Annotated in this window: 61 protein-coding genes and 1 riboswitch; of the genes, 42 read left to right on the top strand and 19 right to left on the bottom strand. The window is 73.9% G+C overall.

What is annotated here, in order from left to right; genetic code table 11:
- Positions 1-77 precede the first annotated feature (77 nt).
- Positions 78-770: a hypothetical protein gene (locus tag IE118_RS28620; protein ID WP_189560979.1), complete on the top strand. Its 693-nt coding sequence runs from the start codon at positions 78-80 to the stop codon at positions 768-770.
- Between the two features lie 29 nt (positions 771-799).
- On the opposite strand, the gene IE118_RS28615 is transcribed toward IE118_RS28620, so the two are convergent.
- Positions 800-1744, bottom strand: a complete 945-nt coding sequence (locus tag IE118_RS28615) for a glucosyl-3-phosphoglycerate synthase (RefSeq protein WP_189560978.1) — start codon at positions 1742-1744, stop codon at positions 800-802.
- 138 nt (positions 1745-1882) lie between these two features.
- A riboswitch (SAM riboswitch) is annotated at positions 1883-2030 on the top strand.
- Positions 2031-2048: 18 nt separating this feature from the next.
- Here IE118_RS28615 and thrC point away from each other — a divergent pair.
- From thrC to IE118_RS28585, 6 genes are all read left to right on the top strand, one after another.
- A complete protein-coding gene (thrC, locus tag IE118_RS28610) occupies positions 2049-3347 on the top strand; it encodes a threonine synthase (protein WP_189560977.1) in 1299 nt (432 codons plus the stop codon).
- Between the two features lie 91 nt (positions 3348-3438).
- Complete coding sequence (locus IE118_RS28605) at positions 3439-3714, top strand: MoaD/ThiS family protein (RefSeq protein WP_189560976.1); 276 nt, start codon at positions 3439-3441, stop codon at positions 3712-3714.
- A gap of 431 nt (positions 3715-4145) precedes the next feature.
- Positions 4146-4349: a cold-shock protein gene (locus IE118_RS28600; RefSeq protein ID WP_004929928.1), complete on the top strand. Its 204-nt coding sequence runs from the start codon at positions 4146-4148 to the stop codon at positions 4347-4349.
- A 325-nt stretch (positions 4350-4674) separates the two neighbouring features.
- On the top strand, positions 4675-6297 hold the full coding sequence (groL, locus tag IE118_RS28595) for a chaperonin GroEL (protein ID WP_189560975.1): 1623 nt from the start codon (positions 4675-4677) through the stop codon (positions 6295-6297).
- 257 nt (positions 6298-6554) lie between these two features.
- Entirely contained in the window at positions 6555-7685 is a 1131-nt protein-coding gene (locus IE118_RS28590) for an NADH:flavin oxidoreductase (RefSeq protein ID WP_189560974.1), read from the top strand.
- Between the two features lie 185 nt (positions 7686-7870).
- Entirely contained in the window at positions 7871-9349 is a 1479-nt protein-coding gene (locus IE118_RS28585) for an MFS transporter (protein WP_189560973.1), read from the top strand.
- Positions 9350-9424: 75 nt separating this feature from the next.
- Here the strand turns inward: IE118_RS28585 and IE118_RS28580 are convergent, their stop codons facing one another.
- From IE118_RS28580 to IE118_RS28570, 3 genes are all read right to left on the bottom strand, one after another.
- Positions 9425-9994, bottom strand: coding sequence for a hypothetical protein (locus IE118_RS28580; protein ID WP_189560972.1), 570 nt, complete (start codon positions 9992-9994; stop codon positions 9425-9427).
- A gap of 54 nt (positions 9995-10048) precedes the next feature.
- Positions 10049-10984: an N-acetylmuramic acid 6-phosphate etherase gene (murQ, locus tag IE118_RS28575; protein ID WP_189560971.1), complete on the bottom strand. Its 936-nt coding sequence runs from the start codon at positions 10982-10984 to the stop codon at positions 10049-10051.
- Positions 10985-11108: 124 nt separating this feature from the next.
- Positions 11109-12044 carry a MurR/RpiR family transcriptional regulator gene (locus IE118_RS28570; protein ID WP_189560970.1) on the bottom strand — a complete coding sequence of 312 codons (936 nt, stop codon included), beginning with the start codon at positions 12042-12044 and terminating at the stop codon, positions 11109-11111.
- 56 nt (positions 12045-12100) lie between these two features.
- On the opposite strand from IE118_RS28570, the gene IE118_RS28565 reads away from it, so the two are divergent.
- Positions 12101-12502 carry a DUF8819 family protein gene (locus IE118_RS28565; RefSeq protein WP_189560969.1) on the top strand — a complete coding sequence of 134 codons (402 nt, stop codon included), beginning with the start codon at positions 12101-12103 and terminating at the stop codon, positions 12500-12502.
- Positions 12499-12783 carry a DUF4031 domain-containing protein gene (locus IE118_RS28560; RefSeq protein ID WP_189560968.1) on the top strand — a complete coding sequence of 95 codons (285 nt, stop codon included), beginning with the start codon at positions 12499-12501 and terminating at the stop codon, positions 12781-12783. The genes IE118_RS28565 and IE118_RS28560 overlap by 4 nt, the downstream gene beginning before the upstream one ends.
- Here IE118_RS28560 and IE118_RS28555 read toward each other — a convergent pair.
- Both IE118_RS28555 and IE118_RS28550 read right to left on the bottom strand, forming a co-directional pair.
- Positions 12765-13832 carry a GNAT family N-acetyltransferase gene (locus IE118_RS28555; RefSeq protein ID WP_229846973.1) on the bottom strand — a complete coding sequence of 356 codons (1068 nt, stop codon included), beginning with the start codon at positions 13830-13832 and terminating at the stop codon, positions 12765-12767. The genes IE118_RS28560 and IE118_RS28555 overlap by 19 nt on opposite strands.
- A gap of 10 nt (positions 13833-13842) precedes the next feature.
- Complete coding sequence (locus IE118_RS28550) at positions 13843-14505, bottom strand: HD domain-containing protein (RefSeq protein ID WP_189560967.1); 663 nt, start codon at positions 14503-14505, stop codon at positions 13843-13845.
- Between the two features lie 398 nt (positions 14506-14903).
- Between IE118_RS28550 and IE118_RS28545 the strand changes: the two genes are divergently transcribed.
- Together IE118_RS28545 and IE118_RS28540 are read left to right on the top strand one after the other, a co-directional pair.
- The gene (locus IE118_RS28545; RefSeq protein WP_189560966.1) at positions 14904-15584 is read left to right on the top strand and encodes a maleylpyruvate isomerase family mycothiol-dependent enzyme; all 681 of its coding nucleotides are present in this window, start codon (positions 14904-14906) and stop codon (positions 15582-15584) included.
- Between the two features lie 125 nt (positions 15585-15709).
- Positions 15710-16399: a copper homeostasis protein CutC gene (locus IE118_RS28540; protein ID WP_189560965.1), complete on the top strand. Its 690-nt coding sequence runs from the start codon at positions 15710-15712 to the stop codon at positions 16397-16399.
- Between the two features lie 114 nt (positions 16400-16513).
- On the opposite strand, the gene IE118_RS28535 is transcribed toward IE118_RS28540, so the two are convergent.
- Both IE118_RS28535 and IE118_RS28530 read right to left on the bottom strand, forming a co-directional pair.
- Entirely contained in the window at positions 16514-18607 is a 2094-nt protein-coding gene (locus IE118_RS28535; protein WP_189560964.1) for a HelD family protein, read from the bottom strand.
- A 238-nt stretch (positions 18608-18845) separates the two neighbouring features.
- Positions 18846-19730 carry a helix-turn-helix domain-containing protein gene (locus IE118_RS28530; protein ID WP_189560963.1) on the bottom strand — a complete coding sequence of 295 codons (885 nt, stop codon included), beginning with the start codon at positions 19728-19730 and terminating at the stop codon, positions 18846-18848.
- A gap of 93 nt (positions 19731-19823) precedes the next feature.
- Between IE118_RS28530 and IE118_RS28525 the strand changes: the two genes are divergently transcribed.
- Together IE118_RS28525 and IE118_RS28520 are read left to right on the top strand one after the other, a co-directional pair.
- On the top strand, positions 19824-20705 hold the full coding sequence (locus IE118_RS28525) for an aldo/keto reductase family oxidoreductase (RefSeq protein ID WP_189560962.1): 882 nt from the start codon (positions 19824-19826) through the stop codon (positions 20703-20705).
- A 150-nt stretch (positions 20706-20855) separates the two neighbouring features.
- Positions 20856-21041, top strand: coding sequence for a hypothetical protein (locus IE118_RS28520; RefSeq protein ID WP_189560961.1), 186 nt, complete (start codon positions 20856-20858; stop codon positions 21039-21041).
- Positions 21042-21088: 47 nt separating this feature from the next.
- Here IE118_RS28520 and IE118_RS28515 read toward each other — a convergent pair whose 3' ends face one another.
- Positions 21089-21847, bottom strand: coding sequence for a MarR family transcriptional regulator (locus IE118_RS28515; protein ID WP_189560960.1), 759 nt, complete (start codon positions 21845-21847; stop codon positions 21089-21091).
- 222 nt (positions 21848-22069) lie between these two features.
- Here IE118_RS28515 and IE118_RS28510 point away from each other — a divergent pair, with 222 nt between their 5' ends.
- The 4 genes from IE118_RS28510 (at position 22070) to IE118_RS28495 (ending at position 25034) form a co-directional block, all read left to right on the top strand.
- Positions 22070-22741, top strand: a complete 672-nt coding sequence (locus tag IE118_RS28510) for a DUF4097 family beta strand repeat-containing protein (protein WP_189560959.1) — start codon at positions 22070-22072, stop codon at positions 22739-22741.
- Positions 22742-22763: 22 nt separating this feature from the next.
- Complete coding sequence (locus tag IE118_RS28505; protein WP_189560958.1) at positions 22764-23720, top strand: ATP-binding cassette domain-containing protein; 957 nt, start codon at positions 22764-22766, stop codon at positions 23718-23720.
- Entirely contained in the window at positions 23717-24502 is a 786-nt protein-coding gene (locus IE118_RS28500) for an ABC transporter permease (protein ID WP_189560957.1), read from the top strand. Before IE118_RS28505 ends, IE118_RS28500 begins: the two co-directional genes overlap by 4 nt.
- Before the next feature lie 157 nt (positions 24503-24659).
- Positions 24660-25034, top strand: a complete 375-nt coding sequence (locus tag IE118_RS28495; protein WP_189560956.1) for a hypothetical protein — start codon at positions 24660-24662, stop codon at positions 25032-25034.
- A gap of 9 nt (positions 25035-25043) precedes the next feature.
- Here IE118_RS28495 and IE118_RS28490 read toward each other — a convergent pair whose 3' ends face one another.
- Complete coding sequence (locus IE118_RS28490) at positions 25044-26687, bottom strand: DNA repair helicase XPB (protein ID WP_189560955.1); 1644 nt, start codon at positions 26685-26687, stop codon at positions 25044-25046.
- A 185-nt stretch (positions 26688-26872) separates the two neighbouring features.
- Positions 26873-29518, bottom strand: coding sequence for a helicase-associated domain-containing protein (locus IE118_RS28485; RefSeq protein ID WP_189560954.1), 2646 nt, complete (start codon positions 29516-29518; stop codon positions 26873-26875).
- A gap of 117 nt (positions 29519-29635) precedes the next feature.
- On the opposite strand from IE118_RS28485, the gene IE118_RS28480 reads away from it, so the two are divergent.
- Both IE118_RS28480 and IE118_RS28475 read left to right on the top strand, forming a co-directional pair.
- The gene (locus IE118_RS28480) at positions 29636-30649 is read left to right on the top strand and encodes a hypothetical protein (RefSeq protein WP_189560953.1); all 1014 of its coding nucleotides are present in this window, start codon (positions 29636-29638) and stop codon (positions 30647-30649) included.
- A 453-nt stretch (positions 30650-31102) separates the two neighbouring features.
- Positions 31103-31756 carry an HAD family hydrolase gene (locus IE118_RS28475; protein ID WP_189560952.1) on the top strand — a complete coding sequence of 218 codons (654 nt, stop codon included), beginning with the start codon at positions 31103-31105 and terminating at the stop codon, positions 31754-31756.
- Here IE118_RS28475 and IE118_RS28470 read toward each other — a convergent pair.
- On the bottom strand, positions 31714-32010 hold the full coding sequence (locus tag IE118_RS28470) for a hypothetical protein (RefSeq protein ID WP_189560951.1): 297 nt from the start codon (positions 32008-32010) through the stop codon (positions 31714-31716). The two genes, IE118_RS28475 and IE118_RS28470, sit on opposite strands and share 43 nt — an antisense overlap.
- Positions 32011-32174: 164 nt before the next feature.
- Here IE118_RS28470 and IE118_RS34650 point away from each other — a divergent pair, with 164 nt between their 5' ends.
- Positions 32175-32558, top strand: a complete 384-nt coding sequence (locus tag IE118_RS34650; protein WP_004929962.1) for a cold-shock protein — start codon at positions 32175-32177, stop codon at positions 32556-32558.
- Positions 32559-32590: 32 nt separating this feature from the next.
- Here the strand turns inward: IE118_RS34650 and IE118_RS28460 are convergent, their stop codons facing one another.
- The 4 genes from IE118_RS28460 to IE118_RS28445 all read right to left on the bottom strand — a co-directional run bounded on the left by IE118_RS28460 (position 32591) and on the right by IE118_RS28445 (position 36138).
- Positions 32591-33460 carry a 1,4-dihydroxy-6-naphtoate synthase gene (locus IE118_RS28460; RefSeq protein ID WP_189560950.1) on the bottom strand — a complete coding sequence of 290 codons (870 nt, stop codon included), beginning with the start codon at positions 33458-33460 and terminating at the stop codon, positions 32591-32593.
- Entirely contained in the window at positions 33447-34199 is a 753-nt protein-coding gene (locus tag IE118_RS28455; protein WP_268248977.1) for a futalosine hydrolase, read from the bottom strand. Before IE118_RS28455 ends, IE118_RS28460 begins: the two co-directional genes overlap by 14 nt.
- Positions 34169-34642 carry a DUF2703 domain-containing protein gene (locus IE118_RS28450; RefSeq protein ID WP_229846972.1) on the bottom strand — a complete coding sequence of 158 codons (474 nt, stop codon included), beginning with the start codon at positions 34640-34642 and terminating at the stop codon, positions 34169-34171. The genes IE118_RS28455 and IE118_RS28450 overlap by 31 nt, the downstream gene beginning before the upstream one ends.
- Positions 34643-34704: 62 nt before the next feature.
- Positions 34705-36138 carry an MFS transporter gene (locus tag IE118_RS28445; protein ID WP_189560948.1) on the bottom strand — a complete coding sequence of 478 codons (1434 nt, stop codon included), beginning with the start codon at positions 36136-36138 and terminating at the stop codon, positions 34705-34707.
- A gap of 387 nt (positions 36139-36525) precedes the next feature.
- Here IE118_RS28445 and IE118_RS28440 point away from each other — a divergent pair, with 387 nt between their 5' ends.
- Positions 36526-37452, top strand: a complete 927-nt coding sequence (locus tag IE118_RS28440) for a DUF3027 domain-containing protein (protein WP_189560947.1) — start codon at positions 36526-36528, stop codon at positions 37450-37452.
- A gap of 296 nt (positions 37453-37748) precedes the next feature.
- Here the strand turns inward: IE118_RS28440 and IE118_RS28435 are convergent, their stop codons facing one another.
- A complete protein-coding gene (locus tag IE118_RS28435) occupies positions 37749-38189 on the bottom strand; it encodes an ATP-binding protein (RefSeq protein WP_189561088.1) in 441 nt (146 codons plus the stop codon).
- A gap of 150 nt (positions 38190-38339) precedes the next feature.
- Here IE118_RS28435 and IE118_RS28430 point away from each other — a divergent pair, with 150 nt between their 5' ends.
- From IE118_RS28430 to IE118_RS28420, 3 genes are all read left to right on the top strand, one after another.
- Positions 38340-39218 carry a helix-turn-helix domain-containing protein gene (locus tag IE118_RS28430; protein ID WP_189560946.1) on the top strand — a complete coding sequence of 293 codons (879 nt, stop codon included), beginning with the start codon at positions 38340-38342 and terminating at the stop codon, positions 39216-39218.
- Positions 39215-39424 (top strand): DUF397 domain-containing protein, encoded by a 210-nt coding sequence (locus tag IE118_RS28425; protein WP_189560945.1) that lies wholly within the window; start codon positions 39215-39217, stop codon positions 39422-39424. The genes IE118_RS28430 and IE118_RS28425 overlap by 4 nt, the downstream gene beginning before the upstream one ends.
- A gap of 151 nt (positions 39425-39575) precedes the next feature.
- Positions 39576-39770 (top strand): hypothetical protein, encoded by a 195-nt coding sequence (locus IE118_RS28420; protein ID WP_189560944.1) that lies wholly within the window; start codon positions 39576-39578, stop codon positions 39768-39770.
- A gap of 56 nt (positions 39771-39826) precedes the next feature.
- Here IE118_RS28420 and IE118_RS28415 read toward each other — a convergent pair whose 3' ends face one another.
- A complete protein-coding gene (locus IE118_RS28415) occupies positions 39827-40855 on the bottom strand; it encodes a helix-turn-helix transcriptional regulator (RefSeq protein ID WP_189560943.1) in 1029 nt (342 codons plus the stop codon).
- A gap of 212 nt (positions 40856-41067) precedes the next feature.
- Here IE118_RS28415 and IE118_RS28410 point away from each other — a divergent pair, with 212 nt between their 5' ends.
- From IE118_RS28410 to IE118_RS28325, 18 genes are all read left to right on the top strand, one after another.
- Positions 41068-41361, top strand: coding sequence for a hypothetical protein (locus IE118_RS28410; RefSeq protein ID WP_189560942.1), 294 nt, complete (start codon positions 41068-41070; stop codon positions 41359-41361).
- A gap of 118 nt (positions 41362-41479) precedes the next feature.
- Positions 41480-42460 carry an LLM class flavin-dependent oxidoreductase gene (locus tag IE118_RS28405; protein ID WP_189560941.1) on the top strand — a complete coding sequence of 327 codons (981 nt, stop codon included), beginning with the start codon at positions 41480-41482 and terminating at the stop codon, positions 42458-42460.
- 107 nt (positions 42461-42567) lie between these two features.
- Positions 42568-43617 (top strand): daptide biosynthesis RiPP recognition protein, encoded by a 1050-nt coding sequence (gene mpaB, locus IE118_RS28400; RefSeq protein WP_189560940.1) that lies wholly within the window; start codon positions 42568-42570, stop codon positions 43615-43617.
- Entirely contained in the window at positions 43614-44441 is an 828-nt protein-coding gene (mpaM, locus tag IE118_RS28395; RefSeq protein WP_189560939.1) for a daptide-type RiPP biosynthesis methyltransferase, read from the top strand. Before mpaB ends, mpaM begins: the two co-directional genes overlap by 4 nt.
- A complete protein-coding gene (mpaD, locus tag IE118_RS28390; RefSeq protein WP_189560938.1) occupies positions 44438-45733 on the top strand; it encodes a daptide-type RiPP biosynthesis aminotransferase in 1296 nt (431 codons plus the stop codon). Before mpaM ends, mpaD begins: the two co-directional genes overlap by 4 nt.
- A complete protein-coding gene (gene mpaC, locus IE118_RS28385) occupies positions 45730-46941 on the top strand; it encodes a daptide-type RiPP biosynthesis dehydogenase (RefSeq protein ID WP_189560937.1) in 1212 nt (403 codons plus the stop codon). The genes mpaD and mpaC overlap by 4 nt, the downstream gene beginning before the upstream one ends.
- Before the next feature lie 89 nt (positions 46942-47030).
- Positions 47031-47210, top strand: coding sequence for a daptide-type RiPP (locus IE118_RS28380; RefSeq protein ID WP_189560936.1), 180 nt, complete (start codon positions 47031-47033; stop codon positions 47208-47210).
- 71 nt (positions 47211-47281) lie between these two features.
- Positions 47282-47458: a daptide-type RiPP gene (locus tag IE118_RS28375; protein ID WP_189560934.1), complete on the top strand. Its 177-nt coding sequence runs from the start codon at positions 47282-47284 to the stop codon at positions 47456-47458.
- A gap of 50 nt (positions 47459-47508) precedes the next feature.
- Positions 47509-47685 carry a daptide-type RiPP gene (locus IE118_RS28370; RefSeq protein WP_189560935.1) on the top strand — a complete coding sequence of 59 codons (177 nt, stop codon included), beginning with the start codon at positions 47509-47511 and terminating at the stop codon, positions 47683-47685.
- 62 nt (positions 47686-47747) lie between these two features.
- A complete protein-coding gene (locus IE118_RS28365) occupies positions 47748-47924 on the top strand; it encodes a daptide-type RiPP (protein WP_189560934.1) in 177 nt (58 codons plus the stop codon).
- A 44-nt stretch (positions 47925-47968) separates the two neighbouring features.
- Positions 47969-48142: a daptide-type RiPP gene (locus tag IE118_RS28360; protein ID WP_189560933.1), complete on the top strand. Its 174-nt coding sequence runs from the start codon at positions 47969-47971 to the stop codon at positions 48140-48142.
- A gap of 75 nt (positions 48143-48217) precedes the next feature.
- Positions 48218-48418 carry a daptide-type RiPP gene (locus IE118_RS28355; protein ID WP_189561100.1) on the top strand — a complete coding sequence of 67 codons (201 nt, stop codon included), beginning with the start codon at positions 48218-48220 and terminating at the stop codon, positions 48416-48418.
- A gap of 64 nt (positions 48419-48482) precedes the next feature.
- Complete coding sequence (locus IE118_RS28350; protein WP_189560932.1) at positions 48483-48659, top strand: daptide-type RiPP; 177 nt, start codon at positions 48483-48485, stop codon at positions 48657-48659.
- A 127-nt stretch (positions 48660-48786) separates the two neighbouring features.
- Entirely contained in the window at positions 48787-49521 is a 735-nt protein-coding gene (locus IE118_RS28345; protein ID WP_189560931.1) for an ABC transporter ATP-binding protein, read from the top strand.
- Positions 49514-50254 carry an ABC transporter permease gene (locus IE118_RS28340; RefSeq protein WP_189560930.1) on the top strand — a complete coding sequence of 247 codons (741 nt, stop codon included), beginning with the start codon at positions 49514-49516 and terminating at the stop codon, positions 50252-50254. The genes IE118_RS28345 and IE118_RS28340 overlap by 8 nt, the downstream gene beginning before the upstream one ends.
- Positions 50255-50273: 19 nt before the next feature.
- Entirely contained in the window at positions 50274-51932 is a 1659-nt protein-coding gene (gene mpaP / locus IE118_RS28335; RefSeq protein ID WP_189560929.1) for a daptide biosynthesis intramembrane metalloprotease, read from the top strand.
- Positions 51933-52062: 130 nt separating this feature from the next.
- Positions 52063-54696, top strand: coding sequence for a class III lanthionine synthetase LanKC (lanKC, locus tag IE118_RS28330; protein WP_189560928.1), 2634 nt, complete (start codon positions 52063-52065; stop codon positions 54694-54696).
- Positions 54697-54748: 52 nt separating this feature from the next.
- Entirely contained in the window at positions 54749-55021 is a 273-nt protein-coding gene (locus IE118_RS28325) for a hypothetical protein (RefSeq protein WP_189560927.1), read from the top strand.
- An 81-nt stretch (positions 55022-55102) separates the two neighbouring features.
- On the opposite strand, the gene IE118_RS28320 is transcribed toward IE118_RS28325, so the two are convergent.
- Positions 55103-55257, bottom strand: a 155-nt coding sequence (locus IE118_RS28320) for a M23 family metallopeptidase (protein WP_189560926.1), incomplete at its 5' end; no start/stop codon positions are given.

Raw genomic sequence — 55257 nt, 5'->3', positions numbered from 1 at the left:
TCACGCATCTTGTGTGGAAGTTGTGAACGGTATGAAGATGCGTGGTGCACGTTTCAACTATTCGGGGGGTGGGTGCGATGCGTATACGCATGCCCGGGGGCGTTCGCGGACTGACCGGCACGACGGCGATGATCGCGGCCGCCGTGCTGGCCCTGGCCGGCTGCGGCGACGGGGGCGGCATGGACGGTGCGGCGGAGCGGCCCGCGGCGGCCACCACGACCACGCAGAGCGGCAGCCCGGCCCCCGAGCCGTCCCCCACCACCCAGAGCCCCACCCCGGCCCCGGCCCCGACGCCGACCCCGACCCCCGTCACACTGTCCGACCACACCGGGGGACGCGTCGGGACGGCCGTCGCCGCGGCCCGGAAGGCCGGCCTCGGCTACACGGTCCGCCTGGAGGGCACCGGCCGGACGGCCTCCTCCTGGGGCGCGGGCGAGAAGGTGTGCGAGCAGACCGACGGGTCCGACGGCGTGACGTTCACCGTCCCGCGCGACGGCCGCGACTGCGACGGGCGCCTGCTCCACACCCCGAAGCCGACCCCGACCCCGCAGCCCGAGCAGCCCCGGGACACGGGCGGCAGCGGCGGCTCCGGCGGAGGCGGCACCGCCGGCTGCGAGCTCACCAGCCCGGCCGGCAACTGCTACGCCGACGGCCAGTTCTGCGCCACGAAGCACCGGGGTCTGAGCACCCACGGCCGCGGCGGCGAGTACCTGACCTGCTCCCTCGACTCCGGCGGCAGGTGGCGCTGGTCGGACGGCGTCGCCGGCTGACGGACGGGCGGGGCCCGCTCGCGGGCGGGTCAGGCCACCCGGCGCGTCCGGTACTCGGCGATGTCCGTCATCGGCGGCCGTTCCTCCGTGTCGACGGGGTGCGTCCGGGGTTCGAAGGCGGTGCCCCGGCGCTCGAACTGGGTGAGGGCCGGGCGGATCAGGTGGGCGCGGGCCAGGCGGAGCTGGGCGGTGCGGTAGATCGCGGCGGCCATCCGGCCGAGGGCCTGCCCGTCCTGGTGCCGGTGCTTGCGCACCCCGACGTCGACCTGCGCCAGCGCGTCCAGACCCACCAGGTGCAGGGCGTCGACCAGCATGCCGAGCTCGATGCCGTAGCCGACGGGGAAGGGCAGCCGCTCCAGCAGGGAGCGGCGGGCCGCGTACTCGCCGCCCAGCGGCTGGACGAAGCCCGCGAGCTGCGGCCAGTGCAGGTTCAGCAGCGGCCGGGCCATGAGTTCGGTGACCCGGCCGCCCTGGCCGGCGGCCGCGCCGAGCGGGCGGTCGTACATGGCCTTGACCAGGTGGACGTCCGGGTCGGTGAGGAGCGGGCCGACGATGCCGGTGACGAAGTCCGACGAGAACTCCCTGAGGTCGGCGTCGACGAAGCACACGATGTCGCCGCGGGTGACCAGCAGCGACCGCCACAGCACCTCCCCCTTGCCGGGCACCGCCGGTATGCGGGGGAGTATCGCGTCCCGGTGCACCACCGTCGCGCCCGCCGCCGCCGCGGCCTCGGACGTGCGGTCGGTGGATCCCGAGTCGATCACCACCACCTCGTCGACCAGGGGGCAGCGCAGCATCAGGTCGCGGCGGATCACCGACACGATGTCGCCGACCGTCGCCTCCTCGTTCAGCGCGGGCAGCACCACGCTCACCGTCCGGCCCGTGGCGCGTTTCGCCGCCAGAATCCGGTGGAGCGGGCGGTCGGTCACCGACCACGACCGGTCGGTCAACCAGCGCTCGACTTCTTCCAGCACGGTCCCGGGCTCCTCACTGGCCTGGTGATCCATCTCGCGGTTCGGACGACTATCTCAACCACCCAGGCCTTCGGTTACAGTCTTGAGCAACGCCGGGGGACCTCGCATGTCGGGGTCACCGGGCGGACAACTGAACACCGCTCATCCAGAGGGGCAGAGGGATACGGCCCGATGAAGCCCCGGCAACCCTCCAGTCGGTTCCTGTCACGCGGACGTGGCGAGGCTCCCGGCTAGGGAAGGTGCCAAATCCGTCTCACGACGAGATGCGTCGTGAGGAAGATGAGGAGAAAGGGCCTCGCCTCACATGGCTGTGCAGACCGTTGCAAGCACCACCGACTCCGCCACCGCGAACGCCGTCGACCTGGGCCCCGCCGCCGCGCTCTCCTGCCGCGAATGCGGCCACCGCGTGCCCCTCGGCCCCGTCTTCGCCTGCGAGGAGTGTTTCGGCCCGCTGGAGATCGCCTACGACTTCTCGGCCTACGACACCGAGGAACTGCGGAGCCGGATCGAAGCGGGACCCGCGAACATCTGGCGCTACGCGCCCCTGCTGCCCGTCCCCGCGGACGTGGCGGACAAGCCGAACCTGAACCCGGGCTGGACCAAGCTCGTCCAGGCCGACAACCTGGCCCGTGAGCTGGGCGTCGACCCCGGAAAACTCTTCGTCAAGGACGACTCCGGCAACCCGACGCACTCCTTCAAGGACCGTGTCGTCGCCCAGGCCCTGGAGGCCGCGCGCGCCTTCGGTTTCACCACCCTCTCCTGCTCCTCCACCGGCAACCTGGCCGGCGCGGTCGGCGCCGCCGCCGCCCGGGCCGGCCTGCGCTCCTGCGTGTTCATCCCGCACGACCTGGAGCAGGGCAAGGTCGTCATGGCCGCCGTCTACGGGGGCGAACTCGTCGGCATCGAGGGCAACTACGACGACGTGAACCGTTTCTGCTCCGAGCTGATCGGCGACCCGGCCGGTGAGGGCTGGGGCTTCGTCAACGTCAACCTGCGGCCGTACTACGCCGAGGGGTCCAAGACCCTCGCGTACGAGATCTGCGAGCAGCTCGGCTGGCGGCTGCCGGACCAGATCGTCGTCCCGATCGCCTCCGGCTCGCAGCTCACGAAGATCGACAAGGGGCTGCAGGAGCTGATCGGGCTCGGGCTCGTCGAGGACCGGCCGTACAAGATCTTCGGTGCCCAGGCGGAGGGGTGCTCGCCGGTGTCCACCGCGTACAAGGCGGGGCACGACGTCGTCCGGCCGCAGAAGCCGGACACGATCGCCAAGTCGCTGGCGATCGGCAACCCGGCGGACGGGCCGTACGTGCTGGACATCGCGCGGCGTACCGGCGGTGCGGTGGAGGACGTGGACGACACGCAGGTGGTCGACGCCATCCGGCTGCTGGCGCGGACCGAGGGCATCTTCGCGGAGACCGCGGGGGGCGTGACCGTGGGGGTCACCAGGAAGCTCCTGGAGAGCGGGGCGCTCGACCCGTCGCTGACCACCGTGGTGCTCAACACCGGGGACGGCCTGAAGACGCTGGACGCGGTGGCGGGGACGGGACTCACGGCGACGATCCGGCCCAGCCTGGAGTCGTTCCGGGAAGCCGGACTCGTCTGAGGGCCGCTTCACCGTCGTCGTCCGCGGGCCGGCGGGGGCTGCGCGCGCAGCTCCCCCGCCCCCGGCAAGTCACCTGACCGGAGGTTTTCACGTGAGCGTCACCGTTCGTATCCCGACCATCCTGCGCACCTACACCGGCGGCAAGGCCGAGGTGAACGCCGAGGGGGCGACCCTCGGGGAGGTCATCTCGGACCTGGAGAAGAACCACACCGGGATCGGCGCCCGGGTCCTGGACGACCAGGGCAAGCTGCGCCGGTTCGTCAACGTCTACGTCAACGACGACGACGTGCGGTTCGAGCAGGGGCTCGACACGGCCACCCCGGACGGGGCCGGCGTGTCGATCATTCCGGCGGTCGCCGGAGGCTGATCATTACCTTCGGTAATGACGGTTACCGAGCGTTTGGCGCATTGCCCCCTCCGTGAGAGATCCGGAGGGGGCAATTCCATGGGATTGAGCGCGGTAGGGTTGGGGAACGCGCTCCCGATCCACTGATCGAGCCCACTGAATTCCTGCCGCGGTTCCGACTGGATGTAGCCAAAGTGTGGGCACTTTTCGCGGCATTTGTGACCTTTGTCCGGCCCGACTTGCCCTGAAATCGGGCGAATTCACGCCACATTCCGGACCGGTCTCGTCCAGATTTCTCGTCCGATTGACCTGTTGCAGACGGCAGTTGGACAGATACATTCGGCCGCGGTCGACGCGTTCCGGCGCACGCCCCCAACCGTTTGGGGGGTGAGGTCTGACCCGGGTCCGCGAAGTGTGGATCTGTGCAAGGGCCAGTAATAGGGGAGTTAGGCATGGCTCAGGGCACCGTCAAGTGGTTCAACGCGGAGAAGGGGTACGGCTTCATCGCGGTCGACGGTGGTGCGGATGTTTTCGTCCACTACAGCGCGATCCAGATGGACGGCTACCGCACCCTCGAAGAAGGCCAGCGGGTCGAGTTCGAGATCTCGCAGGGTCAGAAGGGCCCGCAGGCCGACATGGTTCGTCTCAGCGCCTGAACGCGCTACCTGCCGCAAGCATCTTCTGCCGACGAAGGGCCCGCACCTCCCCGGGGGTGCGGGCCCTTCGCCGTGCCCGGCGCCCCCCGACGTGTTCGCGCGCGGCTGAGCGCCCCCCCGTACCCCCATAGGCGCTTGCACTCGCATGGGTCGAGTGCTAATCATTGGCGTTAGCACTCTGAAGGTGAGAGTGACAACGAAGGACCGGGTCGGTGAGGCCCGCCAGGTCGCGTGGGGCAAGGAACCACGGGGCCGGTGAGCCGTCCGTCGCGGGCGCGGGCGCGGTCCGAAGGAATCACCCCCAGTCCTGGAGGGACCACTTCACATGGCCAAGATCATCGCGTTCGACGAGGAGGCGCGGCGCGGCCTCGAGCGCGGCATGAACCAGCTCGCGGACGCCGTCAAGGTGACGCTCGGCCCCAAGGGCCGCAACGTCGTCCTCGAGAAGAAGTGGGGCGCCCCCACGATCACCAACGATGGTGTGTCCATCGCCAAGGAGATCGAGCTCGAGGACCCGTACGAGAAGATCGGCGCCGAGCTGGTCAAGGAAGTCGCCAAGAAGACGGACGACGTCGCCGGTGACGGTACGACCACCGCGACCGTTCTCGCCCAGGCCCTGGTCAAGGAGGGCCTGCGCAACGTAGCCGCCGGCGCCAACCCGATGGCCCTCAAGCGCGGTATCGAGAAGGCCGTCGAGGCCGTCTCCGGTGCCCTGCTGGAGCAGGCGAAGGATGTCGAGACCAAGGAGCAGATCGCCTCCACGGCCTCCATCTCCGCCGCCGACACCCAGATCGGCGAGCTCATCGCCGAGGCCATGGACAAGGTCGGCAAGGAAGGCGTCATCACCGTCGAGGAGTCCCAGACCTTCGGTCTGGAGCTGGAGCTCACCGAGGGTATGCGCTTCGACAAGGGCTACATCTCGGCGTACTTCGCCACCGACATGGAGCGTATGGAGGCCGTCCTCGACGACCCGTACATCCTGATCGCGAACTCCAAGATCTCCAACGTCAAGGACCTGCTCCCGCTGCTGGAGAAGGTCATGCAGTCGGGCAAGCCGCTGCTGATCATCGCCGAGGACGTCGAGGGCGAGGCCCTGTCGACCCTGGTGGTCAACAAGATCCGCGGCACCTTCAAGTCCGTCGCCGTCAAGGCCCCGGGCTTCGGCGACCGCCGCAAGGCCATGCTCGGCGACATCGCGATCCTCACGGGCGGCGAGGTCATCTCCGAGGAGGTCGGCCTCAAGCTGGAGAACGCGACGATCGACCTGCTGGGCAAGGCCCGCAAGGTCGTCATCACCAAGGACGAGACCACCATCGTCGACGGTGCCGGCTCGGCCGACCAGGTCCAGGGCCGCGTGAACCAGATCCGCGCCGAGATCGACAACAGCGACTCGGACTACGACCGCGAGAAGCTGCAGGAGCGCCTGGCGAAGCTCGCCGGCGGCGTCGCGGTCATCAAGGCCGGTGCCGCCACCGAGGTGGAGCTCAAGGAGCGCAAGCACCGCATCGAGGACGCCGTGCGCAACGCCAAGGCGGCCGTCGAGGAGGGCATCGTCGCCGGTGGTGGCGTGGCCCTGCTGCAGGCCTCCCAGGTCTTCGAGAAGCTGGAGCTCGACGGCGACGAGGCGACCGGCGCCAACGCCGTGAAGCTCGCCCTGGAGGCCCCGCTGAAGCAGATCGCCGTCAACGGTGGTCTCGAGGGCGGCGTCGTCGTGGAGAAGGTCCGCAACCTCCAGGTCGGCCACGGCCTGAACGCCGCGACCGGTGAGTACGTCGACATGATCGCCGAGGGCATCATCGACCCGGCGAAGGTGACCCGCTCTGCCCTGCAGAACGCCGCCTCCATCGCCGCGCTGTTCCTCACCACCGAGGCCGTCATCGCCGACAAGCCGGAGAAGGCCGCGGCCCCGGCCGGCGGCGGCATGCCGGGCGGTGACATGGACTTCTGATCCTTCCGAGGATCGGATCCGTCCGTCAGTACGACCGAGGGCGGCACCCCCTGTTCCGGCAGGGGGTGCCGCCCTCGGGCGTTCCGGGCGCGGGTCTCGTCCCGCTCGCCGGGAGGGTGCGCGGCAGAGGTGCTCCATGACTGAGGTCACACCTGGCCCCCGGGGGGAATTCCCCCCGGGGGCCTCCTGGTTGACGCCGAGCGTGCATTGCATGCGCGTGCACATACTGTCTGGTATGCGACACAGAGGAGCCCCACGTGACCGTCACCTCCCCGGACGCCGCCGCCCGAGCCGCGGGAATACTCTCCCGGCCCGTCGTGATCAACGGCCTCACCGTCCCCAACCGCATCGCCATGGCGCCGATGACCCGGATGTTCTCGCCGGGCGGCGTCCCCGGTGAGGACGTCGTGTCGTACTACTCCCGCCGCGCCGCCGCCGGGGTCGGACTGATCGTCACCGAGGGCACGTACGTGGGGCACGAGTCCGCCGGGATGAGCGACCGGGTGCCGCGGTTCCACGGGGAGGAGCAGTTGGCGGGCTGGGCGAAGGTCGCCGAGGCGGTGCACGCCGCGGGCGGCACGATCGTGCCGCAGCTGTGGCACATCGGCATGGTCCGCGAACAGGGCCAGGCGCCGTACCCCGAGGCCCCGGCGGTCGGCCCGTCCGGGGTGCGCACGGACGGCACCGAGGGCACCGGCAAGGCGATGACGCGGGCCGACATCGACGACGTCGTCGCCGCCTTCGCGCGGGCGGCCGCCGACGCCGAGCGCATCGGCTTCGACGGCGTGGAGCTGCACGGTGCCCACGGCTACCTCATCGACCAGTTCCTGTGGTCCGGCACCAACCGCCGTACCGACTCCTACGGCGGCGACCCGGTGGCCCGCGCGAAGTTCGCCGCGGAGGTCGTGGCCGCGGTGCGCGCGGCCGTGTCGCCGGAGTTCCCCGTCGTCTTCCGCTACTCGCAGTGGAAGCAGGACGCCTACGACGCCCGGCTCGCCGAGACGCCCCAGGAGCTGGAGGCGATCCTCGCCCCGCTCGCCGCGGCCGGTGTCGACGCCTTCCACGCGTCCACGCGCCGCTACTGGCTCCCGGAGTTCGAGGACTCCGACCTCAACCTGGCCGGCTGGACGAAGAAGCTGACCGGCAGGCCCGCGATCACCGTCGGCTCCGTCGGCCTGGACGGGGAGTTCCTCGAGGCGTTCCAGGGGAGGGGCGCCGGGGTCGGCGGGCTCGACGACCTGCTCGACCGGATGGAGCGCGACGAGTTCGACCTCGTCGCCGTCGGCCGCGCGCTGCTCCAGGACCCGGACTGGGCCGCCAAGGTGCTGGCCGGCCGCTTCGACGAGCTGGCGCCGTACGACGCGGCGTCCTTGCGGACGCTCAGCTGAGCCGGTCGGCCTGGCTCAGCCGGGCCGGCTGACCGTTCTCGCGGTGCGGCGCCCCGGGCGGAAGGGGCGCCGCACCGCCGCGTGCGAGGCCCCCCCGCACCCGGATTTCATTTGATTAAGGCAATCAATCGATCTAAAGTTGCCTGAGTCAAGTATTGGCCCGAGTCCCGACGGAGACCTCCTTCATGTCCGACGCACTCGACCGCGCCACCGTGGCCGGGACCGCCCCGCCGCCGAAGCCCGCCGCCGTGGTGCCCGTCCTCGCCTTCGCCGGCATCGTGGTCTCGCTGATGCAGACCCTGGTGATCCCGATCGTGGGGCAGCTGCCGCAGTACCTCAACGCCTCCGCGTCGGACGCCGCCTGGGCCGTCACCGCCACCCTGCTCGCCGCCGCCGTCGCCACCCCGGTCATGGGCCGGCTCGGCGACATGTACGGCAAGCGCCGCATGCTGCTGCTCAGCATGGCCATGCTGGTCGTCGGCTCCGTCGTCGCCGGGCTCAGCGACTCGCTGGTGCCGATGATCGTCGGCCGCGCCCTGCAGGGCCTGTCCGCCGGTGTGATCCCGCTCGGCATCAGCATCCTGCGCGACGAACTGCCCGCGGAGCGGCTGGGCTCGGCGACCGCCGTGATCAGCGCCTCGCTCGGTGTCGGCGGCGCCCTGGGGCTGCCCACCGCCGCGCTGATCGCGGACAACTTCGACTGGCACGCCCTGTTCTGGACCTCCGCCGCGCTGGGTGTCGTCGCGCTGGTCCTGGTGGCGGTCCTCGTCCCGGAGTCGGCGGTGCGCACCGGCGGACGGTTCGACGTCGTGGGCGCGGCCGGGATGGCCGCCGGGCTGATCTGCCTGCTGCTGGCGATCTCCAAGGGCGCCGACTGGGGCTGGGCGAGCGGCACCACCCTCGGTCTGTTCGCGGTGGCCGCGGTCGTCCTGGTGGCCTGGGGCTTCTACCAACTGCGCGTCGACCAGCCGCTGGTGGACCTGCGCAGCACCGCCCGCCCCCAGGTGCTGATCACCAACCTCGCCTCGGTGGCGATCGGCTTCGCCATGTTCTCGATGTCGCTGGTCATCCCGCAGCTGCTCCAGCTGCCCGAGCGGACCGGCTACGGCCTCGGCCAGTCCCTGCTCTCGGCCGGTCTGGTGATGGCGCCGTCCGGTCTGGTGATGATGGCGCTGGCTCCGGTGTCCGCGCTGGTCTCCCGCGCCAGGGGCCCGAAGGTCACGCTGATGATCGGCGCGCTCGTCGTGGCCGCCGGCTACGGCCTGAACGTCCTGCTGATGGACGAGGTCTGGCACTTCGTGCTGGCGTCCTGCGTCATCGGCGCCGGCATCGGCTTCACCTACGGCGCCATGCCCGCGCTGATCATGGGCGCGGTGCCCGCCTCCGAGACGGGCGCCGCCAACAGCCTGAACACCCTGATGCGTTCCATCGGCACGTCCGTCGCCGGCGCCGTCGCCGGTGTCGTGCTGGCGCAGATGACGACGCGGTTCGGCCCGTACGCGCTGCCCGGCGAGGACGGCTTCCGTACGGTGCTGGCGCTCGGCGCGGCGGCCGCGCTGACCGGTTTCGCCATCGCCGCGTTCATCCCGCGGCAGCGGGCCGCGGGAGCGCTCGCGGCGGGCGAGGGCGCGCCGGGGGCGGCCGTCGGGGCCTCCCGGGCGTAGTACCGCCGCTGTGGCGACGGCCGCCGTACCGGGTCTCCCGGTGCGGCGGCCGTTCGCGGTGCGGCGGCGGGTCGGCTAGAGGCCGCCCATCGGCTCGATGTCGACCCGCACCGGGATGCCCCACACGCGCAGCACCTCGTAGTCGGTGAACTCGTGCACGATGCGGTAGGCCATGGCGGGGCGCGGTCCGCGCCGCTGCGCGGCGAGGAAGAGTTCGGCCTCGCGCCGGTCCCGGCGCGGGGTGCCGCACAACTGCCACGTCTGCCCGTTCCACAGTTCCGGCAGCCAGCGCTGCTGCGGCTGCGGCCGGTCCCCGCGCACCCCGTACCGGGACGGCGCGGGATCGGCGGGCCGGGCCTGCGGGGCGGGGCCGTTGAACTCGGCGCGGCGGGCGGCGCGGCGCCGGGTCTCGCAGAGCAGGCACAGGTCGGGGGCGCTCTCGTCGACCGGCCCCGTGGGGTGCTCGGCGCAGCGCGTGCTGGGCACGGCCGTGGTGACGCTCTCCTCCAGCAGGTCCAGGGCCCGCCGCAGGTCGTCCTTCACTTCGTGCAGCCGGGCGTCCGGGGTGTCGGCGGACAGTGCCTCGCCGTGTTCACCCAGGACACGCAGGGCCCGGCCCAGGGCGGTGAGCTGCGCATGGTTCATGGTGGCTTCTCCGGGTGGGGGACAGGTCCAGTATCCATCCCGGCGCGGCCCGGGTCAGTCGGCCGCCGCCGCCAGTGCCGCGCGCAGGTGGCCGCCGGACTCGGTGAGGAGCCGGGCCGCGGTGGGGCCGTCCACGCCGGTCAGGAGGACCAGGATCGCGGGTTTGACCTCGCCGTCCGTGGCGGCCAGGGCGCGCTCCACGGCGTCGTCGTCCGCCCCCGTCGCCTGGGCGACGATGCGGCGGGAGCGGGCGCGCAGCTTCTCGTTCGAGGCGCGGACGTCGACCATCAGGTTCCCGTAGGTCTTGCCCAGCCGGATCATCGTGATCGTCGACAGCATGTTCAGCACGAGCTTCTGGGCCGTGCCGGCCTTGAGGCGGGTGGAGCCGGTGAGGAACTCCGGGCCCACGACCACCTCGATGCCGTGGTCGGCCGCCGCCGCCAGCGCGCTGCCCCGGTTGCAGGACAGGCCCACGGTGAGGGCGCCGCGTCCGCGGGCGCAGGTGACGGCGCCGATGGCGTACGGGGTGCGGCCGGAGGCGGAGATCCCGACCACCGTGTCGTCGGCGGTCAGCTCCAGCGCGGCCAGGTCGGCCGCGGCCAGCTCCTCGGAGTCCTCGGCGCCCTCGACGGAGGTGACCATGGCGGCCGGGCCGCCCGCGATGAGGCCGACGACCCGGTCCGGGTCGGTGTTGAACGTCGGCGGGCACTCGGAGGCGTCCAGCACGCCCAGCCGTCCGGCGGTGCCCGCGCCGGCGTAGACCAGCCGCCCGCCGCGGGCCATCCGCTCCGCGACGGCGTCGACGGCGGCGGCGATCGCCGGTACCTGCTCGGCCACGGCGCCGGCCACGACGGCGTCCTCGCCGTTCATCAGGCGGGCGATGTCGAGGGTGGGCAGCCGGTCGACGTCCGCCAGCTCGGGCCGGTACGCCTCGGTGGTCAGGGTCTCCAACTGGGAGCGGACGTCGCGGTGGTGGGAGGCAGCAGGCATGGGCGGCTTTCCGGTTCGGGGTGGGTCGGACGCCCCGGGGCGCGGGGCGGGGTCGGTGTGCGGCTCGGCCGCGCGGGCGCGATCGGTCACGGATCACCGTCGGACGACACGGCGGGGCGGCGCCCTACGGCCCTCTGCGAGCCGCCCGGTGCCGGTGCGCCAGCGCCTCGTACGACGCAGCCAGCGCCGGCGCCGCCGCGTCGTAGGTCCGCTGGGCGACCCCCACGAACAGGCAGTCCACGACCAGCAGCTGGCCCGTCCGGGAGGACATCGCGGCCGGGCGCAGCTCGCTCTCGCGGGCCGTGGACGTGGTCAGGACGTGGTCGGCGTACTGCGTGACGGGACTGTCCGGGCGGCCGGTGACCGCGACGGTGGTCGCCCCGTGCTCGAAGGCCACCCGGAGCGGTTCTATGACGTCCCCGGTGGTCCCGGAGTGGGTGATGGCGATCGCCACGTCACCCGGGCGGAGCTGCACCGCGTTGGTGACGGCGAGGTGCGGGTCGCTGTGGGCGTGCGCCAGCAGGCCTATGCGCAGCAGCTTCTGGGTGAGGTCCTGGGCGACGAGCCCGGACGCGCCGACGCCGTACACGTCGGTGCGGCGGGCGCCGGCCAGCGCGGTCACGGCCGCCGCGAGCTGCACGGTGTCCAGTCCGGCGGCGGTGTCGGCGAGGGTCTGCTGCTCGTCGTAGGCGAGCTTGGCCACCACGTCGGCTATCGGGTCGTCCACCGCGATGTCCGTGGTGATGGCCGGCGCGCGCCCGGACTGCTGCTGGGCGGCGAGACCGGCCAGCGCGAGGCGCAGGTCGCGGTAGCCGGGGTAGCCGAGCAGGCGGGCGGTGCGGACGACGGTGGCCTCGCTGGTGCCGGTGAGCTCGGCGAGTCCGGTGACCGTGAGGGCCGCGCAGCCGGCCGGGTCGTCGGCGACGGCCTCGGCGACCCGCTGCATGGAACGCGTCATCGACGGCGCCAGCGTGCGCACCTTGGCCGCGAGGGCGGCGGGCGCGGGCGGCGCGGGCGCGGAACCACCGCCGGCGAAAATTTCCTTCACGTCATCGGTCACACCCTGAAAGATATTTTCGGCGCGGCCCCGTGGTCAAGAGTGCGCACAATGGGGGCATGGACCCCGAGCACCACGGCGACCACGGCACCCACCCGGTCGTCCCCCTGGAACAAGCTTTGCACGCCGCGCGCGCCCTCGTGCTGGCCGATCTGGTCGCGCGCGAGGTCGCCGAGGCGGACGTGGTGTCCCTGGTCGAGGACTCCGTGGCGCACCGGCGCTGGTGGGTCGAACAGTGGCCGGAGGGCGCCGGGTTCCTCGCCGGGCTGGTCGCCCAGGACGTGCAGGACGCCCTGCTGGAGCGGTACGGGCGCTGGCCGCTGTGCCCGGTGTGCGGCACGGGCGACCCGCACGCGCTGGAGGTGGAGCCGGAACTCGGCCCCGACCCGCACTGGGTGTGCCACAAGGCGGGCGTCAGGGTCGCGGCGGTCGGCGGACTGGGCGGAGCGGTGACCTCGTGACCGTGTACATCGACCCGCCCACCTGGCCGGGCCACGGCCGGCTCTGGTCCCACCTGGTGAGCGACGTCTCGTACGCGGAACTGCACCTGTTCGCCGCCGGACTGGGCGTCCCGCGCCGCGCCTTCGAGCGGGACCACTACGACATCCCCCAGCACCGGTACGCCGACGCGGTGCGCGCGGGCGCGGTCGAGGTCAACAGCCGCGAGGTGGTGCGGCTGCTGCACGCGGCGGGGCTGCGGCGGCGCAAGGGGACGGCGGCGGCTCAGCCGCGGAGTTCGTAGGTGAGCTGCCCCGCGTCCTCGCCGGCCCGGGTGAAACCGGCGCGGGCCACGACGTTCTGCGAGGGCACGTTCTCCTGTTCGACGACGGCGACCACCGTCCGTACGCCGTCCTGCTCCAGCGCCCGGTGCGACAGCGTGCGCAGCGCCTCGGTGGCGTAGCCGTTGCCGCGGGCTCCCGGGACGAGGTCGTAGCCGATCTCGACCCGGCCGTCCCCGCCGGGGGCGCCGTGGAAGCCCATCGCGCCCACCGCGCGGTCGTCCTCGCGCCGGACCAGCACGTACATGCCCCACTCGGGGTGGAACGCGCCTTCCTCGTACTGCTTCACCATGATCCCGGCGCCCTCCCGGGTGCCCTCGGCGGCGGCCCCGCCGACCCACTCGTAGCCGCCGTCGCCGGCGAGCGACAGGTCGGCGGCGGTGGCCGGGGTGACGCCCTCCAGGGTGAGCCGCTCCGAGCGGAGCACCGGGTTGTTGCTCCACTTCCACGCGGTGACCGGCTCCCGGCCGGGCAGGTCGCCGCGCCCGGTGGCCCACAGCAGGGTCGGCCACGGCTCCGGGCCGGGCCGGACCCGGGGGAAGATCCGGGTCAGGACGAAGGAGGCCAGGCCGGCGGGTGGTTCGTAGCCGATGCCGAGTCCCTCGGCGATGTCGTGGGTGTGCAGCAGCACTTCGGCCACGCCCATCGCGGCGAAGCCCTCGCGGTTGGCGTGCCGGTAGGGGTACGGGTGGAAGGCGCGGGCCGCGCGGGGGGTGGTGCGGACGGCGGCGGCGAGCAGGGCGCCGGTCGTGGTGATCACCTGGAGGGCGCCGGTGTTGTCGGTGTCCTCGTCGAGTCCGAAGGCGAAGGGCGTGTAGGCGTCCTGGGCCCGGCCGGCGAGCTGTGCCGCGTAGGCGATGAAATCGCTCGCGATGTGCTCCGCCGTCCTGCGGCAGTCCCACTCCAGCCGTCCGGCCCTCACCTCTTCCCAGTTCCGGTCGGTGACCGCCCCGAGCGCCGTCACGCAGTCCGCGACGGCTTCCTCCACCTGTTCCGCTCCCAGCGCACGCATGCCGGGCAGGTTAGGCGGGTGGCGGCGTCGGAGTCGACAGCATTTCCAGCTCGCCGCGCAGGTTGTAGCGGGCGGTGGCCTCCCAGTGCTCCTGCCCGTGCGGCGTGCGGAACAGGCGCGGCAGGGCGAGGAGTTGGCGCAGTACGTCGGCACGGCCGGCGCGGAAGGCGTCGTTCGGCACGAAGGAGTACTCCTCGCGGACGGCGGCGGTGTACGCGGCGTAGGAGGACGGTGGGGCGGCGAGGATCGCCAGGTCGGCGTCGCACAGCACCTGCCCGTCGCGGTCGTCGCCGGCCGGGTCGTGCGTGACCGTGAGCCGCACCAGCCGGGCGACCTCGGCGGTCTTCACCGCGGACACCCCGGCCTCGGGGAGCGCCCGCTCGGCGAGCCGGGCGGAGCGTTCCTCGTTCTCGGACCGCTCCGGCAGGTACACGGCGTCGTGGAACCAGGCGGCGAGCCGTACGACATCGGGGTCGGCCGCGTGGTCCGCCAGGGCGTCGACGTGGTCGAGGACCGCCGTGAGGTGGGTGAGCGTGTGGTAGTGCCGCTGGGGTTCTTGCCAGCGCCCGATCAGGTCGTCCGCGTACGGCAGCGGATCGGGGCCGCCGCCGGGTCCGCGGGCCCCCTCCAGGGCGCGGGCGAAACGGGCACGAAGGGCTTCGGTGTCGGCCATGGCCCCATTGTCCCCTCGGCCCCGCTGTCCCCGGGAGCGGTCACGGTACCCGGCCGGCCGCCCGGTGAGAGGCGGGAGTTAATTGCGTATCCGTACTCACGGCTTCCGGATAGTGGGCCGGTGGGCGGGCTCGTAGGTTCCTGACACCGGTTCACCGAACGTTCAACCATCGCGGCGGACACCCCGTCGCGGTCGCGTTCGGCCGGACGGGTCGTGCTCGCCCGCGTCCCCCCACCCGGCCGCCCAGCCCAGTGGCTCACCTGGCCGGCCGGAACGCGGGCGAGCACGCACCGGCCCCTGGGGCCCGGCCTCCCGACGAGTCGGGTTCCAGGTGAAGGAGGAGGGCTTGCCGGTGCCGGGGGGACCGGCAAGCCCCTCCTCGCACTAGCGTGGCGGGCATGACGACTCCTGCGGATGTGCACGACGTACGAGACCCCGAACTGCCCGGGCGACTGCTGACCGTCGAGCGGGACGTGCTGGTCCCGCTGCTGCGGGGGCGGGCCGACGCGGACTTCGCGCTGCCGGTGACGGCCTGTCCGGGCTGGACGGTGCGGGACGTGCTGGCGCACTGCTCGGCGGCGCTGTCGCGGGTGGTGGAGAGCCGGTTCGAGAAGGGCGTGTTCTCGCCCGGGAGCAACGAGCGGGACATCGCGGAGCGCGCCCAGTGGGCGAACTCCCGGGTCGTGGACGAGCTGGAACGGGGGATGACCGAGGCCGGGCCGCTGATCGCCAAGGCGGGCGGGGTGCTGGACGTCCTCGCGCTGGGCGAGTGGGTGCACGCCGGGGACGTACGGGTCGCGCTCGGCGAACCGGGCGCGTACGCGGGCGCGGGCCTGCCGTACGCGCTGGAGCTGCTGGCGCAGGTCACCTGTCTCAAGGGGCACCTCTCCCTGCACGCCGACCTCGACGACGCCGACGAGCCGCTGCGGCTGGGCGGCACCTCGGGGGAGCGTCCCCCGGCCCGCTACATCGGCGACGGCCCGACACTCGTACGGCTGTACGCGGGGCGTCCCGTGGACGGGGCCTCCTACGAGCTGGCGGGGGCGGAGGCGGCGGAGCTGAACATCTTCGGGGACTGACCGCCCGGGGGAGGGCGGGGCGGCGCCGGACGGGGCGTAGGGTTGGATTGGACTAGACCTGTAGTGGACAGATCTGTCCTGTAGCAGCCGACCGCGTCACGACCGAGCCCGAGGATTGGGGTCCCATGAGCAAGCGTGCAGTCCTGGAGGTGATCGCCCTCGACGTCGAGGACGCGGTCGCCGCCCAGGCCGGAGGTGCGGACCGCCTCGAACTGGTCACGGACATGGCCGCCGACGGGCTCACGCCGGCGGCCGCGACCGTCGCGGGGATCCGGGCGGCCGTGGACCTGCCGGTCCGGGTGATGCTGCGGCTCGCGGACGGGTTCGCCGCGGGGGACGTCCCGCGGCTGGTGGCGGCGGCGGGCGCGATGCGGGAGGCGGGGACGGAGGAGTTCGTGCTGGGCTTCCTCGACGCGGACGGGGACGTGGACCTGGGGGCGGTGGAGCGGGTCGCCGGGGCGCTGGAGGGGTGCCGGTGGACGTTCCACCGGGCCATCGACCGGGCCGCCGACCGGGGGGCGTTGCGCAAGCAGCTCGCGGACTTCCCCGGGCTGGACACGTACCTGACGGCCGGGGCGGCCGGGGGTGTGGATGCCGGGCTGCCGACGCTGCTCGCGGAGGCGGGGCGGCGGGGGGAGCCGGGGTACGAGCAGCAGCTGCTGGTGGGGGGTGGGCTGCGGCTGGAGCACGTGCCGGTGCTGCTGGAGGCCGGGATCGACGCCTTCCACATCGGGGGCGCGGCCCGGCCGGGGGGCTGGGACGGGCCGGTCTCGGCGGGGGCCGTCGCGGAGTGGCGGCGGGTGCTGGGGGACTGAGCCTTCGCCTCTCCGGCACCGGCGTGGGTGCGGGCCGGGGGTGGTTGCGCGGCCCGGCGTGCGCGGGGCGCCGTCGCGCCCGCCCGCGGAGCACGGAGGGGCGGCGGGCGGCGGCTACGTCAGCTGGGCGGGGAGGGGGGTCCGGTGGGTCATGACGAGGCCGGAGACCGCTCGGGTGAGGGTGACGTAGAGGCGGCGGAGGCCGGTGCGTTCGTCGGGTTCGGCGTCGACCACGGCGCGGGGTTCGTCGAGGAGCACGTAGTCGTACTCGAGGCCCTTCGCCAGGGATGCCGGCACCAGGGTCAGGCGGGTGGTGGGGGTCGTCTCCTCCCCGGGGGCGACGTAGGTGATGCCGGCCGCCGTGAGGGCCCGCGCCAGTTCCGGGACGCGGGCGTCCGCCGCGATCAGGCCCACCGAGCCCTCGTTGCCGAGGAGTTCGCGGCAGGCGGCGACCACGTCGTCCGTGCCCTCGGACGGGCGCACCTCGAAGAAGCCCGGGTTCTCGCGGATCGACGCCACCGGGGTCAGGCCCGGCGCGATGTGCGGGAGAAGCCGGGAGGCGTAGGTGATGACGTCCGTCGGGACGCGGAAACCGGCCGTGAGTTCCTCGATCACGGCGTCCGGCTTGCCCAGGTGGAGCAGGGCCTCCTCCCAGCTGCGCGTGGCCCACGGGGTGGTGCCCTGGGCCAGGTCGCCGAGGACGGTGGCGGAGCCGGTGGTGCAGCGGCGGCCCACCGCCCGGTACTGCATGGGGGACAGGTCCTGCGCCTCGTCGAGCACCACGTGCCCGAGGGAGTGCGTGCGCCGGACCAGGTCGGCCGCCTCGTCGATCAGTACCGCGTCCGCGGACGACCACGTCGCCGACTTCACCGAGCGGGCGGGCTTCGCCCACAGGATCGTCTTCTGCTCCCGCTCGTCGAGCAGTCCCTCCGCGTGCTCGGCGAGGAACTCCGGGTCGCTCAGCAGCCGCAGCACCAGCTTCGCCGGCTCGACGGCCGGCCAGAGCGTCTTCACCGCCGCCTTCACCGCGGCGTTGCGCGCCACCGCGTCCTGCACCCGGTCGTCGGGTGCCTCGCCCGCCCGCTCCATCTGCACCAGCACGGCGTGCGCGATGCGCTGCGGCAGGGCCTCGCGGGCGGCGCCGTAGCGCATGTCGCGGTCGAGTAACTGCCGTACCAGTTCCTCCAGTTCGTAGGCGGGGACGCGCCAGCGGCGTGATCCGCGCACGACCACGACCGGTTCGGTGGGCATCGCGACGTGGGAGTAGAGGGCCCGGCGCAGGACCTCGGCCATCCGGGCGTCGCCCTTGACGACCGCCGCCGCCGCCTCGTCCTCGCCGCGCACCTCGACGTGCGCCACCAGGTCGTCCACCGTGGCCTGCGCGACCGTGAGCTCGCCGAGCGCGGGCAGCACCTGCTCGATGTAGTGCAGGAAGGACCGGTTCGGGCCGACGACCAGTGTGCCGGTGCGGGCCAGCCGCTCGCGGTGGGCGTAGAGGAGGTAGGCGACCCGGTGCAGGCCGACGGCCGTCTTCCCGGTCCCGGGGCCTCCCTGCACGCAGACGCTGCCGGACAGGCCGGACCGTACGATCTCGTCCTGCTCGGGCTGGATGGTGGCGACGATGTCGCGCATCGGGCCGACGCGCGGACGTTCGATCTCCTGCTGGAGCAGCTTGCTGGTGGTGGCGCCCCCGGCGGAGCCGGAGAGCGTCACTGCCGCCGGCCCGGAGAGGTGCTCGTCCTCGTACGCGGTGAGGTCGCCGCCGGTGTAGCCGAAGCGGCGGCGCAGCCCGACGTCCAGCGGGTCCTTCCTCGACGCCCGGTAGAACGGCTGGGACACCGGCGCACGCCAGTCGATCACCATCGGGTCGCCGTCCGCGTCGTGCACATGGCGGCGTCCGATGTAGAACTGCTCCCCCCGCGCTCCCTCGGCCCCGTCCGCGCCGGGGGCGTGCAGGTAGTCGAGGCGGCCGAAGAACAGCGGGGTGTCGCTGAGGTCGGCGAGTGCCCTGACGCGTTCCTCGATCTGGCGCTGGAGGACGGCCGCGTTGACCCAGTTCGCGGTGACGTCGCTGATGTCGAGGGCCTCCGCGTCCTCGCGCATGGCGCGCAGCGCGGAGCGGGACGCGGCGAGGTGGGAGCGTTCGCGGGCGAGCGGGTCGTCGTCGTGGGTGCTCGCGGGTTCGTCGAGGGGCGTGGACGCGGACAAGGGGGTGCCTCCGGGTGGCCTGCCGGGCCTGCTGGTGGGGTGGTGCGGAATGCCGGCCGGTTTCCGTCCGGACGGCGGCGCTCCGTGAGGGAGGCGGCAAGAGCGGAGATTCTAGGACGGGCGGCCGGTGCGGTCCAAACGGTTTGTGCGCCCGGGCGGGCGGTGGGGCGGGCGGGCGGCGGGGCGGGCGCCCGGGGGTGGTCCCGCCCCCGCCGCGCCCCCCGCGGTACCGGTCGGGTCAGTTCGTACGGGAGGAGCCGCCGGCTTCCCGCACACCGGGCGCGTCGGCCGGCCGTCCCGGTGCCGTGGTCAGCGAGGCGAGCAGGGCGAGCCGTTCGGCGTCCTCGCTGCCCGGCGCGGCGTGGTAGACCGCGAGCGTCGTCCCGTCGGGGCCGTCGACGTCCAGTTTCGACATGGTGAGGTGCAGCCGGCCGACCTGGGGATGGTCCATCGCGATCGGCCCGTCGCCCGTCGTCCGCACGTCGTGGCGCGCCCACACCTGCCGGAACTCCTCGCTGGCCAGAGACAGTTCGCCGACGAGCCGGACGATCCGCGGGTCGTCGACGTCGGACCCGAGGCGGCGGCGGAAGGCGGCGACGCAGCGGGCGGCGGTGTGGGACCAGTCCGAGTGCAGGGCCTGTTCGGCGGGGTCGAGGAAGAACGACCGGAGCCGGTTCTCCCCCACCCGCAGACCCGGGGCCAGGGCGGTGGCGAGCGGGTTGGCGGCGATCACGTCGAGGGACCGGTCCGTGACGAAGGCCGGCAGTCCGATCGCGTCGAGCAGTTGGGCCGTGGCCGGCGGAACGGCCTGCCGCCGGGGTCGGCGGTGGGTGCGGGGGCGCGGCGCGGCGAGCTGGTGGAGGTAGCCGGTGGCGGTGTCGTCGAGGCGGAGCACCCGGGCGAGCGCGTCGAGGACCTGCACGGACGGGTTGCGGTCGCGGCCCTGTTCCAGCCGCAGGTAGTAGTCGGAGCTGATGCCGGCGAGCATGGCCACTTCCTCGCGGCGCAGCCCCGGCACCCGGCGCGTCCCGTGGGTCGGCAGTCCGATGTCCCCGGGCGTCACCAGCTCCCGGCGGGCGCGGAGGTAGTCACCGAGCAGGTTCTCCTCAGGCATGCCGTTCATGGTAGGCGCGCCGGGCCGTCCGTCCCTGGCCCTGTCACTCCCAGGAACGGCAGGGACCTGGGCGGGCGGGCCCGTGGCACGGACGGTGGGGGCATGAGTACTTCGACCACCTCGACCACCTCCCTCCCCGGCGGCACCTGGACGATGGGCGACCTGACCGTCACCCGGTTCGGCTACGGGGCCATGCAGCTGGCCGGGCCCGGCGTGATGGGGCCGCCCGCCGATCACGACGGCGCGCTCGCGGTGCTGCGCGAGGCCGTGCGTCTCGGCATCACCCACATCGACACCGCCGACGCCTACGGGCCGCACGTCACCAACCGGCTGATCCGCGAAGCGCTGCACCCCTACCCCGACTCCGTGCACGTCGTGACCAAGGTGGGGGCGGTCCGCGACGCCCGGGGCGGCTGGCCCACGGCCCGGGAGCCGGACGACCTGCGCCGGGCCGTCCACAGCAACCTCGAACACCTCGGCGTGGAGTCGCTGGACCTGGTCAACCTCCGGCTCGGCAACGCGCAGGGACCGCAGCCCGGCTCGCTTGCCCGGGCGTACGAGACCCTCGCCGAACTCCAGCGGGAGGGCCTGATCCGGCACCTGGGCCTGAGCAACGCCACCGCCGACCAGATCGCCGAGGCGGAGAGCATCGCCCCGTTCATGTGCGTGCAGAACCTCTACAACCTCGCCCACCGGCAGGACGACGACCTCGTCGACCGGCTCGCCGAGCAGGGCATCGCCTACGTGCCGTTCTTCCCGCTGGGCGGCTTCAGCCCGCTGCAGTCCGGGGCCCTGTCCGCCGTGGCCGCCCGGCTCGGCACCCGCCCGCTGCCGGTCGCCCTGGCCTGGCTGCTGCACCGGTCGCCCAACATCCTGCTCATCCCCGGGACGTCGTCGGTGGCGCACCTGCGGGAGAACGTCACCGGCGCGGGCCTCGCGCTGTCCGAGCGGGACCTCGCCGAGCTGGACGCGATCGGTCGCTGACCGCCCGGCCCCAGGGGAGTCCGACACCCCCTAGGGGACGGCCCGTCCCGCCCGAGGGGGACGGGTCGTCCCGGAGGCGTACGCGGCGGGCCGGCGGATCGGTCCCTTCGACCGATGCCCGCGCCGGGGCCGGAGAGCAACCATGGAGACATGAGCGCAGCGACCCTCCACCCGACCACACCGCCGGTCAGGCCGACCGGCGCGACCCCGGTCCAGGGCAGTCATCCGCACCGTCTCGGTGACGCCCTGCGCGCCGTCAAGGTGTTCCTCGGCGCCGCCTTCGACGTGATCGTCCTCGGTGAGTACGGCGAGGAAGCGGGCGTCCGCCGCAGGTAGGCGCCGGCCCCTTCACCGGCCCGGGGGACGCGCCGCCGGGCGGGCCCCTACTCCTGCGCCGAAGGCGGCCCGGCGCTGTCGTCCGCGTCCGTCCCGGAGCGGGTCTGGAGGATGTCTCGCGCCTGCTCGGCCGCGCGGATGAGGGTCTCGGTGGTGTAGTCGAGGAAACGGGCGGCGTTCTCCAGGCGGACGGCCGCCGGTGTGCCGCGCCCCATGATCTCCACGCCCTGCCGTGAGGTCTCGGCGATCTGCGCGGTGGACCGCGCGCTCGACATCATCGACTGGTACCAGATGTCCTCGTCGAAGCAGTAGCGCTCGCGGCGGCCTTCGCCGCGGTGCCGGCGGATGAGGTCCTGGCTCTCCAGGTACGTGATCGCCTTGGAGATGGACGCCGGGCTGACCTGGAGGTGCTGGGCGAGTTCGGCGGCCGTGAGGCTGGGACGGTCGGTGAGGGTGAGGCAGGCCATGATGCGGGCCATCATCTTGGGCGTGCCCGACGCTATGAAGACGGTGGTGAGGGTCTCCTCGTAGGCGCGTACGGCCTCCGCGTCGCGTCCGTGGCCGTCGGCGTGCGCCGTCGCTCCCCGGGGCGTGGTCTGCTGCCTGCGCCGGTGGGCGCGGCGTTCGGTGGCGCGGTGGGCCAGATCGGCGCGGTAGGAGGTGGGGCCGCCGTTGCGCATCACCTCGCGGGTGATCGTGGAGGTGGGGCGGCCGAGCCGCCGGGCGATCTCCGCGTAGGCGAGCCCGTCGGCCAGTCCCAGGGCGATCTGCTGGCGTTCCTGCTGGGTGAGCCTGCCTCCGGGCACGGTGCTCCCCTTCCGTGGTCGTGGTGCCGCCAGAGTAGCGTTAACGTCCCAATCATTGCAACGCTACCCCACCCCTTGTTGCGTTACTGCGCAGAGCTATTGCAATGAAAAAGGCGGTCTGACCTGCATAGACCCCAACTCAATGCAATAACAACGTTGCCCAAATCATGAACGCAACGTAGCGTTTCCGGTGTCAGAAACAACGGCCCGAAGGAGCGCACGATGCAGTTCGACACCCCCGCCCCGGTCTCGGTCGTCCTCGACGTGCCCGCGGGCCGTATCCGGTTCGTCGCCGCGGACCGGGCCGACACCGAGGTCGAGGTCCTGCCCGCAGACCCCACGAAGGGCCGCGACAGGAAGGCCGCGGAGCTGGTCGAGGTCGCCTGTGCGGACGGGGTGCTGCGGATCGGGGTCCCGGCGCCGCAGCGCCCCCTGCTCGGCCCGGCGTCCGGAGCCGTCGAGATCACCGTCCGGCTGCCGGCCGGCTCCCGCGTCGAGGGGAAGGCGGCCGCCGCCGGGCTCCGGGGCGTCGGACGGCTCGGCGACGTCGTCTTCGAGGGCGCGCAGGGACCGGTCGAGATCGACGAGGCCGCGAGCGCACGCCTCACCGTCCACGCCGGTGACGTCACGGTCGGCCGCCTCGGCGGTCCCGGGGAGATCAGCACCCGGAAGGGCGACATCCGCGTCACCGAGGCCGTGGGCGGCACGCTCACGCTCCGCACGGAGCACGGCGACATCACCGTCGGCGCCGCCCGCGGGGTGTCCGCCTCCCTCGACGCCGGCACCGGCTACGGCCGGATCGACAACACGCTCAGGAACGCCGACGGCGCCGCCGCCGGCCTGACCGTCCACGCGACCACCGCCCACGGCGACATCACCGCCCGCAGCCTGTGAACCCGAATCGGAGAACCCCCCCATGACCGGCTTGGCCATCGCGGCGAACGGGCTGCGCAAGTCCTACGGCGACAAGGTCGTGCTCGACGGCGTCGACCTGTCCGTCCCGGAAGGCACGATCTTCTCCCTGCTCGGCCCGAACGGCGCCGGCAAGACCACCGTCGTCAAGATCCTCTCCACCCTCGTCACCGCGGACGCCGGTGACCTGCGGGTCGGCGGGCACGACCTCGCCACCGACCCGCAGGCGGTCCGGGCGGCCATCGGCGTCACCGGACAGTTCTCCGCCGTGGACGGCCTGATCACCGGCGAGGAGAACATGCTGCTGATGGCGGACCTGCACCACCTCTCCCGGCGCGAGGGACGGCGGGTCGCCGCCGAGCTGCTGGAGCGGTTCGACCTCACCGAGGCGGCGAGGAAGCCCGCCTCCACCTACTCCGGCGGCATGAAGCGCCGCCTCGACATCGCCATGACCCTGGTCGGCAGCCCGCGGATCATCTTCCTCGACGAGCCGACCACCGGTCTCGACCCGCGCTCCCGCCACACCATGTGGCAGATCATCCGCGAACTCGTCGCGGGGGGCGTCACCGTCTTCCTCACCACCCAGTACCTGGAGGAGGCCGACGAACTCGCCCACCGCATCGCCGTGCTGCACGACGGCGGGATCGCCGCCGAGGGCACCGCCGACGAACTCAAGCGCATCGTCCCCGGCGGACACGTCCGGCTCCGCTTCACCGACCCGGCCGGCTACCGGTCCGCCGCCGACGCCCTGCGCGAGGCGGCCCGGGACGACGAAGCCCTCGCCCTGCAGATCCCCAGCGGCGGCAGCCAGCGCGAGCTGCGCTCCATCCTCGACTGGCTGGACTCCGAAGGCGTCGAGGCCGACGAACTCACCGTGCACACCCCCGACCTCGACGACGTCTTCTTCGCCCTCACCGGCGGCGCCGCCGTCCCCCACCAGCCCACGGAGGCCGCCCGATGAGCACCCTCGCCCTGGCCGTGCGCGACTCGTCCACCATGCTGCGCCGCAACCTGCTGCACGCGCGGCGCTATCCCTCCCTCACCCTGAACCTGCTGCTCACGCCCGTCATGCTGCTGCTGCTCTTCGTCTACATCTTCGGGGACGTGATGAGCGCGGGCATGGGCGGAGCGGACCGCTCCGCGTACATCGCCTACCTCGTCCCCGGCGTGCTGATGATGACCATCGGCAGCACCACGATCGGCACCGCCGTGTCCGTCTCCATGGACATGACCGAGGGGATCATCGCCCGCTTCCGCACGATGGCCATCCACCGGGGCTCCGTGCTCGTCGGGCACGTCGTCGGCAGCGTGCTGCAGTCGGTGGCGAGCGTGGTCCTCGTCGGTGCCGTGGGCGTGGCCATCGGCTTCCGCTCCACGGACGCCACGGCACTGGAGTGGCTGGCCGCCTTCGGACTCCTGGTCCTGTTCGCGCTGGCGCTCACCTGGATCGCCGTCGGCATGGGATTGGTCAGCCCCAACGCCGAGGCGGCCAGCAACAACGCCATGCCGCTGATCCTGCTGCCGCTGCTGTCCAGCGCCTTCGTCCCGGTCGACGGGATGCCGGGCTGGTTCCGGCCGATCGCCGAGTACCAGCCCTTCACCCCGGCCATCGAGACCCTGCGCGGCCTGCTGCTCGGCACGGAGATCGGCCACAACGGATGGCTGGCCGTGGCCTGGTGCCTGGGCCTGGCGGTGCTCGGCTACTTCTGGTCCGCCGCCAGGTTCGGCCGGGACCCGAGGTAGCACCCGTGACGGGAACACACCCCGTCCCGCCCCCCGGGCGGCGCACTCCGGCACCGTGCCGGAGCGCGCCGCCCCGCCGGCGTATGAGTACGCGCACGCGCCCCGCTGAGTACCCGCGCCGGTGCGCCGCCCGCCGGCGGGCCGTTTCACTGGCCGAATGCGTCACGAGCACACCGACCCCGCCGCCCGGCGGTACCGGGCCGAGCCGGACCCCCGCGCCCGGGTGGCACCCGCCGTGGCCACCTGCCTCGGCGCACTGCTGATGCCGGCGGCGCTCCTCTTCGGGGCGCTGTCCCCCATGGCGACCGACAGCTGCGGCCCCGACAACTGCTCGCGCGCCCTGACGACCGCCCTCTCCGTGATCTGGGGGACCGTGCTCTACGGCGGCCCCGCCGCGACGGTCGCCTGGCTCGCCTCCTGGCTGCTGCCCCGGACCCGCCGCTGGTCGGTGCCGCGGGCCTGGCTGGCCGGCCTCTCCCTGCTGCCCTGGCTGGTCGTCCTGGCGGTGGTGTTCAACCTGCCCGCGGGGTGACGGGCCCGCTCAGCTGTCCGTCAGCAGCTCGTCCGCGTCCATGATCCGGTACGCGTAGCCCTGCTCGGCGAGGAACCGCTGGCGGTGCGCCGCGAAGTCCTGGTCGATGGTGTCCCGGGCGACCACGGAGTAGAAGTGCGCCTGGTGCCCGTCCGCCTTGGGCCGCAGCACCCGGCCGAGCCGCTGCGCCTCCTCCTGCCGCGAACCGAAGGTGCCGGACACCTGGATCGCGACCGTCGCCTCCGGCAGGTCGATCGAGAAGTTCGCGACCTTGGACACGACCAGGACGCTGATCTCGCCCTCCCGGAACGCGTCGAACAGCTTCTCCCGCTGGGCGTTCGACGTCTCGCCCTTGATCACCGGCGCGTCCAGGTGCTCGCCCAGCTCGTCGAGCTGGTCGATGTACTGGCCGATGACGAGGATCTGCTGGCCCGCGAACCGCCGGACGATCGCCTCCGTCACCTTCTGCTTGGTCGCCGTCGTCGAGCAGAACCGGTACTTCTCCTCCTGCTCCGCCGTCGCGTACGCCAGCCGCTCGGACTCGGTGAGGCTGACCCGGACCTCCACGCAGTCGGCCGGGGCGATGTAGCCCTGCGCCTCGATCTCCTTCCACGGCGCGTCGAAGCGCTTCGGGCCGATCAGCGAGAACACGTCCGACTCGCGGCCGTCCTCGCGGACCAGGGTCGCCGTCAGGCCCAGCCGCCGCCGGGCCTGGAGGTCGGCGGTGAACTTGAAGACGGGCGCGGGCAGCAGGTGCACCTCGTCGTAGAGGATCAGGCCCCAGTCCCGGGAGTCGAACAGCTCCAGGTGCGGGTAGACGCCCTTCCGCTTCGTCGTCAGCACCTGGTAGGTGGCGATGGTGACGGGCCGGATCTCCTTCTTCGTCCCGCTGTACTCGCCGATCTCGTCCTCGGTCAGCGAGGTCCGCTTCACCAGCTCGTGCTTCCACTGCCGGGCCGAGACGGTGTTGGTGACCAGGATCAGCGTGGTCGACTTCGCCTGCGCCATCGACCCCGCGCCGACCAGCGTCTTGCCCGCGCCGCAGGGGAGGACGACCACGCCGGAGCCGCCGTGCCAGAAGTTCTCCACGGCCTGCTTCTGGTACGGGCGCAGCGCCCAGCCGTCCTCGACCAGCTCGATGGGGTGCGCCTCGCCGTCCACGTACCCGGCGAGGTCCTCGGCGGGCCAGCCCAGCTTCAGCAGCGTCTGCTTGATCTGCCCGCGCTCCGAGGGGTGCACGACCACCGTGTCGGGGTCGATCCGCGCGCCGACGAGCGGCGCGATCCGCTTGGAGCGCAGCACCTCCTCCAGCACGGGCCGGTCGGTGCTGGTCAGCACGAGACCGTGCGCCGGGTGCCTGACCAGGCTGAGCCGGCCGTAGCGGTCCATGGTGTCGGCGATGTCGACGAGCAGCGCGTGCGGCACCGGGTAGCGGCTGTACTGCACCAGCGCGTCGACGACCTGCTCGGCGTCGTGCCCGGCCGCCCGCGCGTTCCACAGGCCGAGCGGCGTCACCCGGTAGGTGTGGATGTGCTCGGGGGCGCGCTCCAGCTCGGCGAAGGGCGCGATGACCCGCCGGCACTCGTCGGCCTGCTCGTGGTCGACCTCGAGGAGAAGAGTCTTGTCGGACTGGACGATGAGCGGACCATTCACGCGCGGCTGCCTTTCTGCGGCTCGGCGACGGACGCGGCCGGCACTGCACGGCCAAACGTCCAGTTTGCCTGATCCCGCGCCACCGGTGCCCCGCGCTGCCCGGACCGCCCGGGCGGCAACGGCGTGAGCTTGTTCACCAGCGGGCCGGCGCGGGGCGCACCCGCCCGCCCCCGCGTCCGGGCGGGTCAGCCCTCCTCGTCGGCCAGCTCCGCCACGCCCGTGATCCTGTGCAGCGGATACGTGCGGACCTCCTCGGCGGTGTGGTCGTACGCCGTGACGAAGCCGCCCTCGACGCGGACCGGGGCGATCACGCGCTGGCTCGCCGCGCCCTCGGCGTTGACGTAGCCGATCCACAGGACCTCGCCGGTGAGGACGGCGGCCTGCAGGGTGGCGAGGGTGTCGGCGGCGGTCGTCCGCGGCAGCTCGCCGTCCCCGGAGCGGTCCCCGGCGGCCGCCCTGCGCGGCGCGGTGGCGGCGAGGTCGCCGGCGCGGACGGCCCGCACCGCCGCGTGCAGCAGCGTGTCGTCGGGGACGGGCGGCCCGTCCGGGACCGGCTCGGGGGGCGTGCGGGGCGGGGTGCGGCGGGCGTCGGCGCGGGTGATGAGGACATCGCCCTCGGCGGACTCGGCGGCCGGCGCGAAACCCATCGCGCGCAGCCCCTCCAGCAGTCCGGCCGGGTCGGCCTGCGCGGCCAGCACGGTCGGGGCGAGCCGGCGCAGCCCGAGCGCGGCGGCACGCCGGTCGGCGAGGATCTCGCCCAGCATCGCGTCGTCGTCGCAGCGGACGTACGCCGACGCGGCACCGACCCGCAGGTGCCCGTGCCGGCGGGCGACGTCGTCGATCAGGTACGCCAGCGGCTGCGGGACGGGCGTACGGGAGTGCGTGGTGAGGAAGGCGTGCAGGTCGGAGGCGGTCCGGCCGGCGTCGAGTGCGCGCCGTACCGAACCGGGCGTGAACCGGTAGACCGTCGCGCCACCCTTCGACTCCACGTCCGCGAGGACCCCCAGCATGTCGGCGAGCGGCCGCTCCAGCGGGCCCGGCGCCACCGCCGTCAGGTCGGCCTGGAGGAGCACGTGGTCCAGCGGCTCGGGCAGCAGCGGCGCGAGCAGCCGGGCGGCGGCAGCGGAGGCGATGTCCCGCTCGGCGGGCGAGAGCGGGGCGGGCACGGGAGCGGGCGGGGCGGGCCGGTGGTGGACGGGCAGCTTGTCGCCGGGCCCCGAGGGCTCCGCCTCCTCCGGGCGCCGGGGCGCGGGCGCGCCGATCAGCGCCCGCCCGTGCGAGGAGAGGGCGCCGCGTCCGGTGACCCCGAGCATCTCGGCCTCGGACAGCGTCCACCGCGCCAGCCGGCTCCGCAGGTCGTCCCCGCCCTCCCCGTCGGCCGGCGTGCCGCGCCCGCCGTCGCCCGGCTGTCCCGCCGCTCCGCGGGGACCGCCGTCGGCCGGCGTGACACCGCCCCGCCCGCCCCGCGGCGGCCGTTCCCACCGCAGCCGGGCCAGCACCGACCCGGTGGCCGGGGCGGCGCCCTCCGGCAGGGCGGCCAGCAGGGTCAGCACCCGGTGCCGCACCTCCGGGGCCGCCGAGCGGTCCAGACCCGGGCCCAGCGCCGCCAGGCTGTGGTCCTTGGCGTCCCGCCCGCCGACCAGCCCCGCCGACCGGGTCGCCGCCAGCCACGCCGTGGCCAGCCGGGCCCACCGCTCCGCGTCGGGCCGCTCCAGCCACTCGTCGTACGCGGGCGTCGCCGCATACCGCTCGTCCGCCTCGCCGTCGGAGGCCAGCAGCCCGGCCGCGTAGGCCAGTTCCACCCAGAACGCGGCCACCGGCTCGGTCACGTCGAGGGCCACGGCGGTCCGCTTCAGGTCGCGCACGCTCAGCCCGCCCGCCCGCAGCACCGGCGGACCGCCCTCGTGCCAGTCCTTCAGCAGCTCCTCGACCGTCGCCAGCGCCGTGTGGGCCTGCCCGGCCGCCGTCGCGTCCACCACCTGCGGACGGTGCGTGGCGGCCGCCTCGACCGGCGGCGGCACCGGCTCCGGCGTGCGGTGCGCCCGCCCCGCCCGCAGCCGCAGCGCCACCTCGCGCGGCAGGACGACCGTCCCGGGCGCCGTCGGCAGCAGCAGCCCCCGGTCCAGCAGCCAGCGCAGCCGGGGCGCCGGATCCGCGGTCACCTGCCCGTACGGCGGGCCCCACACGAGCCGCTCCAGCACCTCCACGGACTCCGCCGGTGCCTCGTCGAGCAGCGCGGACATCCGCACCGGGTCGCTGAACAGGGCGGTCAGCGCGGTCACGGCGGAGACGGAGTCGTGGGTGGTGGGAAGTCCCGCCGTCGTCACGATCTCCTGGATCCGTCCCGGCGACATCCCCGCCGTGGCCTCCCGCACCGTCGGGCCGAGCCCGGTCGGCGACGGGTGCTGCGGCGACGGCGCCAGCAGCTCCCGGGCCGTGCGGACCAGCCGCAGCCGGTCGTCGCCGCCCCACACCAGGGCCTGCTCGCGCAGCACGGCGAGCGCGCGCGGCAGCGCGGCGGAGACCGCGGGGTCGGCGTCACCGCCGTCGTCGCCCGCGAGCAGCGCGAGCAGTTCCCCGTACGCCGCCGGGTCCTCGGCCACGGCCAGCGCCTGGGCGGTCTGCAGCGTGAACCGGTCCAGCCGCTCCAGGGCGCGCACCACCGAGGCGCGGGTGCCGGCGCGGGTGGCGAGCTGGGTGAGATCGGTGGGCACGGGCGTGATGAGGTCCGGCCGGCTGCGCAGCAGCGCGGCCAGGGAGGCGTCGTCCCGCTCCCGGAGGGCCTCGGCGAGGGATCGGGGGGCCGCCGCGGGCTTGTCCTCGGTGCTCATCCGCCTCACGTTAGCGGGTGGGCACGTCCGCGGGGTGCCGGGAGTTGGGCCGGCCGGGCCCGCGCGCGGTACCGTCGGGCGACGGTGTCCCAACGCATCCGTCCCGGAGGGGACTTCGTGGGTATCGAAAGCGACCAGGTCGTCTACGAATATCTGAGCCGCGTCGGCGACGTCGCGCAGCAGCGGCAGCTGCCGTCGGCGGCCCGCATGCGGCTGGTCGCCGAGCTGCGCGACGAGATCGACCGGCGGCGGGCGAAGGCCGTGGTCGATTCACCGGCCGCGGTGCGCCGCATCATCTCCCGCATCGGCACGCCGACCGAGGTCGTCGCGGCGGCGGAGGACGGGCCCGGTACGGCTCCGCGCGCCTCCGGGGCGCCCGCCGCCGTGCCGGTGCAGCGCGAGCCGGAGCAGGACGAGCGCGGGGACCGCGGAGACCGCGGTGAGCGGGCGAAGGGGGTCCTGCGCAGGGTGGTCCCGCGGCCCCGCCCGGCCGAGCCGGTGGACCCCGCGCCCACCGGCGTGCCGTCCCCGCCGCACCGGGCCGGTACGGACGAACTCGGGGACAGCGCCTCCCAGCCCGACTGGTGGCGGGTGGACTCCAGCGCGTTCGGTGTCGGGGACGAGGTGCCCGGGTTCGTGGGGGGCGTGGAGATCCCGGAACTCCTGCGGCCCCCGGCGGCGACGGAGAAGGACGCGCCGGAGCGCGCCGCCGGACCCGTCGCCGTGGCGGAGACGGAGGCGGAGGAGGCAGTGGTGCCGGGCCGCCGCCGCTTCCTGCGGCTGCCCTCCCGCCGCTGGAGCAACCCGCTGCTGCTGCTCGCCGCCGGACTGCTGGTCGCGGGCGCGGTGCTGGGGAGCTGGTTCGCCCTGATCCTGGGCTGGCTGATCGCGTACGCCTCGCGGCGGCTCAGCCCGGCGGAGTCGAAGTGGGCGGTCGTCATCATCCCCGGGCTGGCGCTCACGGGCGGGGTGATGTGGCTGTGGGGGAGGACGGAGGGACGCTGGGGCACGCCGATCGCCGAGGGGCAGATGAACGCCGCGATCACCGAGACGTGGCCGTGGGTCATCCGCGGCGCGGCGGTCGCCTCCGCCCTGTTCCTCATCTGGCGCTCCCAACGCCGACGCGCCTGACCCCTCCGACTGCGCCGACGCCGGACCCTCCTACGCCTTCCCGGCCCCCGGGCCTTCCCGGCCCCCGGGCCTTCCCGGCCCCCGGGCCTTCCCGGCCCCCGGGCCTTCCCGGCCCCCGGGCCTTCCCGGCCCCCGGGCCTTCCCGGCCCCGGGCTCTCCCGGCCCCGGGTCTTTCGGCGCGACAACACGAGTCCAGCCCACTCGGGCCTCCCGGCGCCGGCGCACCATCAGCCCCTCCGGCGTTTGAGGAGCGGGGTCCGGGGGCGGAGCCCCGGGGACGGGACGGGAAGGGGCGGCGGGGGCGATCCAGTGCACGGACGCCCGCCGTGACCACGCCGCCGGGCGGTGCCGTCGCGCCCCCGACCGTCCACGGCTGGGTGGCCGGCCGCCCCCGGCTGTTCCGGGGCACGGGGGCCGTGGGGTGGCAAGTGGCGCGCGGGCACAATGGCCGGCATGGCCTCCACGACCCCGCTCCCGCCCACCGTCGGTTTCGACCTCGACATGACGCTGATCGACTCCCGTCCCGGTATCCGCGCCTGCTACCTGGCCCTGGCCGAGCGGACGGGTACGTACATCGACGCCGAGCTCGCGGTCAGCCGGCTCGGGCCGCCGCTGGGCGACGAGCTGATCAACTGGTTCCCCGCCGAGCGGGTCGACGAGGTCGCCGACCTGTACCGGGAGATGTACCCGGAGTACGCCATCACGCCCACCCCCGCCCTGCCCGGCGCCCGGGAGGCGATAGCCGCCGTCCGGGAGGCGGGCGGGCGGGCGATCGTCGTGACGGCGAAGTACGCACCCAACGCCAAGCTGCACCTCGCCCACCTCGGCATCGAGCCGGACACCGTGATCGGCGGGCTGTGGGCCGAGCAGAAGGCGTCGGCGCTGCGCGCGCACGAGGCCGCCGTCTACGTCGGTGACCACGTGGGCGACGTGCGCGGCGCGCGGACCGCCGGCGCGCTGTCCGTCGCGGTGGCCAGCGGCCCGTGCGACGCCGCCGAGCTGCGGGCGGCCGGCGCCGACGTGGTGCTCACCGCGCTGACGGAATTCCCGCGATGGTTTTCGGACTACCGCACCGGCTGCCCCTCGGACAGCCGACCGGTCTGCTGATCCGCCCCCTGACCGGTCCGCGCCGTCCGCCGTCCCGCCGCGGCCGAGCGCAGCACGCCCGCCCCGGCCATCAGGAATCCGACGCCCATCAGCATGCTCAGGACGAACATGTAGGTCGGAAAGGGCGTCGTTCCGAGGAACAGCGGGGCCACCGTGACCAAAGTGGCCACGGCACCGACGATGAACACAAGGGCGCCGGCACGAACCAGTCCGTCGCCGGGCGCCGCGGAATTCGCTTGGGTTTTGTCACGCACCCGACCAGGGTAGTTCCTGCGCGTGAGGAACGACCGGGTGACGTCTTGTCACCGGCCTGAAGACCATTAGCCTTGGTACCGGCGGGTCATCGGGCCCGCCCGAGTGCTATCAAGAGCCGTTTTCCGAAGCAGTTTTCCCGACGAGTACGAGGACGAGGACAGACGTGCCCACCGGCAAGGTCAAGTGGTTCAACAGTGAGAAGGGCTTCGGCTTTCTCTCCCGTGACGACGGCGGCGACGTCTTCGTGCATTCCTCGGTCCTCCCCGCCGGAGTCGAGGCCCTGAAGCCGGGCCAGCGCGTGGAGTTCGGAGTGGTCGCCGGACAGCGCGGCGACCAGGCCCTTTCCCTGACCATCCTCGACCCGACCCCGTCGGTCGCGGCGGCCCAGCGCAAGAAGCCGGACGAGCTGGCCTCCATCGTCCAGGACCTCACGACCCTGCTGGAGAACATCACGCCGTCGCTGGAGCGGGGCCGCTACCCCGAGCGCGCGGCCGGCAAGAAGATCGCCGGCCTGCTCCGCGCGGTCGCCGACCAGCTCGACGTCTAGGGCCTGTCCGGCGGCCGGGACGGGCCCCCGCCCTACGGGAACCGCAGCGCGTCCGGGCCGAGGGGCGGCACCAGCCCCTCGGCCGCCGCGCGGGTGAGCAGTCCGCGGACGGCCGCGTAGCCGTCCTCGCCGAGGTCGGCCGTGAACTCGTTGACGTACAGCCCGATGTGCTGGTCGGCGACGGCCGGGTCCATCTCCTGCGCGTGTTCCATGACGTACGGGCGCGATGCCCCGGGGTCGTCCCAGGCGGCCCGTACGGAGGTGCGGATCGCGGCGGCGAGCCGGGTCAGCGTCTCCTCGCCCAGGGACCGCCGGGCGATGATCGCGCCCAGCGGGATGGGCAGGCCCGTGGTCCGCTCCCAGTGCTCGCCCATGTCGGCGAGCTTGTGCAGCCCGTAGTGCTGGTAGGTGAAGCGCGCCTCGTGGATGACGAGGCCCGCGTCGACCTTCCCGTCCCGCACGGCGGGCATGATCTCGTGGAACGGCATCACCACGATCCGCCCGACCCCGCCGGGCACGACGTCCGCCGCCCACAGCCGGAACAGCAGGTAGGCCGTCGACCTCTCGCTCGGCACGGCGACCGTGCGCCCGGTGAGGTCCGCGCCCGCCTCCCGGGTGAGCACCAGCGGCCCGCAGCCCCGCCCCAGCGCGCCCCCGCACGGCAGCAGCGCGTACGTGTCGAGGACGTAGGGCAGCACCGCGTACGACACCTTCAGCACGTCCAGCTCGCCGCGTTCGGCCATGCCGTTGGTGAGGTCGATGTCGGCGAAGGTGACGTCGAGGGCGGGCGCGTCCGGCACCCGGCCGTGGGCGAGGGCGTCGAAGACGAAGGTGTCGTTCGGGCAGGGCGAGTAGGCGATCCGCAGCCGCTGCGGCTCGCCGGTGTGCTCACTGGTGGTCATGCTGCATCCAACTCTCCAGGACGGGCGCGAGCTTCCCGAAGCCCTCGGCGAGGGCGGTCAGGGCGTCGCCGATGCGCCAGGCGGCGCGGTCGCGCGGACCGACGGGGTTCGACACCGCCCGCACCTCCAGCACGGGCACGCCGTGCGCGGCGGCGGCCTCGGCCACGCCGAAGCCCTCCATCGCCTCGGCGAGGGCCCGCGGGTGCCGCGCCCGGAGGGCGTCCGCGCGGGCGGCGGTCCCGGTCACGGTCGACACGGTGAGCACGGCCCCGGTGAGCGCGCCGGCCGCGGCGGCCGCCTCCCGGACCAGGGCGGCGGGCGGACGGTGGGTGACGGTGCCGAAGCCGAGGTCGGTGACCGGCAGGAAACCGTCGGGCGACTCGGCGCCCAGGTCGGCCGCGGTGATCTCGTCGGCGACGACGAGCGAGCCGAGGGGCGCGTGCGGGAGGAAGCCGCCGCCGATCCCGGCGGAGACGACCAGGCGGTAGGGCCGGCCGTCGAGGGCGGCGGCGGTCAGCGCGCCGGCCGTGGACGCGGCGGCGAGGGCCGGGCCCACACCGGCGGCGAGGAGGTCGGCCCCGCCGGTGACCCGGCGCACCGTCGCGCCGGGCAGCGCGAGCTCCTCCACCGGCCCCGGGAACGCCCGGGCCACCGCGTCCCGCTCGACGGGGACCGCGGTGGCCACGAGAACGCGTGCGGACGACGTGATCAGGCGTCCTTCTTCAGACGGAAGGACCACAGGGCCGTGGTGTCCTTCTCGCCCTCCTTGACCGACACGAGGGTCGAGTCGCCCTGGGCGCCGTACTGGGCGTTGAAGAACACGCTGCCCGGGATGGTGCGGTAGGTCTTGGTGCTGGAGTCGGTGAGCGGCTGACCGTTCATCAGGATGGTCCAGCCCTTGTCGGCGACCTCCGGGTCGACACCGAAGCGGACCGTCTCGTCGGGGTCGACGGTGATCTCGTCGATGCCCTTGTCCTGGAGGCACTTGTTGAGGTCGGCGGCCTTGATGGCCTCGTCCTCGCCGCCGCAGGTCGCCTCGGAACTCACCGAGTCGCTGCCCACCGTGATGGTGGCCATCGGCGTCGGCTTGTCACAGGCGGCCAGGACGAGCAGTCCGGCGGATACGGCGCCGGCGGCGGCGACGGCGCGGCGGCGTCGCACAGCGGATTGCAGCGTGGTCATGGCGGAAGGCTATCGGGCGGGTCGGCTCCGCTCCCCACGTGGGGTACGGCGTGGCCGGAGCGTTACGCCACTCGCGAGCGTCCGGCGTGCCCCTGGCGGGCCGAGCGGATCAGCCCGCGGACCGTGGTCAGCCAGCCCGTCGCGACGATCGCCGCGCCCACCGCCAGCCCCAGTGGCCCGATCAGCGGCATGGCGATGCCGATCGCGCCGCCCAGCACCCACGACATCTGCAGCAGCGTCTCCGACCGGGCGAACGCCGACGTCCGGACGAGTTCGGGCACGTCGCGCTGGATCAGCGCGTCCAGCGACAGCTTGGCCAGCGCCTGCGCGAACCCGGCGATCGCCGCGAGACACGCCACCAGGACCGCGCCGAAGAACGCCGCCGCCACGATGGCCGCGCTCACCACGCACGCCACCACCGTCACGATGATGATCTCCGGGGCGCGCGACCTGAGGCCCGCCCCGACCGCGGTGCCGAGCGCGTTGCCCGCCCCGGCCGCCACGCCCACTATGCCGAGCGACACCGCGGCGCTCTGGCCGGACATCGGGTGCTCGCGCAGCAGGAACGCCAGGAAGAAGATCAGGAAGCCGGTGAGGCAGCGGATGGAGGCGTTGGCGGCCAGTGCGTGGGTCACGGCCGGGCCGACCGTGCGCAGCCCCGGGCGCTTGTCCGTCTTGCGGTGCGGGCCGTGCAGGTGCTGCTCGTCGGCGGCGAGCAGCGCCACCGCCTCGCCCTTGCCGGAGTCCACCTTGTGCGGCAGCCGGAACGACAGGAACATGCCCGTCACGAACAGCGCGAACGCCCCGTACAGCGGCCAGCGCGGCCCGATCTGGTGGAGGCCCGCGCCGATCGGCGCGGCGATCCCGGTGGCCAGCAGTCCGCCGAGGGTGACCCGTGAGTTCGCCTTCACCAGGGAGAAGGCGGGTGGCAGCAGCCGCGGCACGACGGCGCTTCTGACCACGCCGTACGCCTTGGAGGCGACCAGCACGCCCAGCGCGGCCGGGTACAGCTCGATCCCGCCGGTGATCACCGCGCCGGACAGGACGAGCGCCAGCAGCGCCCGGGCGAGCATCGCGCCGGCCATGGCGGCGCGGCGGCCGTGCGGCAGCCGGTCCAGGAGCGGGCCGATCACCGGGGCGAGGAGTGTGAAGGGTGCCATGGTGATGGCGAGGTAGAGGGCGACACGCCCGCGGGCCTCGTCCGTCGGCACGGAGAAGAAGACGGTGGACGCCAGCGCGACCGTGATCATGACGTCGCCGGCGCCGTTCACGCCGTGCAGTTCGATGAGTTTGCCGAGTCCGGACTCCCCGGCGCCGTGCGCGTGGGTGGCCCGGCGGATCCCGCGGGCGGTCCCGGTCACGGGCAGACGCAGCACGCGTCCGCACGCGCGAAGGCGGCCGCCCGCCCCGCCCGTGCCGAGGCGTCGGCCGCTTCCCTTGGCCTCATCGGCCCCACCGGTCCCGGTGGCGCCCTGGGGTGTCCTCGCGGTAGCCACGTCGTCATAGTGCCCCGAGATGCCGGTGCATAGTGCCGTATCCGCCACCGCGGCTCCCGGGGTGCGGCTGTACGGCGGAACCCGGGGGTCCGCGGACGTCCCGACTGGCATGAGCGCGACGACAGCGGGTCGCCGCCGGAAAGACGCTGCCGGAAGCGGTGGTCCGCCCTCCGGAAACCGGCGCGCGGGACACCGGAACAACCGTCGGTGTAGGCCCAGCGCACGCGAACAGGTAGCGTGCGTATCTCAGCCATCCCGCAGAATGGATGGAGGCGCGCCCGAGCACGTTGCGGCGCGGACGTCGACGCGGTCCCACTGTCCGCTCCGTCCGCCCCCCGCGCTGGGAGTGGCGCACTCGTGAGACGGCGTAGGAGAGAAGCGATACCTGTGAGCGCAGCGACAACGCGAAGCCGCACCCCCGACCGTCTGTGCGCCGAGGCCGTCGACCTCGCACGCGCCGCAGCCGAGGAGGTGGCCGCGCCCGGGATCGTGGGCGCGCACGAGGGGCTCATCTCCGAGGGCGACCGTGTCGTCACGCACTACTTCGGGTGCGGTGAGCCCGGCTACCGCGGCTGGCGCTGGGCCGTGACGGTCGCCCGCGCCTCCCGCGCCAAGATCGTCACGGTCGACGAGGCGGTGCTGCTGCCCGGCCCGGACGCGCTCCTGGCGCCGGAGTGGGTGCCGTGGAGCGAGCGGCTGCGCCCCGGTGACATGGGGCCCGGCGACCTCCTCCCCACCGACGCCGAGGACCTCCGCCTGGAGCCGGGGTACTCCGGCGAGGAGGAGCCGCCGCCGAACTCGGTGGTGTCCGAGGAGATGGCCGACCTGGTCGAGGCCGAGGACGCCGAGGTCACGGCGGGCGCTCCCGCCGCCCAGCCCGTCGTGCCGGCCCGCGGCACGATCGCCGCGATCGCTGAGGAACTGGGGCTGCGCCGCGCCCGCGTCCTGTCCCGCTACGGACTGCACTCCGCCGCCGACCGCTGGGAGGAGTCGTTCGGCGCGAAGACCCCCATGGCGCAGGCGGCCCCGGCGTCCTGCATGTCGTGCGGCTTCCTCGCCCGCATCGGCGGCTCCCTGGGCCAGGCCTTCGGCGTGTGCGCCAACGAGTTCTCCCCGGCCGACGGCCATGTCGTCTCCCTCGCCTACGGCTGCGGCGGCCACTCGGAGGCCGCGGTCATGCCGAAGCCCCCGCAGCCGCCCCCGCCGGTCATCGACGAGACCCGCGTCGACCCCTTCCCCCTCCGCCCCTCCCCGGACTCCGGCTCGGTCCCGGCGACGGAGGACGAGTCGTCGGCGGAGCTGGGGCACAGCTAGCGGGTGCGCCGTGGGGCGGCACGGCTCGGACGCGTGACGCCCCGGGGCGTCGCCGCACCCCTCGTCGCCGACGCCCCCGCGCCCCCGGCCCTGCGGGGGCGCGGGGGCGTCCCTCGGGTCACCCTGCCGCGAAGACCTCCCCGGCCCGCGAGGCGGTGACGGCGCGGGCGAGCCACTCCCGGAAGGCGTCGGGGTCGGCGCATTCCGGGATACGGCCACGAACGTCGTCCGACTCGTCGAGACCACGCCGCTCCAGGGCGGTCGTCCGGGACGACTGGCGTACCCGGGCGCGGACATCAGGTTCCTTCTGCCGGTGCCGTGAGGCGCAGTTCGGCCCAGACGGTCTTGCGCGGGCAGCGGTCCTCGGACACGCCCCAGCGGTCGGCGAGCGCGTCGACGAGCCACAAGCCGCGGCCCGACTCGGCGTCGGGGGGAGCCGGGCGCGGCCGGGGGAGTCGGTCGCTCCGGGTGTCGGTGACCTCGATGCGGAGTGTGTGGTCCACCACGTGGAACGCGAGACGGAAGTCCCGGCCCGGGGCGCGGCCGTGGGTGACGGCGTTGGTGGCCAGTTCGGCCACGACGTGGCGTGCGGCCTCCGAGTCGTATCCCCAGTCGCGGAGGTGGGCGTCCGTGAGGAGACGGGCGAGGCGGGCACTGCGAGCGGTGGCGGACAACAGCACGCTGAAGTTCCTGGTGGGAGAGGCGGGTTCGGCGGTTCGCTGATTCACATCACTCAGCGTGGCCGCACCTGCGTACCGTGAGAGGTCACTCAGTGCGTGCGTACGGTCACTGTCCGGTGGTTGTCCGGTGCTGTCGTGGCTGTGCCGACGGTTGGTACGGGTAGGGCGCCGGGTGCGTCACGGACGGTTCCGAGGGAGAGGTGCGGCATGTCGGCGGTCGAGGCGGAGGCGGGTCGGCTCAGGGAAGAGGCGGACGAGCCCGGTTGGGAAGTGGACCCGGACGACGAGTGGGGCGTCGCGGTCATCACGACCGTCGGACGGCAGCTGAAGCTGCGGCGCGAGGCGGCGGGGATGCGGGCCGCCGACTTCGGCCGGGTCGTCGGGTACGGCGAGGACATGGTCTACAAGATCGAGAGCGGCAAGCGGATCCCTCGGCAGGAGTTCCTGGACAGGGCGGACGAGGTCCTGACCGCGGGCGGCCTCCTCTCGGCGGCCTGGGAGGACGTGAAGAAGGTCCGGTATCCGAAGCAGGTGCGGCGACTGGGGAAGTTGGAGGGCAAGGCGGTCGAGATCGGGGTGTACGAGTGCAACATCATCGCCGGGCTGTTGCAGACGCCCGAGCACGCGCGGGCCGTGATCGGTGCGGCGCAACCGCCCTACTCACCGGACGACATGGAGCGCATGGTGGCGGCTCGTCTGGCTCGGCAGTCGGTCTTCGAGCGCGACCCGGCTCCGTCGATCCACTTCGTACTGGAAGAGGCGCCGCTGCGTCGACGCGTCGGGGGCACGGCGGTGTGGCGGCAGCAGCTTGAACGCCTGCTGCAAGTGGGACGGTTGCACAGCGTCCGGCTCCAGGTGATGCCGACGGACACCGAGCCGCATCCAGGGCTTGACGGCAGAATCGAGTTGCTGAAATTCCCGGACGGTACGGCGGTGGGGCGCTCCGACGGTAAGTTCAACGGGCGGCCCGTGTCCGACCCGAGGCAGCTCCGCATCCTTGAGTTGCGGTATGGGTCCATCCGGGCGCAGGCCCTCCCGCCAAGGGAGTCGCTGGCTTTCATCGAGGAACTGCTGGGAGAGACATGACGAGCAAGGTCTCCACCGGGGATGCATCCGGACTGGTGTGGTTCAAGAGCAGCTACAGCGGCGGCACCGACGGCGAGTCCTGCGTCGAACTCGCCCTCACCCCCGGCGCCGTCCACGTCCGTGACTCCAAGACCTCCGGAGGTCCCCGCATCGCCTTCGCCCCGGGTGCGTGGCTGGCGTTCGTCCCGTACGCGTCCCGGGACTGAGCGCACCGCCGGGCCGGCCGTGCGGTGCAGCATGATGCGCGGCGGCGTGCAGGAAGCTGCAACGGGAACGGGCGGGCGGGGGCGGGGCGGAGTGGGACGGTGAAGGGGAAGCACCGACTCCGGCGATTTCCACGGGAGAGCCCTCATGCCCATGTCCGATTCCGAAAACCGGCAGGGACTGACCCCCGCCCTGGTGGCCGCCCTGCTGGCCGTCTGCCTGGGTGTGGCGATGACGCTGCTGGACGGTGGTGCCCGGACCGTGGCCGCCGTGGCCCTGGGGCTCGCCGTCCTCGTGTGCGCGGGATTCGTCGGTGCGGCGGTGCGGCGGCAGAAGCCGGGGAGCTGAACCGGGCGACGGGGGGCCGGTGACACCATGGGGTGTCCCGGCCCTTCCGCGTGTTCTCAGAGCCAGCCGCGCTCCCGGGCCAGCAGCGCCGCCTGGAAACGGTTCGTGGCGTCGAGGCGCTGCATGAGCGCGGCGACGTGCTTGCGGTACGTACGTACGGAGATGCCCAGGTCACGGGCGCCGCTCTCGTCCTTGTCGGCCGCGTACAGGGACTTGAGGATCTTCCGTTCGATCTCGGTGGGCAGTCCGTCCCCGGCGTCGGGGCCGTCGGCGCCGACGGGGAGTTCCTGGGCGGTGTCCCACATCCGCTCGAAGAGCGAGACCAGCGCGGCCACCAGCCCCGCCTCCCGGGTGAGGATCGCGCCCTTCGCGGTGTTGGCCGGGTCGATCGGAGTGAGCGCCGCCGCCCGGTCGCAGATGATCACGCGTTCCAGGGGCTGGTGGGAGACGCGTATCTCGGCGCCCTTCGCGGCCAGTTCGCGCAGGTACGCCAGGGTCGTGGGGTCGTCGAGCGCTCCGGACCCCATCAGCGTCCGCATCCGGATCCCGCGGCGCAGGATCCGCAGGTCCATCGCGCGGGAGTTGGCGATCCCCTGGGGGGACAGCGTGCCGCGCGGGTAGGTCGTCAGGCTCTCGGTGCGGGTGAAGAAGGTCAGTTCGTCGATGGCGGCCCGCACCTCGTCCAGGCCCTCCAGGTGCTGGATCGGCGCGCCGCCCCGTTCCGCGAGCGCCGCCCCGCTCAGCGCCCCCGCCTCGCGCTCGGCCAGCAGCGAGTCGACGATGCCGGTGCTGCCGACCGCCCCCTCCAGCTCCTCCCGGCGCTCCTTGACCCGCAGTTCCACCAGCCGCTCCACGGCCTTGGCGGGCGGCACCGGACGCAGCACACCGTTCGTGCCCTCCACGGCCAGACCCAGCCCGGTGATCCGGCGGCACGCCTCCCCCGGATCCGGGGCCGGCCCGGTCGGATCGTCCTCGGGTGTCCCGCTCAGCTCACCGGGCTCCGCCCCGCCCGTGCGCAACAGGAACCGGTACAGCTCCTCGTCCTCCGGGGCGACCCCGAGAAACTCCAGATCCGGTTGCGCCATGGCTTCCCCCTTGTTGCCTTCACCGTGCCTGATCAGGCATAAGAAGTACCTTCTTTGATCAAGCAGCGCCATAGCGGCCGATCGGGCGGCACGCAACAAGCGGCACCGGATCGCGCAGGAAGCTGCATGGAATCCGCATCGATCGGGACCGCGCCGGCAGGCAGAGTTGTCCTCGCAAGGAGAGATCGACAGCGCACCACAGGGGGAACAGCATGAACAGCGAGGCCACCACTCGGAGCAAGGCAGTCCGGACCCGCGGCGCCCGCCGCCTCACCACCGTGGCGCTGCTCGCCGGGGCCGTCGTGGCGCTCGGCGGCACGGGTACCGCCCAGGCCGCGCCGGCGGCACCGCAGCCGGCCGCGCAGTCCGCGTCCTTCGCCCCGCCGCGCGGCGAGTGCCCCGCGGGCCTGCCGCTCGGCGGCGCCCTCTGCGGGGTCGCGGGGCACGTGGCGGACCGCGCGGCGGACGTGCTGGGGAAGCTCAAGCCGGTCCACGAGTGGGACTGAGTCCCTGACACCGGCCCCGGCCCGCACACCGAGCGGGCCGCAGGAGGCCGGCTCCCCCGGGGGCGCGCCGCCGACCACGGCGCGCCCCACCCGCGGACACCATCAGGAGATCCTCGCCATGACGGACTACTCGGTCCTCGTCCCGTTCGTGCCCCGCAGGCCCGAACAGCTGCTGCCCTTCGCCGGTCTCGTCCGGTGGACCGGAGCGCACCGCCTCTGGCAGGGGCAGGGCATGATCACCGAACCCCACCAGGGCTTCGCCCACGCGGCGGGGGCGGGGTTCCGGGTGCCGACCGGGCTGGGCGTGACGCTGATGCCGATGCGGCACCCCTACGAGGCGGCGCTGCAGGCCAAGTCCCTGTCGCTGACGACCGGCGAGTCGGTGGTCGCGGGGTTCGGCCCGGGGTCCCGGGACCTGCAGCGGGCGATGCGCGGCGAGCCGTACCGCAGCCCGCTCACCGCGTCCCGGGAGTATCTGACCGCCGTGCGGGCGGCCCTCACCGGGACGCCCGAGGCACTGGACGGGGAGTACTGGCACCAGGCGGGCAGGATCGCGCCGCTGCCGGGGCCCCGGATCGACCTCGGGCTCGGGGTGCTGCGGCCGAAGATGGCCGAGGTGGCCGGGGAACTGGCCGACGTGGCGATCACCTGGCTCACCCCGGCCCGCTACCTCGCCCGGCACCTGGTGCCCGCGCTGGCCGCGGGGGCGCGACGGGCCGGCCGGCCGGCGCCGAGGGTCACGGCCATCGTGCCCGTCGCCCTGACCGGTGACGACCGCGACCCCGCCCGTCTCGCCCTGGCCTCCAACGGGGCGCACCTGGGACTCCCGCACTATCGGGACATGCTGCGCCGCGGCGGTGTGGCCCTGCCCGACGGCGGCTTCGCCGACGGGGACGAGACCGCGCAGGCCCTCGCGCTCGTGAAGGGCGACGCGTTCCTGTACGGCACCGCCGAGGAGGTGCGGGAGAAACTCGCGGCCTACACCGAGGCCGGCGTCGACGAGATCGTCCTCAACGTGACGGGCGTGGCGTCGCTGCACGGCCCGCAGGCCGCGTCGCAGGAGCTGAAGGCGCTGCTCGCCTCGCTCGGCCTCGCCTGACGGCGCGCCACCGCACCGTTCCCTCCCGGTCCCTCCCTCCGTAGGGCCTCCTCCTCTTCCGTACGGCCTCCGACCGGGCCGATCCCACTCCCGAGGTAGTCATGTTCATGCCAGAAATCGCCGTGCCGGCGATCGAATGGGGCACCGGACGCCCCTGGCCCGGACGGTCCCGCCCGCACGGCGCCCCCGCCACCGTCGTCCTCGCCGACGCCGCCTGCCTGCCCCGCCTGCTGGCCTCCGCGCTCACCGCCGCCGGCACCACCGTCCTCGTCCCGCACACCGAACCCGGCCTCACCACCGACCACGACGGCGTCACCGTCCTCACCTACGAGGGCGACCTCACCGGCGACGGCACCGGCGAAGCCGGACTGCACCCCGACTTCTACCTCCACACCCTGCGCTACGAGCGGCCCGGCCTGCACCCGCCGCTCGCCCCCACCCTGCTGCGGGCCGACGGCGACGCCGGCCTGGACGCCTACCTGGCGGACGCCGACCGGGCCCGCACCGAGGGCGACTTCGCCCCCCTCCCGACCCACCCCGCCGTACGGCTCGCGGACCACCGCGCGCTGGGTGCGGCACCCGACGGCGACGGCCCGCTCCTGCGGCTGCACGTCACCCCCGACGGCACGGTCTCCACCACCCCGGGCGGCACTCCGCTCGGTGACCTCGGCTCCACCCCCGGGGAACTGGACCGGGCCTGGCGGGCCGCCCCCGGCCCGCACCCCGAGGTCGTCCGACGGCCCTGGCTCGGCCGGTACCTGGCGGCCGTGGACGCGGTGCGCGCCGCCCGCACCCGCGGACTCGACCGGATCCGTGTCTCCGGATTCGGCCCCCGCCCCGGCCCCGCGACGGACCCGGACGCCGCGGCCGACGCCACGGACCCGGCACTCCCGCTCCTGCTGCGCGACGGCGACCGAGCCCTGGTCCACGATCCGCGCAGCGGCCGGACCGTCTCGCTGTCCGCCGACGCCGCGCACGCCGCCGAGGCGCTGCTGACCACCGGGGACGCGGAGCGGGCCTCCCGCCACGCCGACCCCGCCGCCGTCGCCGCCGTCGACACCTGGTTCGGCGCCACCGGCATCCCCCTGACCCACGGCCCCGCCACCGGCCCGGCCGACCGGACCCCTCCCCACCGCCACGAGGAGCTCGCCCGATGAGTACGCTGCTCAGCCCCGCCCGCGCGGGCACCCCCCTCACCGGCCGCGCCGGCGCCGCCGTCGACGCGCTCGGCGACCGGGCCCGGATCTGCGACCTGTACGACGCCCACGGCAGCCGCGTCTACCACGACATCTGCGGCCGGACCACCCAGGAAGTCCCCGAGATCCTCGCCGCCGTACGCGGCACCGACGGGCCCGTCCTCGACCTCGCCGCGGGCTCCGGCCGCCTCACCTTCCCGCTGCTGGCCGCCGGCCACCAGGTCACCGCGCTGGAACTCTCCCCCGACATGCTCGCCCTGCTGCGGGCCGGCCTCACCAACGCCCCCGACGAGGTGCGGCGCCGCTGCGACAGCGTCGAGGCCGACATGAGCGACTTCCGGCTCGACCGCCGCTACGGGGTCGTGCTGCTCGGCACCACCACCATCTCCCTCCTCCCCGACGAGGACCGCCCCGGCCTCTACCGGTGCGTCCGCGACCACCTCGCCCCCGGCGGCCGCTTCCTGCTCACCACCGTCGACGTCGACCCCGCGGCGGACGGCACCGACGAGTCCGAGATCCCCGTCACCGGCGCCCGCGGCCACGGCTACCTGATGTACGAGCAGTGGAGCCCCGGCGCGGCCACCCGCACCGTCACCGTGCTCCCGCAGCCCGTGCCCGCCGACGGCCCCGTCACCGTCGCCACCACCACCATCGGCGTCCTGCCCGCCCGGCAGGTCACCGCCGAACTCGAGGCGGCCGGCTTCACCGTCGTCGCCACCACTCCCATCGGACAGGGCACCGGACGCCACCACGACGTCCTGATCGAGGCCGAGGTGCGGCGATGAGCTACCAGGCCCTGTGGACCAGCCTGGTCCCGCCCTCCCAGCACGGCCGCGACGACCTGTGCGCCGTCTCCGCCGAGGGCATGCGCATCCGCTTCAGCGACGGACGGGAACTCCTCGACGGCGACAGCGGACTGTGGAACGCCAACCTCGGCCACGGCAACACCGTCATCGCCGACGCCATCGCCCAGGCCCTGCACGAGGCTTCCTACCTGAGCATCTTCCGCTACGAGCACACCTGGGCCCGCCGGGCCGCCGACGCCCTCGTCGACCTCGCCGGCGCCGACCACTACGGCCGGGTCATCTTCTCCACCTCCGGCGGCTCCGCCAACGACCTGGTGATGAAGACCGCCCGCCACTACCACGCCCTGCGCGGCGACGACACCCGCAACGTGATCGTCGGCCTGCGCGGCAGCTACCACGGACTCACCTACGGCTCGTTCTCCCTCACCGGGGAGAACCTCGGGCAGCGCCTCTACGGCGTCGACGGCCGCCTCGTCCGGCACGTCCACCCCAACGACCCCGCCTCCGTCACCGACCTGATGGAACGCCACGGGGAGCGGATCGCCGCCGTCGTGGTCGAACCGGTCCTCGGCAGCGGTGCCGTCCCGCTGGAGGACGACTACGTCGACACCCTGCTGCGCCTGCGTGACGAGCACGGCTTCCTGCTGGTCGCCGACGAGGTCGCCACCGGATTCGGCCGCACCGGCGACATGTTCGCCTCCCAGCGCTGGACCGCCCGGCCCGACCTCCTCGTCACCTCCAAGGGCCTCACCAACGGCACCTGCGCCGCCTCGGCCGTGATCGTCTCCCGCGGCGTCGCCGACGCCTTCCAGCGGGCCGACGCCATGCTCACCCACGGCGAGACCCAGGCCGGCACCCCCGCCACCTGCGCCGCGATCCTCGCCACCATCGACGAGATGCGCCGCCTGGACGCCGTCGCCCGCGGCCGCAGGCTCGCCGAACGCCTCGACGACGAACTCACCGCCCTCGTCGCCGGCCACGCCCTCATCGGCTCCACCACCGGCATCGGACTCTTCCGCTCGATCCGCGTCGTCACCCCCTCCGGCGAACCCCTGCCGCAGCACCAGGTCATGGACCTCGTCGCCCGCATCCGCGAGGCCGGCGCCATCGTCCACCCCGGCATCAACGGTGTGCAGCTGCTGCCGCCGCTGATCTGCGGCGACGAGGACCTGGCCGAGCTCGTACGGCGCGTCCGCACCGGCATCGAGGCCCACGCCGCCGGCGTGGCCGCCCCCGGCCGCGCCGCCCGCCTCGCGGGAGCACGGCCGTGAACCTCCCCTGGTCCGGGCCGACCCGCCTGCTGCTGGGCGCCGAGGGCCTCGCCGACTGGCTGTCGTACGCCCCGGCCGGCCGCACCTCGCTCCTCGTCGACCCCGCCCTCACCGGCTCCCGGATCACCGCCCTGGTGGAAGGCGAGCTGGAGCGCGCCGGACACCTCGTCCACCGCCTGGCCCCCGACGGGCCCGGCGACGCCACGGAGATCCTCGCCCTCGCGGCACGCACCGCACGCTCCGACCTGATCGTCGCCGTCGGCGGCGGGACCTGCGTGGACCGGGCCAAACTCGCCCTGGTCGCCCAGGACAGCCCCGCGGCGGCACAGGCCCTGCGCGACACGTCCCGCTGCGGACTGCTCGCCCTCGGCCCGCGCGTCCGGCGCGTCCGGCCCCTGCTGGCCGTGCCGACCACCGTCGGGCCCGGGTCGGAGATCAGCAGGGTGGCGTGCATGCCGCACCGGCAGGGCAAACGCCTGGTCTCCGCGGAGGCGCTCACCCCCGACGCGGCCCTGCTGGACGCCGCGGCCACCGAGACCCTGCCCGCCGACCTGCTCCAGGAGGGCGTGCTGGAGGCGCTGTTCCGCACGGTCACCCCCTACGCGGGCGACCACAAGGACCTGCCCGTCGAGGACGCCTTCTGCGAGGCGGCCGCCGAACAGCTCGCCGGCCTGGGCCACCGGGCCGCCGCACTGCGCGAGCGGGGACGGCCGGCCGACGCGGCGCTGCGGCTCGACCTCGCCCGGCTCAGCGGACTGACCCACGCCACCTGGATGCGGCTCGGCCGCACCCCCTTCACCACGGAGGGCTGGATCATCGCCAACGAGCTGTCCACGGCGCTCGGCGTGCGCAAGATGACGGCGGTCGCCGCCCTCCTGCCGCACCTGTGGCGAGCCGTCCTGGACGGCGACGAACGGTACGGCTCGGCGGCCCGGCTGCGCCACATCTGGGACCGCGTCCGCCGCGGCACACCGCAGCCGCTGTCCGCCGACCCCGCCCGCGGCATCGTCGGCCTCATGGACGGCTGGGGCATCGGCCGGCACGTCACGGCCCCGCCGCAGCGGCTGGCGGCCGTGGCCCGGCAGACCACCCGGGCCTGGGGGGCCGGCCTGCCGATGCTCGGCGGCCTCCTCACCGCAGACGTCGAGGCCCTGCTGCGACGGGCCGTCGACGCACCCCGCACCACATCGGTCCTCCGCGCCGCGTGACGGCGCGGACCGGACCGGCGCCCTCGCCGGCCGGACAGCCGCACCACCGCACCACCACCGCACCCGCCTGTGACACGAAGGAGTTCGCGATGAGCGAGCAGCGCGACGAGAAGACCACCGAGGTCACGGCCTCGAAGCCCGAGGACGGTCTGGAGCTGGGTCTGCAGGAGCTGGAGGCGCTGGAGGCGCCGGGCTTCTGGACCGGCTTCTCGGCCGGCACCGCCGTCAGCGGCGCGGCCATCGCCTCCGCCGCGATCGTCGCCACCTGATCCGGCCGGACCACCCCGGCCACCGGACCACCTGTCCGTATCAACCCGTCCTTTTCATCGAGGAGTCAGCAATGTCCGAGATCAACGAGCAGTCCGTGACCGCCGCCGTCGAGGAGCAGGACCTGGAGCTGGGCCTGCAGGAGCTGGAGACGCTGGAGGCCCCGGGCTGGGTCACCATCGGCGGCTTCTCGGCCGGTGTCTCCGCCGCCGCCTCGGCCGCGGTCATCTCGGCCACGATCGTCACCTGATCCGGCCGTTCACCCCGCCCCTTCCCCCCTTTCTTCCCGAGGAGTTCGCGATGAGCGAGCAGTACGACGAGAAGTCCGCCGAGGTCACGGCCTCGAAGCCCGAGGACGGTCTGGAGCTGGGTCTGCAGGAGCTGGAGGCGCTGGAGGCGCCGGGCTTCTGGACCGGCTTCTCCGCCGGCACCGCCGTCAGCGCCGCGGCGATCGCCTCCGCCGCGATCGCCACCTGATCCGGCCGCACCACCCCGATCACCCTCCGTATCAACCCGTCTTTCTCATCGAGGAGTCAGCAATGTCCGAGATCAACGAGCAGTCCGTGACCGCCGCCGTCGAGGAGCAGGACCTGGAGCTGGGCCTGCAGGAGCTGGAGACGCTGGAGGCCCCGGGCTGGGTCACCATCGGCGGCTTCTCGGCCGGTGTCTCCGCCGCCGCCTCGGCCGCGGTCATCTCGGCCACGATCGTCACCTGATCCGGCCCTTCACCCCGACACCCCCACCCACCAGGGAGTTCGCGATGAGCGAGCCGTACGACGACAGGACCGCCGAGGTCACGGCCACGAGCCCGCAGGACGGTCTGGAGCTGGGTCTGCAGGAGCTGGAGGCGCTGGAGGCGCCGGGCTTCTGGACCGGCTTCTCCGCCGCGGCGAGCGTCTCGGCCGTCGTCTCCGCCACCGCCGTCATCACCTGACGCCACCGTCGTCATCACCTGACGCCACCGTCGTCATCCCCGATCGGCCGGCGCCACCCCACCACCACCCACCCCATGAATTCCACGAAGGAGTTCGCGATGAGCGAGCAGTACGAGAAGTCCGCCGAGGTCACGGCCTCGAACCCGCAGGACGGTCTGGAGCTGGGTCTGCAGGAGCTGGAGGCGCTGGAGGCGCCGGGCTTCTGGACCGGCTTCTCGGCCGGCACCGCGGTCAGCGGCGCGGCCATCGCCTCCGCCGCGATCGTCGCCACCTGATCCGCCCTCCGGCAGCACCCACCACGGGACACCCGGACTCACCCACGGGAAAGGACGCCACGACATGAGCGACCACAGGTCCGACGACCGGACCACCACCGCCGCCTTCGAGGAGCAGGACCTGGAGCTCGGCCTCCAGGAACTGGAGGCCCTGGAGGCACCGGGCTGGGGCACCATCGGCGGGATCTCCGCCGGGGCGAGCGTCTCGGCTCTCGTCTCCGCCGCGGTCGTCATCACCTGACGCCGCATCCGCCCCGCGGCGGATCACCGCAGCCGTCGAGTGAGCCAGGGCCCCCGGCCGGGACCACCTCCCGGCCGGGGCCCGGCCCCGGCGCCCCCGCTCGACACCCCCACCGCAAGGAGCCGCGATGAGCACCACCCCGGCGATCTCCCTCACCGGACTCACCAAGAAGTTCAAGGACGTCACCGCCGTCGACGACCTCACCGTCGACATCCGCGCGGGCCGCGTCACCGGACTCCTCGGCCGCAACGGCGCCGGGAAGACCACCACCCTCCGCATGCTGCTCGGCCTGGCCGGGCCCACCGCCGGCCACGCCACCGTGCTCGGCCGTCCCTACGGCGAACTGCCGCGCGCCGCCCACCGGGTCGGCGTCGCCATGGACGCCATCGGCCCCGTCACCGGCTCCACGGTCCGCGGGGAACTCCTCGTCTGGACGGCCTGCCTCGGCCTCGACCGGCGCCGCACCGACGAGGTCATCGGACTCACCGGACTCACCGGCGCCGAGGACCGGCCCGTGTCCGGCTGCTCGACCGGCATGAAGCAGCGGCTGGCCCTCGCCACCGCCCTGCTCGCCGACCCCGAGGTCCTCGTCCTCGACGAACCCGCCAACGGCCTCGACCCCGACGGCATCCGCTGGCTGCGCGACACCCTGCGGGAACTCGCCGCCGAGGGACGCACGGTCCTCGTCTCCAGCCACCAGCTCGCCGAGGTCGAACAGACCGTCGACGACGTCGTCGTCGTGCAGCGCACCCTGCGCTACGCCGGCACCCTCGCCGACCTGACCGACGGCGGCGCGCACCGCCTGGAGGAGCGCTTCTTCCACCTCGTCGACGCACCCGAGAGGGCCCTCACCCATGCGTAACCTCGTCCACGGGGAACTCCGCAAGGCCGTCACCGGCCGCACCTGGTGGATCCTGATGCTGGCCGGCACGTTCCTGTGCCTGCTGTCCACCTTCGGCTTCGCCTCCGAGGGCCACAAGGCCGTCGCGGCGGGCGGCTCCGCCGCCGACGTCACCAACGACATCGCCCGCGCGTGGATGATGATGTTCCTCTTCGCGTCGCTGTCCGGCGCGATCCTCGTCACCCGCGAGTACGGGACCGGCACCGTCGCCCGCTCCGTCCTGCTGGCCGGATCCCGCGGCCGGCTGCTCGCCGCCAAGACCGCGGTCGCCACCGCCGCCGGAGCGGCCTTCGGCCTGCTGGCCGCCGGACTCGGCGCCCTCGCCTGCGCCTTCGCCGGAGCCCCCTACGGAGACAGCGCCGCGTTCACCCGCGAGACGTGGCTGATCCTCGCGGGCGTCTTCGCCTGCTCCGTCCTGGCCGCCCCCTGGGGAGCGCTGCTCGGCTGGATCGTCCGCAACCAGGTCTCCGCCGTCGCCCTGCTGATCACCCTCACCCTCGTCGTCGACCCCGGCGTCCAGGCCCTCGCCCCGGAGGCCGCCCAGTACCTGCTGACCATCGCGATGAGCTCCGTCTACCGGGACGTCAAGCCGGACCTGCTGCCGGTCCCCTGGGCCTTCGCCGCCATCGCCGGATGGCTCACCGCCGCCTGGTTCGCCGCGCGTCGTCTGCTGACGACCCGCGACATCGTCTGAAGCCCGAGGTGCCGACCCCATGCCCACACTCACCCTCACCCGCCCGAAGCCACCCGCGGCCCCCGCCGCGCCCGACCTGGAACACCCCCGCACCGCCTCCCACGTGGCGGTCCACGAGCCCGCCGAACAGGACGCCCCCTGGGTCGTCCAGCGCGGCGAGACCCAGCACTTCCGGGTCGGCGCCGATCTCGCCCGGCTGATCCGCGCCCTCGACGGCACCCGCGACCACCGCGAACTCGCCGACACCCTGGGCACCCCGTGGACCGCCGACGACATCGGCACCGCCGTCAGGTCCCTGGCCGACAAGAAGCTGCTCGACGACGGCACCCCGCCGCGCAAGGTCCGCCGGGTCAAGCTGGTGCCGCCGCTGACCGTCCAGTTCACGGTCCTCAGACCGGACCGGCTGCTGCGCCGGATGGCCCCGCTGACCCGGCTGCTGTTCCGCCGCTCCGTCTCCGTCGCCGCCACCGTGATCGCCCTCGGCGGCCTGCTGGCCCTCGCCGTGTGCTCGCCCCAGCTCGGCGACGCCGTGTCCCGGCCCATGCACCTCACGGCCTACCTCGCGGTGGTCGTCGGCATCGTCGCCACGACCGCCGTCCACGAGTTCGCCCACGGCGCCGTCCTCACCCACCACGGCGGCCGCCCCACCCGCATGGGCTTCATGCTCTTCTACATGTCGCCGGCGTTCTTCTGCGACGTCTCGGACGGCTGGCGGCTCGGACAGCCCCGGCACCGCGTGCAGATCGCCCTCGCCGGCGTGTTCGTGCAGGCCGTCGCCGCCGGCGCCGCCGCGATCGCCGCGCTGTTCGTCCCCGCGGACAGCGGCTGGCGGGGCCCGCTGCTGGTGATGGCGCTCACCACGTACATCACCTGCGCCGTCAACCTGCTGCCGCTGGTCAAACTCGACGGCTACATCGCCCTGATGAGCCACCTCGACATCTCGCACCTGCGCGAGAAGGCCATGACGGACGCCCTGGCCGCCCTCTCCCGGGCCGCCTTCGGGGGCCACTACCGCCGCGAGCTGCCCGGCAAGCCGTGGGCCGTGCCGTACGGGCTGGCGTGCCTGCTGTTCCCCCTGTACCTCGTCGGCACCGCGCTGACCCTCTGGTCGGGGATGCTGCAACGGCTCGGCTTCACCGGCGCGGCCCTCTTCGCCCTCGGCATCGGCTACCTGCTGTGGCGGCTCGCCAAGGGCTACGTCAAGCTCGCCGTCACCGCCCGCCGGTCCGGCGCCCGCCCTGCACGCGTCCTCGCCGTCAGTCTCGCCGGAGCCGCCCTGATCGCGGCCGCCGCCGCCGGGATCAAGGTCCCCGCGACCTACTCCGCCGGCTACACCGTCGCCGACGACGGCACGGTCAGCCTCGTCGTGCAGGACGGCAGCGGCGGCGGACAGCTGCTGACCGAGGGCGCCCGCGTCGAGCTGCGCCGCAACGGCCTGCTGTCCCGGCCCCTGCTGGCCACCGGCCGGCTGGAGTCGGTGGCCTCGAAACCGCAGACCGCGCCGCTGTCCGCGCTGATCCCGGTGTCCGGCGGGTCCGACCTGCTGCCGGTGCGCGGCTACCCGCTCACGGTGGACGGCGTCCCCGCAGAGCGGTCGGGGGTCGCCGAGGTCGACGCCGGAACGCACCCGCTGGGCACGTGGCTCGCCGTCACCTACCTCAGCCCCCTCCTGCCGTAGGGCCTCCCGTCCGCGGACCGGGCCGTGGCCCCGCGCGCCCGGTCCGGCCCGGACCAGGAGGCCCGGCGCGGGCCCGCCGCGGGCCCGCGCCACCCGTCCCATCCCATCGGAGAGCCTGGAGAGACCGTCCATGAGCCTGCGTCACATCGCCTACTGCCCGCCCGGAACCGTCTACTTCGACAAGCCCACCGCCGGCCCGGCCGGCGGCGAGGAGTACCCGCTCGTCGGCGCCACGCTCCCCGAGGGCTGGACCCGCAGCCAGATCAGCGAGTGGACGTGCATCGGGCCGCCACAGCCGGACATCCCGCTGCAGGGCTGGAAGATCCACGTCTCGGCGACCCTGGAGTCCGCCGGCGAGGTGCTCGACATCGTGCGCGACTACTGCTTCGCCCACCCGATGATGTTCAAGTTCCTCACCAGCCCCACCATGCTGATGCTGCGCAACAGCAAGTACGGGGACCGCGGCAGCAGCGGCAAGTTCATCACCATGTACCCGCGGGACGAGGAACACCTCGCCACCGTCCTGCACGAGCTCGGCGCGCTGCTGGAGGGCCGGGACGGCCCGTACATCCTCAGCGACCTGCGCTGGAGGTCCGGCCCGCTGTACGTCCGCTACGGCGGGTTCGCCGCCCGGCTCTCCCGCCAGCCCGGCGGCGAGACGGTGCACTGCATCGAGGACCCCGAGGGGCGGCTGGTGCCGGACGTCCGCGGCCCGTCCTTCAAGCCGCCGGCCTGGGTCGAACTGCCCGGAGTGGTCCGCGAGGCACTCGCCGAGCGGGCCCGCGGCGGCGGCCTCGGCGACTTCCCGTTCCGGATCACGCAGGCCCTGCACTTCTCCAACGGCGGCGGCGTCTACAAGGCGACCGACACCCGCGACGGCCGGGAGGTCCTGGTCAAGGAAGGCCGCCCGCACGCCGGCCTGGACCAGTCCGGCGACGACGCCGTCACCCGCCTCCAGCGCGAGCACGACGCGATGATCGCCCTGGAGGGACTCGACGCCTTCCCCAGGGTGCTCGACTACCGCAAGGGCAGCCAGCACTGGTTCCTCACCCGCGAGTACGTCGACGGCAAGCAGCTCGGCGGCGAGATGGTCCGCCTCAACCCGGTCGTCCACTCGGCCACCGACCGCAGCGAGACCCTCGACCCCGCCGCCTACACGGTGTGGGCGCTCGACGTCCTCGACCGGATCGAGGCCGCCGTGGCGACCATGCACGAGCGCGGCCTGGTCTTCGGCGACCTGCACCCCAACAACGTGCTGATCCGCCCCGACGGCACCGTCGCCTTCATCGACCTGGAGACCACCCGGCCCGCCGAGGGCCACAGCGGCCAGGCCATGGGCGCCCCCGGCTACTGCGCCCCCGCCGGCACCACCGGCACCGACGTGGACCGCTACGCCCTCGGCTGCCTGCGGCTGAGCGTCTTCCTGCCGCTGACCACCCTCATGCCGTGGGACCCGGCCAAGGCCGAGCAGCTCATCGAACTCGTCCGCGAGCGCTTCCCCGTCCCCGCCGACTTCGCGGACCGGGTCCGTGCCGAACTGTCCCTGGACGCCGCCGGCCCGGAACCGGCCGAGCCGCTCTGGCCCGTCCCCGCCACCGGCCCGGACGGCTTCGCCGACGCCGGGGAACTGGCCGCGCTCGCCGGCCGGGTCGCCGACGGCATCCTCGCCACCGCCACCCCCGAGCGGGAGGACCGTCTCTTCCCGGGTGACATCGAGCAGTTCTCGCACCCCGGCGGCGGTCTGTCCGTCGCGCACGGCGCGGCCGGTGTGCTGTGGGCGCTGCACGGTGCCGGCCGGGACGTCCCCGGGGAGTACGTCGACTGGCTGGCCGACGCCGCCCGTACGGTGGACCAGCCCCGCCCGGGACTGTACGACGGGCTGTCCGGCATCGCCTGCGCCCTGCACGTCCTCGGCCGCACCGCCGAAGCCGCCGGACTCCTGGACCGGGCCGTGGACCTGCCCCGGGACGAGGCCGGTGACAGCCTGCACTCCGGCACGGCGGGGCTCGGCCTCGCACTGCTGGAGCTCGGCCGGACCGAGGAGGCGCGGGTACTGGCCGTGTCGCTCGCCGAGCGCATCGGCCTCGGCGCGGGGGACATACCGGCGGACGGACCGTCCGCGCAGGACGCGCAGCAGGACCGGCGGGACAGGCGGCACCTGCCCGGCCTCCTCCACGGCGGCGCCGGCCAGGCCCTGTTCCTGCTGCGGGTGGCCGCACTGCTGCCCGGGGACGGGGCCGAGGCGCTGGTGGACACCGCGGCGCGGATCCTGCGCCACGACCTGGTCGCCTCGGGGCGCCTGCCCGGCGGGCCGGAGGTGCTGGAACAGGCCCCCTGGCGCGGACCGCACATCGCCTGCGGCAGCGCCGGCCAGGCCATCGTGCTGCACGAGCTGCTGCGGCACCGCGAGGACGCCGGGCTGCGGGCCGTGTACGAGGACATGCGCACGGACCTCACCACCGACTACCACCCGGGCATCGGTCTCTTCACGGGCCGCGCCGGCGCCATGGCCGCCCTGCTGCACACCCACGACGGCGGCGAGCGGGCCCTTGCCACCCTGCACGCCCAGCTCGCGGGCCTCGGCTGGCACGCCGTACCGCACGACGGGACGCTGGCCTTCCTCGGCGAGCACTCCCTGCGGCTGTCCACCGACCTGGCGACCGGCTCGGCGGGTGTGCTGGCGGTCCTGGCCTCGCTGGGGACGGACCGGCGTGCCGCGCTGCCGTTCCTGGGCCTGGCGGGGGTCGCGGCGCCCGTCGGCTGATCCGCGTCCCGTGCCGTCCACCGTTCCCGCACCCCCTCAGGAGCTCCGCCCCATGCCGACCGCCCACCGTGTGCGTATCGAGGTCACCGCACAGGCGCCCTCGGGCGCGGCCTCGGAGACGGCCGCCGTCCGGCTGGTCGCCCTGCTCCCGCCGGGGTGGACGGCGCGCCTGCTGGGCTGCACCCCCACCTCGGCGTCGCTCCTCGTCACCCCCTCCGCGGAACTCTCCGCGGAGGGGGCGGCGGCGGTGGTGGAGGAGATCCTGCGCCGGCCGCCCCTGCGGGGCTGGGCGCGCACCCGGGAGGCCGTGGGCGGGGCCGGCTGAGCACCGGCGCGACGCGGCGACCCCGGGGGCGGTGGGGGTGCCGTCCTCGGGGTCGCCGGGGTGTCGCGGGGTGCGCGGGGGTCAGAGATTGACGCCGTTGGCGCGCAGGAAGCTCGCGGGGTTGATCGCGGAGCCGTAGTTCGGAGTGGTGCGGATCTCGAAGTGCAGGTGGGGACCGCTGGAGTTGCCGGTGTTGCCGGACAGGGCGATCTTCTGGCCGGTCTTGACGACCTGGC

The sequence above is a fragment of the Streptomyces pilosus genome (assembly GCF_014649835.1).
Taxonomy (GTDB): Bacteria; Actinomycetota; Actinomycetes; order Streptomycetales; family Streptomycetaceae; genus Streptomyces; species Streptomyces pilosus.
This window is presented reverse-complemented; position numbering and strand designations above follow the sequence as displayed.

Coding starts and splice junctions, on each gene's coding strand:
- IE118_RS28485 (WP_189560954.1), bottom strand. CDS start 29,518: ATGAGCACCGAGGACAAGCCCGCGGCGGCCCCCCGATCCCTCGCCGAG.
- IE118_RS28460 (WP_189560950.1), bottom strand. CDS start 33,460: ATGACCACCAGTGAGCACACCGGCGAGCCGCAGCGGCTGCGGATCGCC.
- groL (WP_189560975.1), top strand. CDS start 4,675: ATGGCCAAGATCATCGCGTTCGACGAGGAGGCGCGGCGCGGCCTCGAG.
- IE118_RS28565 (WP_189560969.1), top strand. CDS start 12,101: ATGGACCCCGAGCACCACGGCGACCACGGCACCCACCCGGTCGTCCCC.
- IE118_RS28500 (WP_189560957.1), top strand. CDS start 23,717: ATGAGCACCCTCGCCCTGGCCGTGCGCGACTCGTCCACCATGCTGCGC.
- IE118_RS28325 (WP_189560927.1), top strand. CDS start 54,749: ATGCCGACCGCCCACCGTGTGCGTATCGAGGTCACCGCACAGGCGCCC.
- murQ (WP_189560971.1), bottom strand. CDS start 10,984: ATGCCTGCTGCCTCCCACCACCGCGACGTCCGCTCCCAGTTGGAGACC.
- IE118_RS28600 (WP_004929928.1), top strand. CDS start 4,146: ATGGCTCAGGGCACCGTCAAGTGGTTCAACGCGGAGAAGGGGTACGGC.
- IE118_RS28585 (WP_189560973.1), top strand. CDS start 7,871: ATGTCCGACGCACTCGACCGCGCCACCGTGGCCGGGACCGCCCCGCCG.
- IE118_RS28365 (WP_189560934.1), top strand. CDS start 47,748: ATGTCCGAGATCAACGAGCAGTCCGTGACCGCCGCCGTCGAGGAGCAG.
- mpaM (WP_189560939.1), top strand. CDS start 43,614: ATGAGTACGCTGCTCAGCCCCGCCCGCGCGGGCACCCCCCTCACCGGC.
- lanKC (WP_189560928.1), top strand. CDS start 52,063: ATGAGCCTGCGTCACATCGCCTACTGCCCGCCCGGAACCGTCTACTTC.
- IE118_RS28355 (WP_189561100.1), top strand. CDS start 48,218: ATGAATTCCACGAAGGAGTTCGCGATGAGCGAGCAGTACGAGAAGTCC.
- IE118_RS28350 (WP_189560932.1), top strand. CDS start 48,483: ATGAGCGACCACAGGTCCGACGACCGGACCACCACCGCCGCCTTCGAG.
- IE118_RS28425 (WP_189560945.1), top strand. CDS start 39,215: ATGACGAGCAAGGTCTCCACCGGGGATGCATCCGGACTGGTGTGGTTC.
- IE118_RS28380 (WP_189560936.1), top strand. CDS start 47,031: ATGAGCGAGCAGCGCGACGAGAAGACCACCGAGGTCACGGCCTCGAAG.
- thrC (WP_189560977.1), top strand. CDS start 2,049: ATGGCTGTGCAGACCGTTGCAAGCACCACCGACTCCGCCACCGCGAAC.
- IE118_RS28475 (WP_189560952.1), top strand. CDS start 31,103: ATGGCCTCCACGACCCCGCTCCCGCCCACCGTCGGTTTCGACCTCGAC.
- IE118_RS28620 (WP_189560979.1), top strand. CDS start 78: ATGCGTATACGCATGCCCGGGGGCGTTCGCGGACTGACCGGCACGACG.
- IE118_RS28510 (WP_189560959.1), top strand. CDS start 22,070: ATGCAGTTCGACACCCCCGCCCCGGTCTCGGTCGTCCTCGACGTGCCC.
- IE118_RS28370 (WP_189560935.1), top strand. CDS start 47,509: ATGAGCGAGCAGTACGACGAGAAGTCCGCCGAGGTCACGGCCTCGAAG.
- IE118_RS28420 (WP_189560944.1), top strand. CDS start 39,576: ATGTCCGATTCCGAAAACCGGCAGGGACTGACCCCCGCCCTGGTGGCC.
- IE118_RS28410 (WP_189560942.1), top strand. CDS start 41,068: ATGAACAGCGAGGCCACCACTCGGAGCAAGGCAGTCCGGACCCGCGGC.
- IE118_RS28540 (WP_189560965.1), top strand. CDS start 15,710: ATGAGCAAGCGTGCAGTCCTGGAGGTGATCGCCCTCGACGTCGAGGAC.
- mpaD (WP_189560938.1), top strand. CDS start 44,438: ATGAGCTACCAGGCCCTGTGGACCAGCCTGGTCCCGCCCTCCCAGCAC.
- IE118_RS28520 (WP_189560961.1), top strand. CDS start 20,856: ATGAGCGCAGCGACCCTCCACCCGACCACACCGCCGGTCAGGCCGACC.
- IE118_RS28375 (WP_189560934.1), top strand. CDS start 47,282: ATGTCCGAGATCAACGAGCAGTCCGTGACCGCCGCCGTCGAGGAGCAG.
- IE118_RS28555 (WP_229846973.1), bottom strand. CDS start 13,832: ATGCGTGCGCTGGGAGCGGAACAGGTGGAGGAAGCCGTCGCGGACTGC.
- IE118_RS28340 (WP_189560930.1), top strand. CDS start 49,514: ATGCGTAACCTCGTCCACGGGGAACTCCGCAAGGCCGTCACCGGCCGC.
- IE118_RS28360 (WP_189560933.1), top strand. CDS start 47,969: ATGAGCGAGCCGTACGACGACAGGACCGCCGAGGTCACGGCCACGAGC.
- IE118_RS28580 (WP_189560972.1), bottom strand. CDS start 9,994: ATGAACCATGCGCAGCTCACCGCCCTGGGCCGGGCCCTGCGTGTCCTG.
- IE118_RS28530 (WP_189560963.1), bottom strand. CDS start 19,730: ATGAACGGCATGCCTGAGGAGAACCTGCTCGGTGACTACCTCCGCGCC.
- IE118_RS28415 (WP_189560943.1), bottom strand. CDS start 40,855: ATGGCGCAACCGGATCTGGAGTTTCTCGGGGTCGCCCCGGAGGACGAG.
- IE118_RS28550 (WP_189560967.1), bottom strand. CDS start 14,505: ATGGCCGACACCGAAGCCCTTCGTGCCCGTTTCGCCCGCGCCCTGGAG.
- IE118_RS28405 (WP_189560941.1), top strand. CDS start 41,480: ATGACGGACTACTCGGTCCTCGTCCCGTTCGTGCCCCGCAGGCCCGAA.
- IE118_RS28545 (WP_189560966.1), top strand. CDS start 14,904: ATGACGACTCCTGCGGATGTGCACGACGTACGAGACCCCGAACTGCCC.
- IE118_RS28430 (WP_189560946.1), top strand. CDS start 38,340: ATGTCGGCGGTCGAGGCGGAGGCGGGTCGGCTCAGGGAAGAGGCGGAC.
- IE118_RS28345 (WP_189560931.1), top strand. CDS start 48,787: ATGAGCACCACCCCGGCGATCTCCCTCACCGGACTCACCAAGAAGTTC.
- IE118_RS28450 (WP_229846972.1), bottom strand. CDS start 34,642: ATGACCACGCTGCAATCCGCTGTGCGACGCCGCCGCGCCGTCGCCGCC.
- mpaP (WP_189560929.1), top strand. CDS start 50,274: ATGCCCACACTCACCCTCACCCGCCCGAAGCCACCCGCGGCCCCCGCC.
- IE118_RS28525 (WP_189560962.1), top strand. CDS start 19,824: ATGAGTACTTCGACCACCTCGACCACCTCCCTCCCCGGCGGCACCTGG.
- IE118_RS28495 (WP_189560956.1), top strand. CDS start 24,660: ATGCGTCACGAGCACACCGACCCCGCCGCCCGGCGGTACCGGGCCGAG.
- mpaB (WP_189560940.1), top strand. CDS start 42,568: ATGCCAGAAATCGCCGTGCCGGCGATCGAATGGGGCACCGGACGCCCC.
- IE118_RS28505 (WP_189560958.1), top strand. CDS start 22,764: ATGACCGGCTTGGCCATCGCGGCGAACGGGCTGCGCAAGTCCTACGGC.